The 55,118-nt window shown below is 55.0% G+C and carries 64 protein-coding genes and 1 pseudogene (2 of these 65 only partly in view); 42 read left to right on the forward strand and 23 right to left on the reverse strand.

Annotation, left to right across the window (positions count from 1 at the left end):
- The 3 genes in view from atpB to SYN9616_RS0108915 are tightly spaced (at most 46 nt apart) and all read right to left on the reverse strand, a layout consistent with a single transcriptional unit that may run on beyond the window.
- Nucleotides 1-243 carry the beginning of a F0F1 ATP synthase subunit A gene (gene atpB / locus SYN9616_RS0108905; protein ID WP_028952773.1) on the reverse strand. 483 nt of this gene lie to the left of the window's left edge, so the window shows 243 of its 726 coding nt (coding positions 1-243); its start codon is at nt 241-243; its stop codon lies beyond the left edge, outside the window.
- 24 nt (nt 244-267) lie between these two features.
- Entirely contained in the window at nt 268-603 is a 336-nt protein-coding gene (locus tag SYN9616_RS0108910) for an ATP synthase (protein WP_028952774.1), read from the reverse strand.
- A gap of 46 nt (nt 604-649) precedes the next feature.
- On the reverse strand, nt 650-1,852 hold the full coding sequence (locus tag SYN9616_RS0108915) for a trans-aconitate 2-methyltransferase (protein WP_232200230.1): 1,203 nt from the start codon (nt 1,850-1,852) through the stop codon (nt 650-652).
- A 113-nt stretch (nt 1,853-1,965) separates the two neighbouring features.
- Between SYN9616_RS0108915 and SYN9616_RS0108920 the strand changes: the two genes are divergently transcribed.
- The 4 genes from SYN9616_RS0108920 to SYN9616_RS0108935 all read left to right on the forward strand — a co-directional run bounded on the left by SYN9616_RS0108920 (nt 1,966) and on the right by SYN9616_RS0108935 (nt 6,486).
- Nucleotides 1,966-4,848, forward strand: a complete 2,883-nt coding sequence (locus tag SYN9616_RS0108920; RefSeq protein WP_037990864.1) for a phycobilisome rod-core linker polypeptide — start codon at nt 1,966-1,968, stop codon at nt 4,846-4,848.
- A gap of 421 nt (nt 4,849-5,269) precedes the next feature.
- Complete coding sequence (locus SYN9616_RS0108925; RefSeq protein ID WP_028952777.1) at nt 5,270-5,755, forward strand: allophycocyanin; 486 nt, start codon at nt 5,270-5,272, stop codon at nt 5,753-5,755.
- Between the two features lie 36 nt (nt 5,756-5,791).
- On the forward strand, nt 5,792-6,280 hold the full coding sequence (gene apcB / locus SYN9616_RS0108930) for an allophycocyanin subunit beta (RefSeq protein WP_028952778.1): 489 nt from the start codon (nt 5,792-5,794) through the stop codon (nt 6,278-6,280).
- Nucleotides 6,281-6,285: 5 nt separating this feature from the next.
- Nucleotides 6,286-6,486 (forward strand): phycobilisome linker polypeptide, encoded by a 201-nt coding sequence (locus SYN9616_RS0108935; RefSeq protein ID WP_028952779.1) that lies wholly within the window; start codon nt 6,286-6,288, stop codon nt 6,484-6,486.
- An 80-nt stretch (nt 6,487-6,566) separates the two neighbouring features.
- Here SYN9616_RS0108935 and SYN9616_RS15580 read toward each other — a convergent pair.
- Nucleotides 6,567-7,372: pseudogene (locus SYN9616_RS15580) on the reverse strand (TlyA family RNA methyltransferase).
- A 96-nt stretch (nt 7,373-7,468) separates the two neighbouring features.
- Here SYN9616_RS15580 and SYN9616_RS0108945 point away from each other — a divergent pair.
- From SYN9616_RS0108945 to SYN9616_RS0108960, 4 genes are all read left to right on the forward strand, one after another.
- Entirely contained in the window at nt 7,469-7,669 is a 201-nt protein-coding gene (locus SYN9616_RS0108945) for a hypothetical protein (protein WP_028952780.1), read from the forward strand.
- 153 nt (nt 7,670-7,822) lie between these two features.
- Nucleotides 7,823-9,001: an FtsW/RodA/SpoVE family cell cycle protein gene (locus tag SYN9616_RS0108950; protein ID WP_369791940.1), complete on the forward strand. Its 1,179-nt coding sequence runs from the start codon at nt 7,823-7,825 to the stop codon at nt 8,999-9,001.
- Between the two features lie 72 nt (nt 9,002-9,073).
- On the forward strand, nt 9,074-9,742 hold the full coding sequence (locus tag SYN9616_RS0108955; RefSeq protein WP_232200234.1) for a cytochrome c biogenesis CcdA family protein: 669 nt from the start codon (nt 9,074-9,076) through the stop codon (nt 9,740-9,742).
- Between the two features lie 20 nt (nt 9,743-9,762).
- Complete coding sequence (locus SYN9616_RS0108960) at nt 9,763-11,025, forward strand: cytochrome c biogenesis protein ResB (RefSeq protein WP_028952783.1); 1,263 nt, start codon at nt 9,763-9,765, stop codon at nt 11,023-11,025.
- A 252-nt stretch (nt 11,026-11,277) separates the two neighbouring features.
- Here SYN9616_RS0108960 and queF read toward each other — a convergent pair whose 3' ends face one another.
- Nucleotides 11,278-11,691 carry a preQ(1) synthase gene (gene queF, locus SYN9616_RS0108965; protein ID WP_028952784.1) on the reverse strand — a complete coding sequence of 138 codons (414 nt, stop codon included), beginning with the start codon at nt 11,689-11,691 and terminating at the stop codon, nt 11,278-11,280.
- Between the two features lie 120 nt (nt 11,692-11,811).
- Here queF and SYN9616_RS0108970 point away from each other — a divergent pair, with 120 nt between their 5' ends.
- The 3 genes from SYN9616_RS0108970 (at nt 11,812) to purB (ending at nt 14,128) form a co-directional block, all read left to right on the forward strand.
- Nucleotides 11,812-12,150, forward strand: a complete 339-nt coding sequence (locus tag SYN9616_RS0108970) for a P-II family nitrogen regulator (protein ID WP_028952785.1) — start codon at nt 11,812-11,814, stop codon at nt 12,148-12,150.
- 437 nt (nt 12,151-12,587) lie between these two features.
- Entirely contained in the window at nt 12,588-12,836 is a 249-nt protein-coding gene (locus SYN9616_RS0108975; protein WP_156918741.1) for a hypothetical protein, read from the forward strand.
- Entirely contained in the window at nt 12,833-14,128 is a 1,296-nt protein-coding gene (gene purB, locus SYN9616_RS0108980) for an adenylosuccinate lyase (RefSeq protein ID WP_028952787.1), read from the forward strand. Before SYN9616_RS0108975 ends, purB begins: the two co-directional genes overlap by 4 nt.
- Before the next feature lie 14 nt (nt 14,129-14,142).
- On the opposite strand, the gene SYN9616_RS0108985 is transcribed toward purB, so the two are convergent.
- Nucleotides 14,143-15,255: a polysaccharide biosynthesis/export family protein gene (locus SYN9616_RS0108985; RefSeq protein WP_084218329.1), complete on the reverse strand. Its 1,113-nt coding sequence runs from the start codon at nt 15,253-15,255 to the stop codon at nt 14,143-14,145.
- 79 nt (nt 15,256-15,334) lie between these two features.
- Between SYN9616_RS0108985 and SYN9616_RS0108990 the strand changes: the two genes are divergently transcribed.
- From SYN9616_RS0108990 to SYN9616_RS0109000, 3 genes are all read left to right on the forward strand, one after another.
- Nucleotides 15,335-16,291, forward strand: coding sequence for a GNAT family N-acyltransferase (locus SYN9616_RS0108990; RefSeq protein WP_028952789.1), 957 nt, complete (start codon nt 15,335-15,337; stop codon nt 16,289-16,291).
- A 63-nt stretch (nt 16,292-16,354) separates the two neighbouring features.
- Nucleotides 16,355-16,606 carry an acyl carrier protein gene (locus SYN9616_RS0108995; protein ID WP_232200237.1) on the forward strand — a complete coding sequence of 84 codons (252 nt, stop codon included), beginning with the start codon at nt 16,355-16,357 and terminating at the stop codon, nt 16,604-16,606.
- Nucleotides 16,590-17,864: a beta-ketoacyl-[acyl-carrier-protein] synthase family protein gene (locus tag SYN9616_RS0109000; protein WP_028952791.1), complete on the forward strand. Its 1,275-nt coding sequence runs from the start codon at nt 16,590-16,592 to the stop codon at nt 17,862-17,864. Before SYN9616_RS0108995 ends, SYN9616_RS0109000 begins: the two co-directional genes overlap by 17 nt.
- Here SYN9616_RS0109000 and SYN9616_RS0109005 read toward each other — a convergent pair.
- The gene (locus SYN9616_RS0109005; protein WP_028952792.1) at nt 17,812-19,833 is read right to left on the reverse strand and encodes a capsular biosynthesis protein; all 2,022 of its coding nucleotides are present in this window, start codon (nt 19,831-19,833) and stop codon (nt 17,812-17,814) included. The two genes, SYN9616_RS0109000 and SYN9616_RS0109005, sit on opposite strands and share 53 nt — an antisense overlap.
- 43 nt (nt 19,834-19,876) lie before the next feature.
- Complete coding sequence (locus SYN9616_RS0109010; RefSeq protein WP_028952793.1) at nt 19,877-21,886, reverse strand: capsular polysaccharide biosynthesis protein; 2,010 nt, start codon at nt 21,884-21,886, stop codon at nt 19,877-19,879.
- A 62-nt stretch (nt 21,887-21,948) separates the two neighbouring features.
- Between SYN9616_RS0109010 and SYN9616_RS0109015 the strand changes: the two genes are divergently transcribed.
- The 9 genes from SYN9616_RS0109015 (at nt 21,949) to SYN9616_RS0109055 (ending at nt 31,442) form a co-directional block, all read left to right on the forward strand.
- The gene (locus tag SYN9616_RS0109015; RefSeq protein ID WP_037990867.1) at nt 21,949-22,632 is read left to right on the forward strand and encodes a cytidylyltransferase domain-containing protein; all 684 of its coding nucleotides are present in this window, start codon (nt 21,949-21,951) and stop codon (nt 22,630-22,632) included.
- 24 nt (nt 22,633-22,656) lie between these two features.
- A complete protein-coding gene (locus SYN9616_RS0109020; RefSeq protein ID WP_028952794.1) occupies nt 22,657-23,964 on the forward strand; it encodes a DUF6716 putative glycosyltransferase in 1,308 nt (435 codons plus the stop codon).
- The gene (locus tag SYN9616_RS0109025; RefSeq protein WP_028952795.1) at nt 23,961-25,043 is read left to right on the forward strand and encodes a DUF6716 putative glycosyltransferase; all 1,083 of its coding nucleotides are present in this window, start codon (nt 23,961-23,963) and stop codon (nt 25,041-25,043) included. The genes SYN9616_RS0109020 and SYN9616_RS0109025 overlap by 4 nt, the downstream gene beginning before the upstream one ends.
- Complete coding sequence (locus SYN9616_RS0109030; protein ID WP_028952796.1) at nt 25,040-26,350, forward strand: DUF6716 putative glycosyltransferase; 1,311 nt, start codon at nt 25,040-25,042, stop codon at nt 26,348-26,350. Before SYN9616_RS0109025 ends, SYN9616_RS0109030 begins: the two co-directional genes overlap by 4 nt.
- Before the next feature lie 39 nt (nt 26,351-26,389).
- Entirely contained in the window at nt 26,390-28,678 is a 2,289-nt protein-coding gene (locus tag SYN9616_RS0109035) for an N-acetylneuraminate synthase family protein (protein ID WP_028952797.1), read from the forward strand.
- Nucleotides 28,679-28,820: 142 nt separating this feature from the next.
- Entirely contained in the window at nt 28,821-29,582 is a 762-nt protein-coding gene (locus SYN9616_RS0109040) for a sulfotransferase family protein (protein ID WP_028952798.1), read from the forward strand.
- 2 nt (nt 29,583-29,584) lie between these two features.
- A complete protein-coding gene (locus SYN9616_RS0109045) occupies nt 29,585-30,439 on the forward strand; it encodes a sulfotransferase domain-containing protein (protein ID WP_051410998.1) in 855 nt (284 codons plus the stop codon).
- Nucleotides 30,440-30,458: 19 nt separating this feature from the next.
- A complete protein-coding gene (locus SYN9616_RS15585) occupies nt 30,459-31,211 on the forward strand; it encodes a sulfotransferase family protein (protein WP_037990869.1) in 753 nt (250 codons plus the stop codon).
- A 24-nt stretch (nt 31,212-31,235) separates the two neighbouring features.
- A complete protein-coding gene (locus SYN9616_RS0109055; protein WP_028952800.1) occupies nt 31,236-31,442 on the forward strand; it encodes a hypothetical protein in 207 nt (68 codons plus the stop codon).
- Nucleotides 31,443-31,816: 374 nt separating this feature from the next.
- Here the strand turns inward: SYN9616_RS0109055 and SYN9616_RS0109065 are convergent, their stop codons facing one another.
- The 3 genes from SYN9616_RS0109065 to SYN9616_RS0109075 all read right to left on the reverse strand — a co-directional run bounded on the left by SYN9616_RS0109065 (nt 31,817) and on the right by SYN9616_RS0109075 (nt 34,165).
- A complete protein-coding gene (locus tag SYN9616_RS0109065) occupies nt 31,817-32,134 on the reverse strand; it encodes a DUF3303 domain-containing protein (protein ID WP_028952801.1) in 318 nt (105 codons plus the stop codon).
- 107 nt (nt 32,135-32,241) lie between these two features.
- Nucleotides 32,242-33,648 (reverse strand): alpha/beta fold hydrolase, encoded by a 1,407-nt coding sequence (locus SYN9616_RS15590; RefSeq protein WP_232200249.1) that lies wholly within the window; start codon nt 33,646-33,648, stop codon nt 32,242-32,244.
- A gap of 244 nt (nt 33,649-33,892) precedes the next feature.
- A complete protein-coding gene (locus tag SYN9616_RS0109075) occupies nt 33,893-34,165 on the reverse strand; it encodes a DUF3764 family protein (protein WP_028952802.1) in 273 nt (90 codons plus the stop codon).
- A 202-nt stretch (nt 34,166-34,367) separates the two neighbouring features.
- Here SYN9616_RS0109075 and SYN9616_RS0109080 point away from each other — a divergent pair, with 202 nt between their 5' ends.
- From SYN9616_RS0109080 to SYN9616_RS0109090, 3 genes are all read left to right on the forward strand, one after another.
- Complete coding sequence (locus SYN9616_RS0109080; protein ID WP_028952803.1) at nt 34,368-34,709, forward strand: hypothetical protein; 342 nt, start codon at nt 34,368-34,370, stop codon at nt 34,707-34,709.
- A gap of 645 nt (nt 34,710-35,354) precedes the next feature.
- A complete protein-coding gene (locus SYN9616_RS0109085; protein WP_028952804.1) occupies nt 35,355-35,771 on the forward strand; it encodes a cupin domain-containing protein in 417 nt (138 codons plus the stop codon).
- A gap of 216 nt (nt 35,772-35,987) precedes the next feature.
- Nucleotides 35,988-36,470, forward strand: a complete 483-nt coding sequence (locus SYN9616_RS0109090) for a hypothetical protein (protein ID WP_028952805.1) — start codon at nt 35,988-35,990, stop codon at nt 36,468-36,470.
- Nucleotides 36,471-36,553: 83 nt separating this feature from the next.
- On the opposite strand, the gene SYN9616_RS17325 is transcribed toward SYN9616_RS0109090, so the two are convergent.
- Nucleotides 36,554-36,808: a DUF2721 domain-containing protein gene (locus tag SYN9616_RS17325; RefSeq protein ID WP_156918742.1), complete on the reverse strand. Its 255-nt coding sequence runs from the start codon at nt 36,806-36,808 to the stop codon at nt 36,554-36,556.
- A 344-nt stretch (nt 36,809-37,152) separates the two neighbouring features.
- On the opposite strand from SYN9616_RS17325, the gene SYN9616_RS0109100 reads away from it, so the two are divergent.
- Together SYN9616_RS0109100 and SYN9616_RS18115 are read left to right on the forward strand one after the other, a co-directional pair.
- Nucleotides 37,153-37,377, forward strand: coding sequence for a hypothetical protein (locus tag SYN9616_RS0109100; protein ID WP_232200256.1), 225 nt, complete (start codon nt 37,153-37,155; stop codon nt 37,375-37,377).
- Nucleotides 37,378-38,128: 751 nt separating this feature from the next.
- Nucleotides 38,129-38,260 (forward strand): hypothetical protein, encoded by a 132-nt coding sequence (locus tag SYN9616_RS18115; protein ID WP_255326794.1) that lies wholly within the window; start codon nt 38,129-38,131, stop codon nt 38,258-38,260.
- A gap of 12 nt (nt 38,261-38,272) precedes the next feature.
- On the opposite strand, the gene SYN9616_RS0109115 is transcribed toward SYN9616_RS18115, so the two are convergent.
- Nucleotides 38,273-38,482: a hypothetical protein gene (locus SYN9616_RS0109115; RefSeq protein WP_028952808.1), complete on the reverse strand. Its 210-nt coding sequence runs from the start codon at nt 38,480-38,482 to the stop codon at nt 38,273-38,275.
- Between the two features lie 246 nt (nt 38,483-38,728).
- Entirely contained in the window at nt 38,729-39,067 is a 339-nt protein-coding gene (locus SYN9616_RS16520) for a DUF3104 domain-containing protein (protein WP_084218399.1), read from the reverse strand.
- A 745-nt stretch (nt 39,068-39,812) separates the two neighbouring features.
- Between SYN9616_RS16520 and SYN9616_RS0109130 the strand changes: the two genes are divergently transcribed.
- Nucleotides 39,813-40,184 carry an AbrB family transcriptional regulator gene (locus tag SYN9616_RS0109130; RefSeq protein ID WP_028952811.1) on the forward strand — a complete coding sequence of 124 codons (372 nt, stop codon included), beginning with the start codon at nt 39,813-39,815 and terminating at the stop codon, nt 40,182-40,184.
- Between the two features lie 696 nt (nt 40,185-40,880).
- Here SYN9616_RS0109130 and SYN9616_RS15595 read toward each other — a convergent pair.
- Both SYN9616_RS15595 and SYN9616_RS17965 read right to left on the reverse strand, forming a co-directional pair.
- Nucleotides 40,881-41,792 (reverse strand): tetratricopeptide repeat protein, encoded by a 912-nt coding sequence (locus SYN9616_RS15595; RefSeq protein ID WP_232200712.1) that lies wholly within the window; start codon nt 41,790-41,792, stop codon nt 40,881-40,883.
- A gap of 396 nt (nt 41,793-42,188) precedes the next feature.
- Entirely contained in the window at nt 42,189-42,473 is a 285-nt protein-coding gene (locus SYN9616_RS17965; protein WP_037990878.1) for a hypothetical protein, read from the reverse strand.
- 897 nt (nt 42,474-43,370) lie between these two features.
- Between SYN9616_RS17965 and SYN9616_RS0109155 the strand changes: the two genes are divergently transcribed.
- From SYN9616_RS0109155 to SYN9616_RS0109165, 3 genes are all read left to right on the forward strand, one after another.
- On the forward strand, nt 43,371-43,841 hold the full coding sequence (locus tag SYN9616_RS0109155) for a hypothetical protein (RefSeq protein ID WP_028952812.1): 471 nt from the start codon (nt 43,371-43,373) through the stop codon (nt 43,839-43,841).
- 37 nt (nt 43,842-43,878) lie between these two features.
- A complete protein-coding gene (locus SYN9616_RS17335) occupies nt 43,879-44,034 on the forward strand; it encodes a hypothetical protein (RefSeq protein ID WP_156918746.1) in 156 nt (51 codons plus the stop codon).
- A 384-nt stretch (nt 44,035-44,418) separates the two neighbouring features.
- Nucleotides 44,419-44,613 carry a hypothetical protein gene (locus SYN9616_RS0109165; protein ID WP_028952813.1) on the forward strand — a complete coding sequence of 65 codons (195 nt, stop codon included), beginning with the start codon at nt 44,419-44,421 and terminating at the stop codon, nt 44,611-44,613.
- A 152-nt stretch (nt 44,614-44,765) separates the two neighbouring features.
- Here the strand turns inward: SYN9616_RS0109165 and SYN9616_RS0109170 are convergent, their stop codons facing one another.
- The 3 genes from SYN9616_RS0109170 to SYN9616_RS0109180 form a co-directional block, all read right to left on the reverse strand.
- Entirely contained in the window at nt 44,766-45,479 is a 714-nt protein-coding gene (locus tag SYN9616_RS0109170) for a CAP domain-containing protein (RefSeq protein ID WP_028952814.1), read from the reverse strand.
- A 302-nt stretch (nt 45,480-45,781) separates the two neighbouring features.
- Nucleotides 45,782-46,081 carry a hypothetical protein gene (locus SYN9616_RS0109175; protein ID WP_028952815.1) on the reverse strand — a complete coding sequence of 100 codons (300 nt, stop codon included), beginning with the start codon at nt 46,079-46,081 and terminating at the stop codon, nt 45,782-45,784.
- Nucleotides 46,082-46,170: 89 nt separating this feature from the next.
- A complete protein-coding gene (locus tag SYN9616_RS0109180) occupies nt 46,171-46,560 on the reverse strand; it encodes a putative quinol monooxygenase (RefSeq protein WP_028952816.1) in 390 nt (129 codons plus the stop codon).
- Nucleotides 46,561-47,297: 737 nt separating this feature from the next.
- On the opposite strand from SYN9616_RS0109180, the gene SYN9616_RS17970 reads away from it, so the two are divergent.
- Entirely contained in the window at nt 47,298-47,612 is a 315-nt protein-coding gene (locus tag SYN9616_RS17970) for a hypothetical protein (RefSeq protein WP_232200261.1), read from the forward strand.
- A 511-nt stretch (nt 47,613-48,123) separates the two neighbouring features.
- On the forward strand, nt 48,124-48,480 hold the full coding sequence (locus SYN9616_RS17340) for a hypothetical protein (protein WP_232200264.1): 357 nt from the start codon (nt 48,124-48,126) through the stop codon (nt 48,478-48,480).
- A 167-nt stretch (nt 48,481-48,647) separates the two neighbouring features.
- Here the strand turns inward: SYN9616_RS17340 and SYN9616_RS0109195 are convergent, their stop codons facing one another.
- Nucleotides 48,648-48,926, reverse strand: coding sequence for a DUF1651 domain-containing protein (locus SYN9616_RS0109195; RefSeq protein WP_037991444.1), 279 nt, complete (start codon nt 48,924-48,926; stop codon nt 48,648-48,650).
- Between the two features lie 99 nt (nt 48,927-49,025).
- Between SYN9616_RS0109195 and SYN9616_RS0109200 the strand changes: the two genes are divergently transcribed.
- Entirely contained in the window at nt 49,026-49,214 is a 189-nt protein-coding gene (locus tag SYN9616_RS0109200) for a hypothetical protein (RefSeq protein ID WP_156918748.1), read from the forward strand.
- 28 nt (nt 49,215-49,242) lie between these two features.
- On the opposite strand, the gene SYN9616_RS16530 is transcribed toward SYN9616_RS0109200, so the two are convergent.
- Nucleotides 49,243-49,497: a hypothetical protein gene (locus SYN9616_RS16530; RefSeq protein ID WP_071991444.1), complete on the reverse strand. Its 255-nt coding sequence runs from the start codon at nt 49,495-49,497 to the stop codon at nt 49,243-49,245.
- Nucleotides 49,498-49,915: 418 nt separating this feature from the next.
- On the opposite strand from SYN9616_RS16530, the gene SYN9616_RS0109205 reads away from it, so the two are divergent.
- The 4 genes from SYN9616_RS0109205 to SYN9616_RS0109220 all read left to right on the forward strand — a co-directional run bounded on the left by SYN9616_RS0109205 (nt 49,916) and on the right by SYN9616_RS0109220 (nt 52,152).
- Complete coding sequence (locus SYN9616_RS0109205; RefSeq protein WP_028952820.1) at nt 49,916-50,200, forward strand: hypothetical protein; 285 nt, start codon at nt 49,916-49,918, stop codon at nt 50,198-50,200.
- Nucleotides 50,201-50,330: 130 nt separating this feature from the next.
- A complete protein-coding gene (locus tag SYN9616_RS18165) occupies nt 50,331-50,480 on the forward strand; it encodes a hypothetical protein (protein WP_304412475.1) in 150 nt (49 codons plus the stop codon).
- A gap of 58 nt (nt 50,481-50,538) precedes the next feature.
- Nucleotides 50,539-51,681, forward strand: coding sequence for a class I SAM-dependent RNA methyltransferase (locus tag SYN9616_RS0109210; RefSeq protein ID WP_028952821.1), 1,143 nt, complete (start codon nt 50,539-50,541; stop codon nt 51,679-51,681).
- A 177-nt stretch (nt 51,682-51,858) separates the two neighbouring features.
- The gene (locus SYN9616_RS0109220) at nt 51,859-52,152 is read left to right on the forward strand and encodes a TIGR03894 family protein (RefSeq protein ID WP_028952822.1); all 294 of its coding nucleotides are present in this window, start codon (nt 51,859-51,861) and stop codon (nt 52,150-52,152) included.
- 239 nt (nt 52,153-52,391) lie between these two features.
- Here SYN9616_RS0109220 and SYN9616_RS0109225 read toward each other — a convergent pair whose 3' ends face one another.
- Complete coding sequence (locus tag SYN9616_RS0109225; protein ID WP_028952823.1) at nt 52,392-52,775, reverse strand: phage holin family protein; 384 nt, start codon at nt 52,773-52,775, stop codon at nt 52,392-52,394.
- Entirely contained in the window at nt 52,772-53,197 is a 426-nt protein-coding gene (locus tag SYN9616_RS0109230) for a hypothetical protein (RefSeq protein ID WP_028952824.1), read from the reverse strand. The genes SYN9616_RS0109225 and SYN9616_RS0109230 overlap by 4 nt, the downstream gene beginning before the upstream one ends.
- A 369-nt stretch (nt 53,198-53,566) precedes the next feature.
- Here SYN9616_RS0109230 and SYN9616_RS0109235 point away from each other — a divergent pair, with 369 nt between their 5' ends.
- The 3 genes in view from SYN9616_RS0109235 to smc are tightly spaced (at most 50 nt apart) and all read left to right on the forward strand, a layout consistent with a single transcriptional unit that may run on beyond the window.
- A complete protein-coding gene (locus tag SYN9616_RS0109235; protein ID WP_028952825.1) occupies nt 53,567-54,565 on the forward strand; it encodes a hypothetical protein in 999 nt (332 codons plus the stop codon).
- Nucleotides 54,562-54,942, forward strand: coding sequence for a hypothetical protein (locus SYN9616_RS0109240; protein WP_232200266.1), 381 nt, complete (start codon nt 54,562-54,564; stop codon nt 54,940-54,942). Before SYN9616_RS0109235 ends, SYN9616_RS0109240 begins: the two co-directional genes overlap by 4 nt.
- A gap of 50 nt (nt 54,943-54,992) precedes the next feature.
- Nucleotides 54,993-55,118 carry the 5' portion of a chromosome segregation protein SMC gene (gene smc, locus SYN9616_RS0109245; RefSeq protein ID WP_028952827.1) on the forward strand. The gene runs 3,477 nt beyond the window's last position, so only the first 126 of its 3,603 coding nucleotides appear in the window; the start codon lies at nt 54,993-54,995; the stop codon falls past the right edge of the window.

The raw sequence follows: 55,118 nt of genomic DNA on the forward strand, positions 1-55,118 counted from the left end.
ACCGATCTGGTCCCGTGCCAGGTCGCGAATGAAGCCCCAGAGAAATTCCAGAAGGTTCTGCAGACCGATCGGATCGCGCTGCATGCCCCGGGTGCCAACAAGCACCAGAGCGAGCAAAACGCCAATCAAGATCCAGGAGCTCAAAAACACCTGGCCGTGGAGATAAAGGTCACCGATCTGCCAGTACAGATGGTGACCAACCTCCAGTTCGGCGAACGGCAATTGGAAGGGCAGCAAAGCCATGGGTGCGGAGAGAAATGCTCTGCTTCAGCTGTCGAAGACGTGCTGAAGAATCAAAGCGGGCTTGTAGAGGAGAAATCCCAGGAAGGCAGGCAGTAGATCGAGCTGGGGCAACTTGGCAGCACCGACCACAAGCAGGGTCGGCACGACAAGCTGAAAGCGTCCCAGTCCGCGAGACTGTTCACTGAGGTTGGCCACGCTGCGGGCGAGCAGGCGCACGTACAGAAGTCCGGCGCAGGCACCCACGAACACACTGCCGGCCACCGAGAGGTTGAAGGTCACTGCCACGATCGGAACCGAGATCAGTGCCACCAAACCGGTGGCCAGCAGCAGACGACGCTGAAGACGGTAGAAATCTTCCAAGCAACGCCTGAATTGGCGCGCGGAATCTATCACGTGTCTTCTGTAGTTACCTCTGCAACAGGAGGAGATGCCGGTCGACAAGATCACGCACCAAAGCGGGTTCAGCCAGCGAACCGAGCGGGACGCCTGGCTGCGTCTCTACGGCGCGCAGCAAGGCAGCCGAGGCAGCATCGAGCTGAATCGGTTGCATGTTGCGATCAAGAACCGGATCGGGTTCTCCCCAGAGACAGGGCTGTCGAATCGCCGACGCCTGCCTCAGCTCCGCATCCGTCCACGGGGACGTTGAAACCGGTTGGGCAGAGAGAAAAAACTCGAAATGACTGATATCGGGATCGAGCTGTTCCACCAACGCCCACTGCTGTTGAGGTTCCAGCGCTCTGGCGCGCTCGAGCAGTTCCCCCTCAAGCAGGCGGGCGGGATCCCAGACCTCTGGATTGGAAAAGCCAGCGAAATGGAGCCCGGCAGTCGCGATGAACCGGAACAGGCTCTCCAGGCTGTAGCTGATTTCCTGAGGATGCAGATACATATCTGCAAAGTTCGCATCGGCAGCGCAGTCGATAGCCCAGCGTTCGCGGTGATGACGGGCCAACCGGTTTGTTTCAGGCAAGGTCTGGAACAGATCCCGACCAAGCCGCAGTCCCTCGCTGCCTGTTCCCACGCCAAGCAGATTCAGGGCCTTCTGGGTGCGATGGATTTCCCAGCGCCCGGAGTCCGCATAAAGGAAGAGATGCAGCAGCCCATCCACAGCCAACAGACCCGCAAGGGCCCCTAGTCCTGCCTCCGGTTGATCGAGATGATGCAACACCCCAACGGAATTGATGTAGTCGAATGGCCCCTCACCCTCCAGATCCAGCAGGCTGCGCCGCTCCTGACGCAGCTTTGGAACCAGCTCCTGGGCACCGGACAGCCGCAGACGCTCTCGGGCCACGGCCAACGCCCCATCACTGATATCCACTGCAAGAACCTCAGCTCCTGGATTGAGGTGACAGAGATAGTCAGTGCTCACCCCGGTGCCGCAGCCGGCATCGAGGATGCGAGGAGCTGGGCCAACTGCAGGGATCGCACCATGAACGGCTGCCAGAACGCTGCGATGGCACCAACGCCAGTTGTATCCAGGCGGTGGGCCCTCTTGAACAGGGTCTCCCGGATAAGGGAAGCGGTCATAAAAAGCGCTCACCGTGGGAGTCGCGGCATCGGTTGGCAAAGGATCGACCATGCAGGCAAACCAGGGATCACGCGAGCTTTTCATGGCAACAGGTCGCTGAATCGCACGCGCTGCAAGGCCTGCAAACATTTGTTCATGCCACGCGGGAGCACCTGCCTGCCAGCCGTAACGTGTCTCGATCCGACAAGCCTCCGTCGATGACAGTGACCGCCAGCAGTGGCAGCCCGAGGGTGTCCCCCCAACTGTTTGACACACTGCCGCTGTCGAGCGTTCGTCAGGCGGAACAACAGGACCGATTCCCCGACGGAGGAGAACTCGACACCCTGATCACCTTTTTCCGTAGTGGTCAGGACCGGCTGGAAGCCGCTCGCATCATCGCGGCCAACGCAGAGTCGATCGTGGCTCGAGCTGCCAATCGCATCTTTGTCGGTGGCACCCCGCTGTCATTCCTGGAAGCTCCTCTCAGCACGGGTGAAACAAGCCGCAGCAGCGCCGAGGAAGGCACTCCGTTGGCGGCAGATCAGGTGGCCTTCGAGCAATCCGTTCGAACCTTCACGGGCAGCAGCGGAGACACCAAACGGGGCAATTTCCTGACGCGCTTGCTGGAAGGTGCAGGTGGCGACGCGGACGTCAGGGTGGTTCTGCCAACAGGGTTCAACGCCATCAGTGTGGCGAAGTACGGGCCTGCATTTATGCGCAAGTCCGTGCGGGACATGGGCTGGTTCCTGCGTTACGTGGGCTACGCCGTTGTCGCAGGCGATCCCAGCATCCTCTCGGTGAACACCCGCGGGCTTCGCGACATCCTTCTGGCCAACTGCTCCCTGGCCGCCACCAATGTGGCGCTGCAGGAAATGCGCGCCGCTTCAGCCCAGTTGCTGAGAGACCGGCCCGAATCGAGACAGCTGGCCATCGACTGCTTCAACGTGCTGCTGCAGGAACTGGCGGTCCCCACCCCCAGCACCAAACAACGGCAGGGCAGTGGTGTGCAACAGGGACTGCAACTACCAGCCATCTACGCGCTTGCCTCCGAAGGATCCCAGCGCTTTGAAATGCGCCCGGGTCTCTCCGGAGCTGAAAAGGCCGAGGTGATCCGGGCTGCCTACCGCCAGGTATTCGAACGCGATATCGCCAAGGGCTACTCCCAGTGTCCCTGCCGCTCAGAAGCCAGCCAGGTCAGCCAGGGGCAGATTTCAACCCGGGAGTTCATCCGTGCACTCGGCCGCAGCAAGGAATACCGCCAGCAATTCCACGACCGTTTCGTGAACAGCCGTGTCGTGGAATTGGCTTATCGCCATTTCCTCGGACGAGGCATCAGTTCTCTCGAGGAATTTCGCAAGTCGTTCTCGATCCTCAGCGACCAGGGACTGAACGGACTGGTGGACGTTCTTGTGAATTCGAAGGAATACGCCCGCTGCTTCGGGGAGGAAACGGTTCCATACATTCGTGATCTTGGAGAAGAAGCCCAGGAGAGTGCTGGTTGGGGATCCAATCGCAAGCTGTACAACTTCAGTGCCCCCTTCGAGGGAGCCCCCCAGTACGTCACGTTGTACGCGTCCTATCGGCAGCCGTTTGCTGACCAGCACGTTTACGGCGGGGGCAACGATCCCGTCGCCAACCAATACGGCGCCATCTTCCCCAGCGGCTCAGCTTCAGTGTCAACGCGCCCAGCTCCCTACGGGTATGACAGCCGGCGGCTGCTGGTCAGCAACGGCCTCAACAGTCCAGGCCAGATCGCCAGCGCCCAGTCCCGTTCCAGCCGTCCCCGCAAGGTGGGGCCTCGCGTAATCCGCCTGCAGCAAATCTCCACAGGCGGGGCCGCTCGTCCAAACCGCGGCGGTCAACCCAGTGTTCGCAACACGGAGTCGAGCACCCAGTCGGTGATCAATGCCGTGTACGTGCAGGTACTGGGAAACGCCGGCTACGCCGGCGAGCGGCTCGGTTCTGAAGAGGCACGACTCGAAAACGGCGATATCTGCCTCAAAGATTTTGTCCGCAGTGTTGCCCGCTCCGATGCCTTCCGACGCCGTTACTGGAGTGGCCTCTACATCGTGAAGGCCATTGAGGTGATGCACCGGCGACTGCTGGGTCGACCGACCTTCGGCCGTTGGGAGATCGATGCACTGTTCGACACTGCAGCGCGCAAGGGCTTCTATGGCGTTGTCGACGCCTTGATCGACAGCAAGGACTATCAGGATTGCTTCGGTGAGGACACCGTTCCCTTCGAGCGCTTCATCACGCCAGGCGACCTCAATGTGCGCCGCGCTCCGACCCTGAAACGGGAGGTCGCCGAGTTCGGTTACGACAGCTCCAGCCTGGTGCTGACCAACCGCCCTGAACCGTTGGCACCGATGGCTTATCGCGGCAGTGGCGAGATCACACCGAGAAACTTCCCCGGTCGCGGTGGCGGTTCGAGGGCCGATTGGAACGGCATCGCGAAGGACTTCAGCAGCGACGACCTTCAGAAGAGCCTGCGTCAGATCCGGCTTGGGGAGCCGATCAAGCGGAACCGCACGAGCACGGCAGCTCCGCTCACACCGATGACGAGAGCGCTTGAAACCAAGGGCGCCGAGGGCTACAAACTTCGCCCATCACTTCCGCAACAACTGGTTCTGAAGCGTCCCTGCGACGAGAGTGAGCTGCGCACAATCATTGATGCCACCTACAAACAATTGCTGAACCGCGTTCCACTCGAGAACGAACGGCTTCTGGAGGCTGAATCCCGTCTTCGCAACGAGGATTCCAATCTGAGCGATTTCATTACGGAGGTGGCGATGGCCGATGGCTTCCAGTCGCGTTTGTACGCGATGGCCCCCTTGCGTGCCGCCTCCGCTGCCAGTCTGGCGCTGCTCGGGCGGGTGGCTTCTCCCGCCGAAGTGAGCCGTTTCCTCCGCTTGCGGGCCGAATCCGGCCAGCCGGTTGCCGTTCGTGAGGTGCTCGATCGCATCGTTGAAGCGAATCAGGTTCCGCGCATGGACGGCATGAACACCAGGGGCGATGTCACCCAGGCGACCCAGCAGCGCACCGCAGCTCTTTATCGCGGCAATGCAGGTATGAATCCAGCCATGAATTCAGCCATCTGATTGATTAGAAGCCAACCAATCGGCTCCCAATTTTTGATATCGATCTCCTGAAGTTCACAGCGTTCAGGAGAACAATGCATTGCCCTTGCTTTCTTGCGACTCCTTAGGGAGTGCCCGCAGGATTCACTGTGGGAGAACGGATCTCATCATTACCAACAGGCAGTGAAGAACTGTTACCTCTGCCCGGGAGCATTGAGATGTTTGGCGCAGAATGCTGCGGTTGCCGGGTTCCTCGGCAGTGTCGGATCGTCATTCAGGGGACCATCAACGTTCAGTGTTGAACGTTGTAAACAACCTTCTGAATGATTGGCTCGACATAGGCTCTCAGCCCTTAGTCTGAGACTCGATCCTGAAAGGGATCACCCACATTCACCGGATACCGGTCTCCTACGGGCGGCCGCTTGTTTCGAGGCAGAACTGCATGAGCATCGTCTCCAACTCGATCATCAACGCGGACGCCGAAGCCCGCTACCTCAGCCCTGGCGAACTCGACCAGATCAAGGCCTTCGTGACCGGCGGTCAACGCCGTCTCCGCGTCGCCCAAGTTCTGTGCGAAAGCCGCGAGCGCATCGTTAAGCAGGCTGGTGGTCAGCTGTTCCAGAAGCGTCCCGACGTCATTTCCCCCGGCGGCAATGCCTACGGAGAGGAAATGACCGCAACATGTCTGCGCGACATGGACTACTACCTCCGCCTTGTGACCTACGGCATCGTCTCCGGCGATGTCACGCCCATCGAAGAGATCGGCGTCATCGGAGCAAAAGAGCTCTACCGCTCCCTGGGCACACCCCTGGAAGCCATGGCTGAAGCCGTGCGTGAGATGAAGACGGTCGCCATGGGCCTCCTCACCGGCGCCGACGCCGAGGAAGCTGGTACTTACTTCGACTACGTGGTGGGCGCACTCGCCTGAACACACCGCTGATTCCCTTCACGCATCCAAGGATCCATGCAAGACGCCATCACCAACGTCATCAACAAGTCCGACGTTCAGGGCCTGTACCTGGATACGGCCTCGATGAGCAATCTCGAGTCCTACTTCGCCAGCGGTGAACTTCGGGTTCGTGCCGCCGCCACCATCAGCGCCAACGCTTCGGCCATCATCCGGGACGCTGTCGCCAAAGCGCTTCTGTATTCGGACATCACCCGTCCGGGCGGCAACATGTACACGACCCGTCGCTACGCCGCCTGCATCCGCGATCTGGACTACTACCTGCGTTATTCCACCTACGCGATGCTGGCCGGCGACACCTCGATCCTCGATGAGCGTGTTTTGAACGGCCTCAAGGAGACCTACAACTCCCTGGGCGTGCCGATCGGTGCCACCGTCCAGGCCATTCAGGCCATGAAGGAAGTCACCGCAGGTTTGGTTGGTCCTGATGCCGGCAAAGAGATGGGTGTGTACTTCGACTACATCTGCTCCGGCCTGGGCAACTGAGGCCCATGAGGTTGTTCAAAGTCACCGCCTGCATTCCCAGTCCTGAAAAGGTTCGGTCGCAGCGCGAGCTTCAAAACACCTTCTTCACCAAGTGGGTGCCATACGAGAGCTGGTTTGCAGAGCAACAGCGAATCCAGAAGCAGGGAGGTCGCATCATCAAGGTTGAACTCTGCACAGGTGGGCAACAAGTCAACGTTGGCAACTGATCCAAAACTCCAAGACATGCTTCTCCCGGACTGACCTCCGGGATTTTTTTTTGCGCTGTCCCCAGCAATTCCTGAGAGCTTCAGCCCAGGGTCGACGCCACCAGAGCCTCTAGGTCAGGTAACGCCATCGATGGCACCTGATCGGACAGCCACAACACGTACTCATGGTTGCAGCCGGGCCTGTGATGGGCGAAGCCACCACCCCCTGCGCAATCCATCCGAGCTCTGAAGCGGCACCTATCACCTGTTGAATTGCATCGAGATGGGCTGATGGATCTCGGACCACTCCGCCTTTACCGACCCGCTGACGCCCGACCTCGAATTGCGGTTTCACCAACACCAGCACATCCGCAGCGGTGCCGATGGTCAAGCGATGCAAGGCGGGAAGAATCAGGCGAAGCGAAATGAACGACACATCCGTAACCGCAAGGCTGGGCTTGGGGTCTTCAGCGCCGTACAAATCCTCTGGCTCGAGGTAACGGAGGTTGGTGCGCTCCCGCAGAACCACCCGATCATCCGTGCGCAGGGTCCATGCCGTTTGGCCATAACCCACATCAACGCCATACACCTTGGTGGCACCGTGCTGAAGCAGGCAATCGGTGAAGCCACCGGTTGATATTCCGCCATCAAGGCAGGTTTTGCCCTTCACATCAATCGGGAAAGCTTCGAGGCCGGCCTGCAGTTTTTCACCGCCCCGGGAAACGAAACGCGGCGGTTTTTCCACCACCAGCACTCGTTCATTGGCCACCTCCAATCCCGGTTTATCAAGCAGTTGCCCAGCCTCATCACGAACCTTGCCAGCGCGAATCAATTGCTGGGCTTGTTGCCGTGATGCGGCCAGTCCCAAGGTCAGCAGCTGCAGATCAAGTCGCTGTTTTGAAGCCATTCCGTCATAAAAGCAGACGTGATCCCAAAGAAAACCGTGGATCCGTCCGGCGATTCGCCTTCTGCCAAGAAGATCATTCCAACCGCAAGTCTCAGCGTGTCAAACCACCTTCCGAAATCCGCCAAGGTGGTTCCCCTGCTCAGGCCCGGAGCCTTTGTGACGCTGGAGAATCAACCAACGGATCTTCCTCCATTTCAGCTGATTCAGTGCCGTGGTGGGCGTTGCTGGGTTCGTCAGCAAGCCTGGGGGCAGTTTGTGCACTGGGAAGTGGAACATGAGCGGCTGCGCGCCGCCTGATCCAAGGCCAGAGCTGACGAATCGGCGCTTCTTTCTCTTCGATCAATCCCTTGGCAAAGCGACTCTGACGCGGCTCAATAGGTACAGAAAGACATTCATTACGCTCCATTGACCAGCGTCTCTGTCTCCCAACGACGTCTAGCGCGGGAACGCATCAGAGAACGTCCGAATCTGGTGCAGCGTTTACTGCCGCTTCCCTGGTCGTTATGGCCGGCTGAAGCGCGCTTGCTCATCGGCTTAACCGCCCTGTGGAGCCTGGCCGGACTGATTGTGCTGGGATCAGCCAGCTGGTGGGTGGCCCTGCGCGAAATCGGAGATGGCGCTTTCTATGTAAAACGGCAGGCAATCTGGCTGATCGCAAGCTGGAGCTTGCTGGGGCTGACGCTGAGCACAAGCCTGCGCCGCTGGCTGAAATGGTCCGGACCAGCCCTTTGGATCGGCTGCTTGATGATTGCGGCCACCTTGGTGATGGGCACCACGGTCAACGGTGCCAGCCGTTGGCTGGTGGTGGGCCCCCTTCAGGTTCAGCCCTCCGAACTGGTGAAGCCCTTCGTGGTACTGCAGGCCGCCAATCTGTTTGCCCCCTGGAACCGCGTCGGCCTTGACCAAAAGCTGTTGTGGCTTGGCAGCTTTGGTGGACTCTTGATGCTGATCCTCAAGCAGCCCAATCTCTCGACAGCAGCGCTGATGGGCTTGACGCTCTGGATGGTGGCTCTTGCAGCGGGGCTGCGGTTGAGAAGCCTCCTGGGCACGGCAGTGGTTGGAGCAGGGATGGGGATCACCAGCATCCTTCTCAATGAGTACCAGCGGCTGCGCGTGGTGTCGTTCCTGGACCCCTGGCAGGATCCGATGGGTGATGGCTATCAGCTCGTTCAAAGCCTGCTGGCGATCGGATCAGGGGGCCTGGCCGGTCAGGGGTACGGGCTCTCAACCCAGAAATTGCAATACCTGCCGATACAGAACACTGATTTCATTTACGCGGTGTTCGCTGAGGAGTTCGGCTTTGTCGGCTCAATGATGCTGCTGCTGTTTCTGATGCTGATGGCTTGGGCTGGCCTCAGGGTTGCCTTGCGATGCCGCAGCAACCAGTCACGCCTTGTGGCGATCGGCTGCTGCACGATCCTGGTTGGCCAGTCAATCCTCAACATCGCCGTCGCCTCCGGCGCCATGCCCACTACTGGGCTGCCCTTGCCCCTGATCAGCTATGGAGGCAACTCCCTGATGTCCAGCCTCGTGATCCTGGGTTTGTTGATCCGCTGTTCCCTGGAATCCACCGGTCTGATCGGCGGACGCACCTCCATGCGGGAGAGGGTCTCCCGCAAGTCTCGATAGGCTGAACCACGAATTCAAAGCCTGGCTCTGGATCTGCTTCTGCTCTCGGATCTGGCGCAACGCAGCGAGGAGTTGCTGACCCAGGCCCTCGCCAACCCGGGCCCGCTCACTCTTGGCCTGGTTTTTGCGGGCGGGGCCCTGACCAGCCTCGGGCCTTGCTCCCTCTCGCTTCTTCCTGTCACCCTCGCCTACCTCGCGGGTTTTGAGGATGGACGATCCCCCTGGCAGCGCAGCCTCACGTTCTGCAGTGGCATCGTCGGGGCGCTGGTTCTGCTGGGAAGCCTGAGTGGACTGTTGGGTCGTATCTACGGACAGGTTCCAGCGCTGGTGCCAACTCTGGTGGCCATCCTGGCCGTTGTGATGGGCCTCAACCTGCTGGGACTGCTGCGCATTCCTCTGCCGTCGGGCCCCGATCCAGAGCTCTGGCGCAAACGCGTCCCTGCAGCGCTTGCCCCTGTGGCGGCAGGTCTTGCCTTCGGGCTGGCGGCTTCGCCATGCACCACACCGGTGTTGGCCGTTCTACTGGGCTGGATCGCCCAGAGCGGACGGCCGCTGGTGGGCATGCTGCTGCTCACCAGCTTCGGCATCGGCCAGGTGCTGCCGCTGCTGCTAGCAGGCACGTTCGCAGCGTCGGTTCCACGGCTGCTGTCCTTGCGTTCGATCGGGCGTTGGGTCCCTCCGATCAGCGGAGTCGTGCTGCTGGCCAGCGGCATGCTCACGCTGCTGGCGCGCTGGAGTTAAGCCAAGCCATGGGTCTCCTGATGCGTCGACTGGCAGCCCTGCTTTCTGATCTGCGGCTCGCCATTGTGTTGCTGCTGTTGATCGCCGTTGCCAGCGCCGTCGGTACGGCGATTCCCCAGGGCGATCCTCCCGCCAGCTACATCGACGCCTACGCGGAGACTCCCTGGCTGGGACTGCTGAATGGCGATGAGGTGCTGCAATTGCAGCTGGATCACGTCTATTCCAGCGGCTGGTTTCTGGCCCTGCTCGCATGGTTGGGGCTTGCCCTGATTCTTTGCAGCTGGCGCCGCCAGTGGCCTGCACTCCAGGCCGCACGGCAGTGGATCGATTACAAGACACCACGACAGCTCAGCAAACTCTCCATCGCTGAAACCCTGCCCTGCGACAACGCCGATGACAGCCTTCAACGCTTATACGGCCTGTTGCGATCAAAGGGCTGGCAATTGAATTGCCGCGAAGGCAGGTTGGCGGCCCGCAAGGGGATTGCCGGGCGCGTCGGCCCCCTCCTGGTGCACACCGGGCTGGTGTTGCTGATGCTGGGGGCTGTCTGGGGCGCCCTGGCGGGGAATCGCCTGGAGCGGTTCCTGGCCCCGGGCCGCAGTTTAGACCTGCTCAACCGCCTGGGCGACAACCAACTCACGATCACGCTCAAGGATTTCCAGATCGAGAGGGATGCCGCTGGCAGGCCTGAACAGTTCCGCTCCTCGCTGGAATTAAAGGGCAACCAGCAAGCAATGGATTCGGAGATCAGCGTCAACCACCCCCTCCGCCATCGAGGCATCACGATTTACCAGGCGGACTGGTCGCTCGCGACGATCACCCTGCAGATCGGCAGGAGCCCAGAGCTGGAGCTGCCCCTACGCACCTTCCCGGAGCTGGGGGAGCAGGTCTGGGGATTGGTTCTGCCGACTCGCCCGGATGGAACGGAACCCGTGTTGCTGAGCCTGAAAACAGAGCAAGGCCCTGTGCAGGTTTTCGACGGCAATGGTGAGCGCCTGGCCCTGCTTCGCCCCGGCGGAGAACCGTCCGAAGTGAAAGGGTTGCCGCTCAGGGTGGCCTCGGTTCTTCCGGCAAGCGGCCTGTTGCTCAAACGTGATCCGGGCGTTCCGCTCGTTTACCTGGGCTTTGCCATAACGCTCCTGGGAGGAGGGCTCAGCCTGATTGCCACCCGCCAGGTTTGGGCGATCGCGGAGGGAAAGCAGCTGCACGTGGGGGGGCTTTGCAACCGCAACCTGGCCGCATTCGCGGTCGAGCTGCCCCAGTTGCTGCAGGCTGCTCAATGATTGATTGACGTCAAGAACCTCTCAAAGACCTAAGCAGCAAAACAGATCCGGATAGGACAACTCATTGCTACTTCCTGGATCATTCGCTGAAGGGGCGGTCGTCATAGGTGCAAAGCAAGCGTCTTGTTCTTGATCTCCTTCAGCGCTGCTACACATCACTCTTCAATCATTGAGGCCCCGTTCGCAAGCCATAGCTCGACTGACAAGTCAAGTTGTCTGTCCTGATATCCGCCAGGATCCAAGGTCTGGCGGTCAGCAGGGCTGACGATTGCCGTGACTAACCCGCACCACAGTGTGCACATTGCCTCGTGGGTTGAAATCTGCCTCTAGCTGCATCCAAACCGGATCAGTCGCTGCCACGAGGTCATCGAGGATGCGGTTGGTCACTTCTTCATGGGAAATCGCACGATCGCGATAGTTATTCACGTAAAGCTTGATCGCCTTGAGCTCCACCACCCGAGGACCGGGCTGATAAATCAGTCGCAGCACCGCAAAATCGGGATACCCGGAGAAGGGACACTTGCAAGTGAACTCCGGAAGTTCGATCGACACCTCATAAGGCCGGCCTGGCCGTGGATTCTCAAAGCAGATCAGCTCGGCTTCATCAATCGCACGCTCGCCGTAATGGGGGGTCTGAGTCTGCTGAGCCCCACTGGAATCGGTCAAAAGTTGAATCGAGATCAGGGACCGCTCAAAACTAGAAGGTGAAGACGCTCATTCGGTTACAGGTACTACCCGGCGAGCCAATTTCCAAGGCATGCTGGACCAATGCGGGGGTCTCTACCCATGAAAAAAGTCGAAGCCATCATCCGTCCCTTCAAGCTGGAAGACGTCAAAGTTGCCCTTGTTGAATCTGGGATCATCGGCATGACGGTGACCGAAGTGAGGGGCTTTGGCCGTCAGAAAGGCCAGGTGGAGCGTTACCGCGGCTCAGAATTCACGGTTGAATTTCTGCAGAAGCTCAAAATTGAAGTCGTTGTTGAAAGCGATAACGTCGAAGAGGTTGTGAAAGCTATTGCTGATGCAGCACGAACTGGCGAGATCGGTGACGGCAAAATCTTCATCAGTCCCATTGATTCAGTCGTCAGGATCCGCACAGGCGATCGAGACAGCACGGCACTTTAAGCGCTGCAATCGGAAACAAATTAAAGAATTCAATAACAAAACAGTACGGATTCAAACCGATAGCATATAACTTGCACCTGTGGAAGGAAGGATTTAGCAGCAACTTTATGCGGCCAGAAAATTAATAAATCTCATCTACTTAGTGTATCAACGCGAGGATTACCTTTTCGAAAAAGGCACTGATTTTACGGCAAAGTCTTATCAGAAGCAGGCCAGATCAACAAATCAGCATTATCAGCCCATCCAACCTCTCAAGCTTTTCACTTTTGAGCAAATTCTAACATCCAGCGACTAAGCCAATAGGCTGAAGTTGCCTTGGCAAAGAAACGCACAAAAGAAGACACCCTTTAAGTGCTTATGACTAATAATAATTCCATAACGACTGTACAAGTTCAGTTCGAGTCACGACCAACCCATCCATCCAGATCGGGGCAATGATGGCATTGCAGGCCCACAACAACAGCATTAAAAAATCACGGGCGCAGATCAATCGTCAGTCGGCGACAAGAGTCCAAAGGACCAACTTGATTCTTCAACTGATTCAGTCAGCCATCAAGAAAAACGCATGGACGATGCATCACAGAGTGATGATCCGGGTGGATGCGCATCCATTGCTTTGCTGCGATCTGAAACAAAACGGTCGGCGCCATAGATTCAAGACGTTGAGCTACCGCGCAGGCCGTTGATCGAGCGCTACACCCTGCCCGAGATGGGTGCCGTCTGGAATGAGCAGGCCAAATTCCAGAGCTGGCTGGATGTGGAGGTCGCCGCTACCGAAGCCAATTGCCGCCTCGGCCGCGTGCCGCAGGAAGCCCTGGACACGATCAAAGCCAAGGCCAGCTTCGAGATTGAGCGCATCCTCGAAATCGAAGCCGAAGTTCGGCACGACGTGATCGCCTTCCTCACCAACGTCAACGAACACGTCGGTGATGCAGGGCGTTACATCCATGTCGGCATGACCAGCTCCGACGTGCTGGATACCGGACTGGCACTGCAGATGAAAAAGTCCGTTGCGCTGCTGCGCAAAGAACTGGATGCCTTGGCGGAGGCATTGCGCACGTTGGCTCGATCCCATAAAGGCACCGAAATGATCGGCCGGTCCCATGCCATTCACGGTGAGCCGATCACCTTCGGGTTCAAAGTGGCCGGTTGGTTGGCGGAAACAGAGCGCAATCGCCAACGCCTCCAACGACTGGAACAGGATGTAGCCGTTGGCCAGATCAGTGGTGCCATGGGGACCTATGCCAACACGGACCCTCAGGTCGAAGCCATCAGCTGCAACATCCTTGGTCTCGTACCGGACACAGCCAGCACCCAGGTGATCTCCCGTGATCGACACGCCGATTACGTGCAAACGCTGGCTCTTGTTGGCGCCTCTCTGGAACGCTTCTCCACAGAAATCCGCAACCTGCAACGCACCGATGTGCTGGAGGTGGAGGAGAACTTCGCCAAAGGCCAGAAAGGCAGTTCAGCAATGCCGCACAAACGCAATCCGATTCGCAGCGAACGCATCAGTGGTCTGGCACGGGTGCTTCGGAGTTACGTCATCGCCGCGCTGGAAAACGTCGCGCTCTGGCACGAACGGGATATCAGCCACAGCTCCACCGAGCGCATGATGCTGCCCGACTGCTCCGTCACCCTCCACTTCATGCTGCGGGAGATGACCGCCGTGGTGAAAGGTCTCGGGGTCTACCCAGAAAACATGCGCCGCAACATGAACGTCTATGGCGGCGTTGTCTTCAGCCAACGGGTTTTGCTGGCTCTTGTGAGCAGCGGCATGAGTCGGGAAGAGGCCTACAAAGTGGTGCAACGCAATGCTCACACCGCCTGGAACACAGACGGTGGCAACTTCAGAGCCAATCTGGAAGCAGACGCAGAGGTAAGTAGCAACCTCTCAACCGAGCAGCTCGCCGACTGTTTCTCGACAGACGTGCACCAAGCCAATCTCAATGTGATTTGGGATCGCTTGGCAATTTAAGTTCAAAAACCTATTCAAAGACCAAGTAATCCACCAACGGGGAGACCAAGCAGCCTAAAGATGGATGTCACCCGGATGATCGGATCGAACGGCTCGAGGGCATCGGCCATGGTGTCGGTCACCTTGGCAAGTTGATTGCGGTTCACGACCAACACATCCCCCTGCCGCAGAGGGGGGTTGGTGGGGCTGCTGAGGGTGGCTTTTGGATTGAAACCGAGCCGTTTTACCGTTGGTTTCCCTTCACCATCAACGCGGATCAGTTCAACGGTGTTATCGCTGCCACGACGCGTGATACCACCTGTGGCCAGGATCGCTCTTGAAACAGGAGAGTTGGATGGCACCTGAACGACACCGGGATTCGTGACTTCACCAATCACATTCACCTTGATGGTGTCTGGCGCGAAATTGGATGCCGCAGCCGTGATCATGTCGGAGTTGTTGAGCGTTTCGGATTTGTAAACCCGAATGCTGTCTCCGTCGTAAATCAAGGGAGTCGGAGCATGCCCGCCATCCCTGAGTACAGAGAGGTAGTCAAAGCTGTATCGGGTTGGTTCACCACCGGGCGTCTGAGACGGACGGATCAGTTCCAGCCGTGAAAGATCTCCCGTAGCTCCAATACCACCAGCTATTTGCACCACATCAACAAGGGTGGGCCAACCCCCATCTCCCTTAGCTGGAAGCGAAAACACCCCTGGAGTTTCAACATCTCCCGTGACGGTCACCTTGATCGGCCGTGGGGAAACCAGATCAAGATGAACCAGGGGCCTGCGCAGAATCTTTGCGTAGCTGTCGGTGATTGACTGCTTCGCTTCCTCAAGCGTCAGCCCCCACACATCAATCGTGCCGATACGCGGCAGGTTGATGGTCCCATCGCTGAGGACTTCCACCTTGGCTTCGTAGCCCTCCATCTTGAACACCGTCATCGAAAGCTGATCACCAGGACCCAGCCGGTAGCGGTAGGGCCGTGCTGCCGGAAGCGTGCCTGTGGCGTTGTTCATGGCCACCGCAGTCCGTCCAAGCGGGGCTGCCTCCGCAACTGCTGCGCAGGGAAGCCACACCAGGCTGCCGGCCAGAATTGCGGAGAACCACTGCTTCTGAGAGGACCGTGAACGGCGGAGAAAGGACATACGGCGTCTGCTTTGGTGGTCTGGAGCTGACGGAAGAGGGCTCTAATCTTCCCTCAGATTGAGACGGAATGGGACTTCAATGACACTGTCTGGTTCGTCCATTCCGTCGGAGCAGACCCTGTCGATCGAGTTGATCGAATCCTTCCGTCGTAGTGGGCGACTTTTTGATGTGGAGGGGCTGGATCTGTACCTGATCCGCGGGGATCAGTTCCCCGCCGTCGCCGAGCCAGTGGGGCGACTGCGGGAATCCACCTATCGCGAACAGCTGTCCGGATCAGGAGAGTCACTGGATCTCGATGGTCGCGACCAGGCCTATGACCATCTCCTGCTGGTGGAGTCCAGCAGTGGAGTTCTTGCCGGCTCAGCCCGACTGCAGTTCCTTCCGGCAGGCAGCCGGGGAGATGACCTCCCGGATGGCAATAGCTCCTATCTGGAGCACGTCTATCCGGGGATCAAAGGGACCCTCACAGATCTGGGCAACCATCTGGAGATCGGCAGGGTGGCACTCGCAAGTCGCTTCCAGCGACAGCCCCATTCACTGATGGCCCTGTTCAGAGGTGGATTGCTGATCGCTGTCCGCTCCGGTTTCAGCACCCTGCATGGGCTGGTCTCGTACAACCATTTCGCCTACGACGACGCGGTGAATCAGGTCTTTCTCAGCAACCTGATGCAGCCGCCCTACCGGCAAAGCGAGCCGGTATTACCGGCACCACGCCATCCAGTCGAGACGATCCAGGCCAGCGAGAGCCTCAGCAGCATTCCAAATGTTCAGGCACTTGAAGTCGGAATCCGCAACGAACTCTGCGATGAATTCCGGTTGCCCGTGCTCCTGCGTCAGTACTTCAATCTGATGGAAGCCCGCGTCTGCGGTCTTTCCCTCGCGAAGGACTTCAACCAGATCACGGAAATCTTGATGTCCGCAGATCTCAGCAGGCTGCCGGACGAACGCCTGCGGTTCTTCATCGACGTGGACCACAACCCCATCTACCAGCAATTCAGCTGGTACCGGGGCGGAAGCTCAAACGAGCAGCGCTGATACTTTGAACTATCAAATCTGAGGAGTTGCGGGTTGGGAGAGTCACTCCCTGACAAGCATGAGTTGCAAGATCGCTTAATCGAGATCCTGCATCGCATCTCTGGAGCCGATCCGGCAACGATTCAGCCGGAGTCCCGCCTGATGGAGGACATCGGCATCGATTCTCTGGGGTTCTACGAAATCCTGATTGAAGCTGATACCAGTTTCGGAATCCGCATCAGGGAAGAAGACCTCTTGAAGTTCCGAACCGTCGCTGATATCCAACGCCATCTGGAGTCCCTGGACATCCAGCCAACCCATGCCGAAACCACCTGAACGCATCGCGGTTGTCGGTTGGGGGTCCCTGTCACCACTCGGCACCAACCCGGACGCCACATGGACGGCAGTCGTTGAAGGCAAGTCCGGTATTCAGTCATTAAGTCAGGACTGGGCTGCTGACCTTCCAAGCAGGGTTGCAGGATGCGTTGACGAACAAGGCTTGTCAGAGCTGGAACCATTGCTGCGCCGGCGTTCCGACCGCTGTGCCCAGCTGGCGGTGATGGCCGCGCGTCAGGCCTGGTCCATGGCAGCAGAGCTCCATGCCGGGATTGACAGGCAACGGGTGGCTGTCGTGGTGGGCACCGGCATTGGCGGACTTGGCACCATGCACGAGCAACATCAACAGCTCACCACAGGGGGACCGTCGCGGGTCAATCCCCTAACCGTGCCCATGTTGATTCCGGATGGGCCGGCTGGTCAGGTCGCCATTGATCTGGGCCTGCTCGGCGGGGCCCACACGCCCGTCTCAGCCTGTGCTTCCGGAGCAGAAGCCCTGATGCTGGCCAAGATGCTGCTGCAGGACGACCGCGCCGATCTCGTTCTTGCTGGTGGATCGGAAGCACCGGTGAACCGTCTCGGCCTCGTTGGTTTTTCGGCAATGCGAGCCCTTTCGTGCCGAAACAACGAACCGGATCAGGCATCTCGCCCCTATGGACAGTCCCGAGATGGTTTCGTCCTTTCAGAGGGAGCGGGGATGCTGGCGTTGATGAGGGATCGCGACGTCGGTTCAAAACCTCGACTGGGTTGGATCCTGGCCTGCGGCAGCAGCAGCGACGCGCACCACATCGTTGCCCCGGAGCCGCAGGGGCTTCAGGCGAGTCGGGCGATTGATGACGCTCTCCGCAGAGCTGACATCAGCCCCAGTGATCTCTCCGCTGTTCAGGCCCATGCCACGGGAACCAGCCTGGGAGATCTGGCCGAAGCAAGGGCCTTACGTCGCAGCCTTGGATCAGCGGCGGATCACATTCCCGTCTGCGCACCGAAAGGCCAGCTCGGTCACCTGCTCGGCGGAGCCGGTGCCGTTGAGGCGATCATTGCCTTGCAGTCCCTGAGGTCTGGCCTGATCCCAAGAAGTGTCAATGCGGACCCTCTCGACCCTGAGGTAGACCTCGCCGTCACCACAGCTGGGAATCAGACGATCTCATCACGCGGGCACGACCCATTGCTGCTGAAGAACGCCTTTGGTTTCGGCGGCCACAACATCAGCGTCCTGTTGTCAGCTCCTGCCGGTAATACTCCTGAACCGCGCGGGTGAAACCTTCACGGTCGAGATGGTCCTTGGGAAGTTTCAGGTCGAGCGAACGACCACGCCGGCAGTGAATGGTTCCCAATGGAGCCGCCAAGCGACTCAAGAGCATCACCAAAGGTTTGTAGCGGGCTCCGAGGGCCTCATCCATGCCGTCGTACCGGAACACCCATGGAACAAGCCGACCACCGTGATGGCGTGCCAGAAGCCAGGCACTGGAGGAAACCCTCTGTTCGATGGGCGTGACCAGCGAGCCATTGGGGGCAATCATGATCTCTCCGTATTCGCGCAGCAGTGCCGAAGCCCCCATCATTCCTTCAAGACGGGATTGGGGAACACGGTGATCGAGAACAGCTGCCCCTGCATTACGAGCCGCGGCTGCATAGCCGGGCAACACCCATTTCAGATGCAGTTGAGCCGTTGTCAGGCCGGGCAACTTGAGGATGCCCTGAATCACTAGTCCGTCACAGGGACTGCGGTGATTGAAGATGTGCACGAGCGGCACGTCGGCGTCCTCACTGCGCTGGCTGTCGTCGACCACCACCTGAACCCCCAGCGCACGCAGGGCGACAGCGCAAGAAAGTGTCATCAGCTGGGCTGCCCAGTCCGGTCGCCTCACAAGCATCGCTGGAAGCTGAAGGCCATACAGAAGGAAACCAATCACCGCCCAGCCCAGCCGCGCAAGAACACGCGCGATCGTCAGGATTGGATTGCCACCTCGTCCAGCGCTGAAGCGGGGAGGCTGCGACGCGGGAGCCAGCTGACGAGCCTCCTGACCGATCGGAAAGGTGATGCGAAAGGGAAAATCACCATCGAAATTGCCGTTCACCTGGGTCGTCTTCACCAGGTGGTTGTAGAAGCGGTAAAAAAGCGGCCTCTCACTGGGTTGAGGATCTCTCCAGAACTCATCCAAGGGCTTCTGATCGGTCAGCCCAGGCAGGTTGTAGAAGGTGTTGCCCATCGTTTTAGTAGGCACCGCATGAAACAGCGCCTGAAGCCCCACGGTGCTGTTGACGGTGATGACACCGCGACATGTCCGCAGAAAGCGGCTGAGCGCACCGTCATGGAAGTAGTGCACACGACCACTGACCCCATAGCGATGAGCCAGCAGAGCGATCAGGCTTTCGTAATTGTTGTAGCCGCGGTCTCGGGGATGGTGCTTGAAGGCCAGACGGTCCGACGCATGCGCATGAGCGGCGAAGGAACGAATCACGTCCTCGATGAAGTCATGCATGCCGCGATAGGGCGATCCCATCTGGATCTGGCTGTCACTGGAGACCTGCAGGACAGCGAGGAAATAGGACGCATGCTCGAGAAGACGACGTTTGAGCGGTCTTTCCCGCCAGCGATAGAGCCAGAAGCGCCAGCTTCCCCGCAGCTGGCACCACAGAAACCATGGTGAGGGCTGCAGTTTGTGCTCTCCTTCAATGATGGGGTAGCGCGTGAACGCGTGTTGAACGAAGGTGGGCGCCTTCCACGCCTTACGCCAGCGCCAGCCTGGATCGAGCACGATGTCGCTCGGCAGGGCATCGACTGGAGGTAAGCCCCTGTACGTCTCAACCGGTTGATTGAGGTTGGAGCGGGCATTGACGCGATCCCGCTCCAACGTCACATAGTTCGGACGCAGATATCCAAGTTCAAAGACCCACGCCTCGATTCCAAGTTCCCTGGCTTCTTCAATCGCAATGCGGTGCGGAATGATGAAATCGCCATACATGAAGATGTGCCGGATCCGCTTCTCAACGAGCAACTGGCGCAGAAACGGCCGCCAGTCCTGCATTGAACCGCTGTAAGGAATCCTCACATTGGCTGGGAAGCCGAATTCATGGAGCGGAAAGCTGATCTTGCTCACAGGGATGCCGCATCCCTGCAGATAGCGGCAGAAGCGCGCAAAAAACAGGCCGATCGGCCCAATCAGCAGCAGCACAGGTCCATCGATGCGCACCTGCACCAATGCCGGTGCCCGCCCTCTAACCAAAGCGCTGTCAATCCAGACCAATGTATGCCAAGTTTGGCACGGCTTAACGGCGCCGCAGACGCCCCCAGTTGCGGAACAACACCTGAATGAGGGTCCGCCGTGCTGGTGGTGCCTGGCGCCAGAGCACGAGCTCCTCGATCGCCTGCTCAGGCTCGAGGTACCAACCACTGCGACGACTCACGTAGCGGGGATAGTCGATCAGAGCGGCATGGACGAGAGCATCAAGGCTGAGATTGCGGCCTCGGCGTGCCGATTGTTGCCGGTCGTTGGTGAGACCCCAGCCGGCATAAAAGGGAAGACCCCAGCAGTGCACCTCCAGCCCCCGCAGCAGTGCCTCAAATCCAGCCAGGGAGGTGAGCACATGCAGCGCATCCACCTGTTCGAACAGCTGCTGGATCGAACCGACCGTGAGCAGCTCATCGCAAAACTGAGCAGCGGTGGCTTCGCCGCTGCCGGGCCGGCAGAGACCCGCCACGACATCCGGGTGGGGTTTGTAAAGCAGATAGGCCTCCGGCTCAACAGCTCTTACAGCCCTGAGCAACTCAAAATTGGACCTGATGCCTGGTGCCCCGAAGCGAATTGAGGCGTCACTCTCGACCTGTCCCACCACCAGCACAACCCGCGTCGCATCGGCAGGGCGCTGCCAATCGGGCGCACTGAGGTTGTATTTCGTGATGGCCTCCTGCACCAGTCGTTCCCGCAAGCGACCGCCCCTCCGCAATTGCTCCTCCGTCCAGCTGCCATAAGCCAGGCGCTGCTCCAGGTCACTGGGCTGGGTGGCGTCGTAGTACATCCCCGATCGATCCACCACCCAGGAGATCGGATCGATCAGATCAGCGCCTAGACCAACGGAGCGCAGAAAGCCGTCCTCCACCCTGAGGAGGGAAAGCTGACGCTGCCGTGCCACCTGAAGCAAGCGGGGCGTTTCACGACGCCCCCAAACCACCAGGGCATCGGTTCGATGTCCGCTCTGTTGCCAGGGCCAGGGGAACTGCACCCGTGTGCCCGCCAGGAAACGCCTGAGGTTGCGCTGTTTCCAGGGGGTGAAGCCAAACGCCTGAGCACGGGGCGGACCTGCCGCCTGAACCCGCCGCTGCAGACCGATAGCCCGCATCAGATCTTCCACTGGACAAGGTTTCCAGCTGTGGGGATCAATGCAATGGGGATGGTCGATCAAACAGCCATGGACCAGTTGCTCCAAAGAAGCTCCTGCGTTTCGCCTGACTGGAGGAGGAAGCCGATCCCGCGTCAGCCCCCAGCCTGCGTAGAAGGGCATGCCAAAGCAGTGCACCGTCCGCCCCCAGAGCAGCGCCTCAAACCCCATCTGCGAGGTGACGACATACACAGCGCTGGCTTGCTCCAGCAATGCCGCTGGATGACCTCCATCCGCGCAAAGCTGCACGCGGGGATGGTCCAGGTCGCGTCGTCTGAAATGTCCTTTCGCTTTGCCATGGATCACATCGGGATGCACTTTCACAACAACGGAGCAATCCGGGTTTTCCTCGAGAGCCGCCGCGAGCATCAACGTGAAGGAGTTGGCTGAAGCCAGGCCGAGATCGATGGATCGATCGCCTGCTGACTGGTCCACCACCAACACGAACGGACCCGGAGGAGGCGGGGAGTCGCGGGGAGGATTCAGCTTGCTGAGGCGTTGCTCACACCAGAGCCTGCGGACCGCCGCTGCCCGCTGAGCCTGGGCCTGGTTAAGCAGGCCACCAATCCTGATCTCAAGGCGACTGGGTGCAGCGGCATCGAGATGCACACCGATGTCATCCACCAGCAGACAAAGAGGTGGCTGGTCAGGGCCCTTGCCGATGGAACGAAGGAATCCGTCCTCGAGATGCCACACCGGCAATCCCCACTGCTGCCCAAGCCGTTCCACCCGCGCAGCACGAGGCCGTCGTCCCCAGGCAAGAAGCGCATCGGGACGCTCTCGACGACAAGCCCTTTGACCAACCACCAGAGATGCTGGCGCCAGCAATGCCGGCAGAGAGCGATGGGTCAGCATCCCCGTCATCGGCACACCCAGCCGTTGGGCGTCAGGGACGGTCATCGATTGCTGCGGGAGTAGGACGGAGCCCATCGAATCCTCTCCGATCACAGCTATCGGCTCTGATGCACCAGTCTGACGACTCGGCCATGGCCCTGATTCCAGCCCGAGGAGGGTCGAAGGGAATCCCTGGCAAAAATCTCAAAGACGTCGGCGGCGTCCCCCTTGTGGCCCGCAGCATCAGGGCCGCCCAGGCCAGCGCCAAGGTGACGCGCGTGGTGGTCAGCACAGATGACGACGCCATTGCGGCGGTTTCTCTGGAATACGGAGCTGAAGTGGTGAGGCGCCCCGCTGTTCTTGCCAACGACACGGCCAGTTCGGAATCAGCCTTGCTGCATGCGTTGGATCTCTTTGCTGCCGATGGCTCCTTGCCCTCATCGATCGTGTTTCTGCAATGCACCTCTCCATTCACAACAGGACAACAGATTGATAAGGTGTTGACGGCGTTGCAGCCGAAGAACGTCAACAGCGCCTTTGCCGTGGCGCCCTGGCATGGATTCCTCTGGCGCGATGACGGACGGGGGATCAACCATGACCCGCAGCAGGCCAGACAACGCCGCCAGGACCTTGAGCCATCCTTTTTGGAAACCGGCGCGATCTACGCGATGAAAACGGCTGCATTTCTCAACTGCGGCAGTCGCTTCTGTGCCCCATGGCGCCCTGTAGTACTAGAGGACAGTGGTCCGGAGATCGACACGACTAGCGACCTGGAGCTCTGCCGAAATCTCGCTGTGATCGAACCCAGCTAGTTTTGCTTGATCTTGACCAGGCTGATGGCGCCAGCAGACAAGAAGCGGCTGGCCGGTCGACGCATCTCAGCTGTCGCCTGTTTTGACTCCTTCGCCAAAACGGCGATGACGCTCCTATCGGCATGCCGCAAAGAAGGTGCTGAAACCACACTGCATCTGCTGGAAACTCCGAATCGATCCCTGTCTCGACGGCAACGGCTGGAGATCCGGCGCATCGATCCGCGGATCACGATTCAGCAGGGGCGCTGGGATGGCTTCCGAAAGCTGGCTGATGGCATGGCCGGATCGATCGACGTCTTGTATCTGGGACTGGATGGCCAGCGAAGTCGTGATGGCTTACTGCAGCTCAAGGCCGTTTGGGGAGCGACATCGCAACGTCCCGTCCTGGTCAGTGCCTACCCGGGCATCCTGTTCCGCTTCGCTCTGGAGGGAATGCTGGACCGCTCCGGCGTCGACCTGCTCTGTCTCAACAGCCAGCAGGATCTCGACACCTACAGGCGAGGCTGCGCTGCCCTCGGTATGGACAGCAGCAATGCGGTGCTGACGGGACTACCGATTCTCTGGAGGGTGGAGAAACGCAAGAAGGAGCCCGAGATCTCATCCATCGTGTTTTTCGAGCAACCCTCGATCCCCGTGCATCCCTTGCAACGCCGTTACCTCTGCAGACAACTCAAGGAACTGGCACTGGCAAAACCTGAGACCCCGATCATTTTCAAACCCCGCACCTCAAGCCTGGAACGAACCCTGCATCGCAGCCACGGCGAAATGGCCAGCGTGATCGATCGGATGTCAGAGACCATTCCCAATCTTCAGCTCAGTTTCAAACCGTCGCTACGCCTGCTGCGCCATTGCGGTTGTGCCATCACCGTCTCCTCCACAGCTGCGCTTGAATCGATGGCAATGGGGGTGAGCACAAAAATCGTCTCGGATCTTGGTGTCACCGAAACCCTCGGCAATCACTTTTTCGCCGAATCCGGCTGCATCGCCAGTTTTGAGGAGATTGGCGAGGACCCTTTCACCCCGACACATGACAAGGGGTGGCTGAACGCCAACGGCTTGCAGCCCCAAGGTCTGGAAACCTTTTTGTCGGCCGTGTTGGATTGCCTGGCGCAAGGCGTGGGGCCACTTCAAAACAACAGCATCGGACCTGCAGCCTGGGGCAGCACGTGCTGGCAGAGCTTCGCGATCAAGCACGGAGGCCGTCGCATGTTGAGCAGCGGCGGAGCACGATCCAGCCAGCTCAAACGGCACCAGACCCGTAGCCTGATCCGTCGAATCCGTGATGCTCTGGTGGGCTTCGGCTGGTTGTCCAACCTTTTGCGTGGGCGATGACCTTTGTCCTGATCAGTGATGGCATTGACCAGCAGTTCGCCTGCGTTCAACTGGCCAACCAGCTCAGAGGGCTGGGCCAGACATGCCTCACGGTCGGTCGAACCAAACAGACGAAATCGGAGGTTTCGAATCACCTTCCAGTTTTGGGCATCGACATCGAGCTCAGTGCCAAGGAGCTGCTCGGGACTCCCTTGCTTGACAAGGCGAATGCGATTGGGCTGTTTCTCAAAGACACTCTGGAGGAACAGAGTTTTGCAAAAAGTTATCGCGCCCTCTGTCAGAGCATTGATGCCAAGCCAGCACTGCTGTTCGGTGGAGCGGTCAGTGTTGATGTTGGTGATCTTCTGATCTCAGCGCTGTCTGAACGCGAGCACCTGGATCTCGTCTTGGTCCCGGGTGAACGACACGTAAATGAGGCACAGGCGATGACTCGCCACTGGCCTGACCATCTCCACCGGCCGGCCGTCGTCAGTGCAGGGCTCTGGTTTCTGCCCGAGCGTCCACCGATCGGAAGTCTCAGTGGCGGCGAGAGTGGGACTGGCAGAACCATGCCGAAAACCCTGGTGGCACTGGTCCAGAGATCGATCCCCACCCAGGTTGGCGGCAAAACCCAGCTGCTTCGGCAACTGCTGAGCTGGGCCGAGAACTCACCGGAATGGAACGTGATCGTGACACGCGATCACGGCTCCACACGGCAGCAGCCATGGATCCGAAAATTCAATCCTGAGGACTGGACCTTTCCAGCCAACGCAGCGTTCGCAGCACCTGAACAGATGCTGCCTCTCCTGGCGAACTGCGCCGCCTGCATCACAGTGAGCTCTCCATGGGCTCTGGCACCGATCTGTTGGGGGCGCCAAAGTCTCGTGATCGGAGACTTCGGCGTCCACACCGATCAAGGCACCACCGCCTTCTTCGGCAGTGGCCTGATGCATCGGCTCTCGGCCGTGCGCCACCTCGACGACCTGATGGAGCTGCCAAAAGTCAATCAACAGTGGCTGGACGCGATCGGGTGGGCTCGACACGATGGACCTGATCGGCTGATCCGTTCTTTGGCGGAGATCGGGGAGCGGCGTCGATGAGCGACTTCAGGATCCTGCTGATCGGTGACAGCGATAGCCAGTTGCTGGCCTGCGAAGCGTTGTGCCAGTCGCCGTCGTTTCAAGGCGTTGACGTCACCATCAACGTGATCCCGAGAGAAGGAACGCCTGATGTGATCCTGTCCCGCATCGGCAGGCTTAGCAGGCTCTGGCGTCATGACATGGGAAAACTGCTCACCCATCCGGAACTCCAGGGCTTTGATGCCATTGGCGTTTACCTGACAGGCAGCAAAATCAGCGATTTCCGAATTGCCCTCGACCTGCTGCCTGAGAGCAAGAGGCCGTTGCTGTTCTGCGGATTCAATGGGGTCGTGCTCGAGAAATTTCTCGAAGGCATGAGCTGGCGGCTCGGCTACGACCTGATCAGTCTCAGCGGTCCCAGAGACCGTGAGGCGATGGAACGCATGATTCAGCACACGCCGTACGAGCAGCAACGCAGCGTGCTGGTAGGCCTGCGCCGCAACGGGCCCCTTGAGCGTGAATGGTCAGCCCAGGCAGAGCGACCCAGGCAGTTTCTGTTCGCCGAGCAGGTGGTGATGCCCTCGAGTCAGGAGGACCGTGCAGAAATGGTCAGGATCCTTGCAGATTTGGCCCGCCGCTCCCCGGACTGGCAGGTGTTGATCAAGCCGCGCATCGCTCCAGGGGAATCTACATTCCACGCGTTGGACGCTCACATCAGCGAAACCCTGAGGCAGAGCATTGGACAGCCTCCGGAAAATCTGAAAATCGATTACCGGCCGATGCCGGAGCTTTTAAGGAGCTCAAGATTGATGGCAACGGTGTCTTCAACAGCGTTCTTCGATGCCCTCGACTTCGGCTGCAGACCGTTGGTGATGGCTGATTTCGGCATCAACCCTCGCTATGGCAGCCATGTCTTCGCTGGAAGCGGCGTTTGGTACTCCCTCAAGGATGTGGTGGATCTCGATGCCCTCGACCAAGAGCATCCCGATCCGGATCAGCAATGGCTGAGCTGGATGGGATACGGAGATGGCTTCCATCCCGAAGACCTGGTTGAAGCCTTAAGCGACCTGAAGAACAAGCCAAGGCAGCGCTTAAAGAACAAATCCGGCTACCTCACCAATGCCAATCTCAGCTTCACCCAACTCAGGAGAAACGCAGAAACAGCCATCCAAGCCCGCAACTGGGAGGAAGCCGCGAGCCTGCTGATGCTGGGAACCTTGCTTCGCCCCACCCATCGGAACGTCGCCAGACGACTCGCCGCTGTTCGACAGCTCAACCCAGTTTCAAGAGCTCTACTCCTGCTTCTGACTTACAGGGATGTGGGGTAATGTCTGCAGGTTCATGGCGGAGCTGCTGCAGCACGAACTGTGAAGGGTATTCAGATCGAGAGGAACTTCACGCAGTTCGTTGTTTTCGCGGAAGACAGCATCCTGTCTGCCCTGAGCAAGATCACGGCCAATCAGTCCCGACTGATCTTCGTGGTCTCAGAAGCTGGGATCCTTCAGGGCGTTCTGACGGACGGTGATTTCAGACGCTGGATCGCCACATGCGGTGAGATTGATCTGAACCAACCCGTCACCGCTGCGATGAATCCGGACTGCAAAAGTGCAGCGGAGGGAACATCAGCAGCCGAGCTGGCAACCGTTCTGACCTCCAGGATCATTGCCCTGCCTCTGCTCGATAACCATGGGCGGATCGTGGCCGTTGCCATACAAGCCACCGATGGACTCCAGATCGGCAATCGGAAAATCGGTTTGGGAGAGCCGAGTTTTGTGATTGCGGAAATCGGCAATAACCATAACGGCAAGCTTGAGATCGCACTGCAACTGATCGATGCTGCTCACGCAGCCGGCGTTGATTGCGCCAAGTTCCAGATGCGGGACATGAGCCGTCTGTATGGCAATGCCGGCAAGAGCGACGATCTCGCATCCGACCTCGGAACGCAATACACCCTTGATTTGCTGGAGCGGTTTCAACTCACGGACGACGAGTTGTTCCAGTGCTTTGACTACGCAGCTGAACGGGGCCTCATTCCCCTCTGTACCCCCTGGGATGAGACCAGCCTCGACAAGCTCAATCGCTGGGGGATGGAAGCCTTCAAAGTTGCGTCCGCTGATTTCACCAACCACGCCCTGATCAGCCAACTTGCGGCGACGGGCAAGCCATTGATCTGCTCGACCGGGATGGCCAACGAGCTTGAGATCCGTTCGGGAATCAAGCATCTCCAACAAGAGGGAGCCACCTACGTGCTGCTCCACTGCAACTCCACGTACCCAACGCCTTTCAAGGACGTCAACCTTCGCTACCTCGATCGGTTACGCGAATTAGCAGAAGCCCCTGTGGGCTACTCCGGTCACGAGAGGGGTATTGAAGTTCCAATCGCAGCCGTTGCCTTGGGCGCATCGGTGGTTGAAAAACACATCACTCTCGACCGGAGCATGGAGGGGAACGATCACAAAGTGAGCCTGCTACCCGACGAGTTCGCTCAGATGATGCAGGGAATTCGCCGCGTGGAGGAATCCATGGGCAAGGGTGGAGAGCGAAGCATCAGCCAGGGCGAAATGATGAATCGCGAGGTTCTGGCCAAGAGCCTTGTCGCCGCCTGCGACATCCCCGCCGGCACGGAGATCACAGAATCCATGATCCGGATTCAAAGTCCTGGCCAAGGCTTGCAGCCAAACCGTCTTCCGGAACTGATTGGTCGCCGCTTACCTGTGAGCAAAGCTCAAGGTGACGTCTTCTTCCCATCCGATCTCGACACACCAGCCGCTGAACCAAAGCGTTACCAATTTGCTCAGCCATTTGGTTTACCAGTTCGTTATCACGACATCAAAACCTTTTCCCAGTCCAGTAATCTTGACTTGGTTGAGATTCATCTCAGCTACAAAGATCTGGAGGTAGATCTCGAACAAGTATTGCCGGAACGTCAGAACATTGGCCTGGTGATTCACGCGCCCGAACTGTTCGCTGGCGACCATACTCTCGATCTCTGTACGGCCGATCAGGACTACAGAGATCACTCCGTAATGGAGCTGCAGCGCGTCATCAACATCTCCAGAGATCTTCGTAGACGTTTCAACTGCCCTGAACCCGTTTTACTTGTCACCAATGTGGGTGGTTTTTCTGAACATCGTCATCTCGACCGATCCGAAAAGCTGCCACTGCATGAACGTTTGATTCAAAGCCTGATCGAACTCAAGACGGAAGGTGAAGTTGAGATTATCCCTCAAACAATGCCACCATTCCCCTGGCATTTCGGTGGGCAGCGATTCCACAATCTTTTTGTAGACAGCGAATTTATCGCCAATTTTTGCAAGGAGCAATCGATGAGGGTTTGCCTGGATGTATCCCATTCCAAACTCGCCTGCAATTATCTCCACGCACCATTCCGAGAATTTCTAAATTCGATCCTTCCATTCACAGCCCATCTCCATCTTGCTGATGCGAAGGATGTGGATGGTGAAGGATTACAGATTCAGGATGGCGAGATCGACTGGGTTCAGTTATTTGAACTGATTCACCTTCACTGCCCCTCCGCATCATTCATTCCAGAAATCTGGCAAGGCCACAAGAATGCTGGAGAAGGAGCCTGGCTGGCCCTCGAACGCCTTGAGCTGAGTGCCCGCAGGTCGCAATCTGTGTCTTTGGCGCGTTGAACTCAGCAAGAGCATTCACTCAATACATAGATCTCTTCGCATATTTCCGATGAAACATCAATGAATCATTTAAGCCATAATCAATGAATCCACTCTTAATCTCTTCCACACCCCTTAAAACCATTAGCAGCAATTAGCGAGCATGTCGGGATCACGTCACTTTATTCACATCAAAGAACACGATTTACTCTACGGAAGGGTGCCCAAGGTCGCCAACTCTTCAATCAAGGCTGTCTTATGCAGGCTGCTAAAACAAAAACCAATTAAATCGATCAAAACAACATCCGATCGATTCTGGCGCGATTGCACATATGATCAAACCGAGCTGCTCACACCCAATCAAGCCAGAAAACTAAGAAGCAGTCATTTCAGCTTCAGCTTTGTTCGCAACCCCTTCGATCGCCTCGTTGCTGCCTACAACAACAAAGTGATCGAAATCGATGAGCCTCCCTTACCAATGCGACGCATGGGCATTTCACACAACATATCGTTTGAAGACTTTCTTGGAATCCTAACGGAAACACCAATCGACAACTACGATGTTCACTTGATGCCTCAACACCACATCCTGCGGTCGGGCGAACGCCTGGTTCCAAAATTCATTGGAAGGATGGAACAAATGAATGATCACTGGACCATCCTTCGCAAACGCTTGCTGAAACGCGGTATTCGCCTTGCCAAAGCCTTGCCAGAGAAGAACGTGAGGCGAAGTGGTGACCGTCATCTGGATCCCTATTTCAACAGCTCGAGATTGATCGATAAATTTCTTGAGATTTATGGTCAGGATGTCGACCTTTTCTATTCCGATGTCTCAATTGAAACCCTCATCGCCAACACCTCCCTGCCACCAATTCGACCTTTGAAGCCAAAAGAGGCCCGCACAAAGGAGCCTTTAAACTCCTAAGCATGGAGCTGCTAAAACCAATCAGCTCTCGTGCTCGATCACTGCGCTTGCAATACAGGCTCAGAGACAGTCTTGCCGGAAAGCACGACCACCTCGCAAAACGCTACGACGACTGCCTACCCAACTTTATTATTATTGGCGCTGCAAAATCAGCAACAACAAGCCTGGCAAAGGTACTTACAAAACATCCAGATATTCACTTCAGTAGCGCGAAAGAACCAAAATTTTTCGGGCGAAATTATCTCAGAGGCTGGGATTGGTATGCACACTTTTTCGAAGCAGGTCATGACCAACTGCTTCGTGGAGAGGCCAGTACAATGTATTCATCAAGTGGACAAGAGTTTCAGCTCACTCCCCAACTCATCCATCACCACCTTGGTGTTATTAAATTAATTTACCTTGTTCGCCATCCATTAAAAAGAATTGTCTCTCAATGGCGCCACTATCGAGGCAAACATCCTGAGTGCCCTGAATTCCACGACATTCTGCGCAATCGATCCATGCGAAAACGAATTGTCGACACCTCCCTATACCACCAACAGCTTAGGCGCTACCTGGATGTTTTCCCTGCAGACATGATTCACTGCATGATGTATGAAGACTTCATCAGCAGACCCAAGAAGACACTCTCAAGCATGTTTTCATTCTTAGGGATTAAACCAAGGCTCGGGAAAATCCTTAAAAAGGGCAAGATTCCAACGCGGAATGTGGCAGGAAGCAAAGGTCGCAATTTGATTGAAGTTCCAGAGTACTCATCTCGCCTCAAAAGTGATCTGATCGACGTTGTTCGGCCTGATGCAGAGTTGATGCTGCAACATATGGGTCGACCGTTGGACTCCTGGGATTGGTCGCTCTAATGAAACGCATGTCAACACCATGAGCAGCCAGCTCCACTTCATTCTGTTCAATCAGCTGCCTCTGATCTATGGCCGGGTGCCCAAAGTCGCCAACACGTCCATCAAAGCAGCTCTTCATCGCTTGCTTCAGCAAGCCCCAGAACAGGGAGCACGCTCCACCACTGACGCCTTCTGGAGCAAAAGCACCCATGGTGAAACACGTTTAATTTCCCCCGGAGAAGCACGATCGCTGCGCGGATCCCACTTCAGCTTCAGTTTTGTGCGCAATCCATTCGACAGATTGGTGTCCGCCTACAACAACAAAGTGTTGGAGCTTGAGGATGTCACTGGCCCCATGCATGCCATGGGCTTGCGTCATGACATGCCCTTCGCAGAGTTTTTGCATCGGGTCGTGAAGACCCCGGATGATCAGATGGATGTGCACCTTCTTCCTCAGGCCAGCATTCTTTGCATCGATGGCAAGCTGATTCCCTCATTTGTGGGCCAGATGGAGCAGATGCAAAGCCACTGGGAGTCTTTGCAACGTCGGCTCAACCGCGAAAGGCTGCCAATGTTGGGCACGATTCCAAGCAAAAATGTCAGACGAGGTGATCAACGTGATGACCTTCGCGAGCTGTTCTCAGACCCTGGACTTGTTCGCCTGGTGGAAGACCGCTATAGCAATGATATTTCCACCTTTTATGCAGGAAGCAGTGTGAAGCAATTGATCTCTGGCGAGCCGTTGGCGCCCGATGCGCCGATCGAAGACATGGCTGCCTGCCAAGTATTTTAAATTCAGAGCAAAAGTCTTTTTTCTATGGACTTCATCCTGAAGCATCATTTTCTAGACAGCCACACCGACACAATTGCAACATTTCATGATGTTATTCATGCCGTAAAACTCCTTGAAAAGTGCGTCAAGGATGGAAAAAGTGCCAACGACGAAGATGCGATCGAGCTGATCGCAACAGATTATGAAGACCTCACCATTCGCATCCATTACCACGAGTTTGATGCGACGTAACCCAAAATAGTATTCAAACGTTTAAATTCAAGAAAACAAAGCTTCTAACAGCAACCCTAAAAAGCCATTTGGCCACGAAATATAGTCGTACAATTATAGAACTTGGCAGGAAATTTTCAGTTCTTGATATTCCTTACTGCCTTAATCTGGACACTTCCAAGGACCAAGTTTCCAACCCGGGAGTTGCTTGCGAAACATCCCGATCCTGCAATCGAATTGAATCCGTCCAAGCTGCATCACAGGGCAGGGACTCTGCCAAGCCGCCTCTCTGAGCTCGCCATCCATTGAGATCAACCTGTGCTCTGACCAAACCACGTCTCCCTGACAATCCGCTGCTGGCAGTGCAGAACTCAGCGAAATAACAACACAGGCAATCAGTCAACGGCAGCAGCAGCTTGAACACCTGGCCACAGTGCAGCGAATTCAGAATCGGAGACAACCGCGTTCACCTCAAACTGGATACCAAAACCCTGAATCCAGGGGCCAAGATGTGTCCAAACCTTGCCAATATCACTGGCCTTGGCAATTGCCACTCCACTGCCACTAATTGGCTCACAAACGCGATAAACCAACTCAAACCCTTCGAACCGGTCACCTGGGCAGCCGGCATTGATGTAATCGGCGAATCCAGGGCAGGACGACCAAGAACTTTCAACCGTAGGGAACGTCCAAACAATCAAGTAGTGCTGCATGACCAAACCTTTTTTTATTTATAGCTGCATCGAACCCTGATCAAGACACAATTGAGCAATTCAAGGTACTCCGCCCACCGCAAGGGTTGGATACAGGCCTTCCAGGATCACGGAAACTCCTGCTCAACTTTTGGGGGTTCATAGGGACAGGTCACATCGAGGCGGGGAACCTCTGCGCTGAGCAAGTACTTACTCACCACTGAACGAACACAACTTGACTGCACTCCGATCACCGTTCCATGTTGTGACCCAACGGTTTGGACCGTCCGCATGGCGGGGAATGCTCTGGCCATGGCCGTCGACCAGACCCATGGAGTCGATCCATCCCAACTGGAACCAACAATCAAACCTGGAACATCCGCTTCTGGGAAGGGAGCTCTTGGGATGGGATTCAGGGTCGGCAGATTCTCGTAGCCACTGCAAAGCGCCAGAAAATTAGCGCCTAAAGAACCTCCATGAACCGGTGCCTGCACAAGGATCCGTTTGAGCTGCTGCTGTTGACGCTTGACGGGAACACGCTGCGGAAAGTCCTGACAAGTCACAGCCGCAAATCCTGCGCCAGCATTCCTATCGATCTCTGGAGAACGCAATAACGGGTGCTCCAGCCTCTTGATTGCAGCTATTTGTTCTGTTGATGTACCGAACAGCGCCCGATCAACTGTCTCAATCAGAGTGCGTGCGAAGGGCCCTGAAATCATGTCTGGCAGGGTGACGAAGTTCTGCAGAGGATCCAGAACATCCCAACGTGTGTATGAACCACCGTTCTGCAGGGTGATTGGGCTCAATTCCAGACGATCGAGCACACGGGCAAGTTTGGGAGCCAGATCTGGATAGAGAGCAAGAAAAAATCTGGTGGCGTCATCCGGTGCCACTGATGACTCACTCAAGCCGAAGAGATCGATCCAGGGATCGACACTTCCATCCAGCACCAGAGCGCGAATCTTGTCTGAGTAAAGAGCTGCGTAGGTTGAGCCGATCACCGTTCCGTAGGAGACCCCCCAGTACGTGAGCTTCGTGTCACCAAGCGCTACACGTAAAGCGTCTAAATCATGAACGTTCTCAACCGTTCCCATCGCTGTCACGAGCTCGCGATGGGTCTTAATGCAGGCCCGATTGGCATCTCCTAATTCCTGCCGCCTCTGGTTCAGCACCTGCTGCCAGTCCACTGGCCCAGTCGCCGGCCGCCTGACAGGACCAACGTTGCAACCGGTGAGACTCGGCGTCGACGCACCAAGTCCACGAGGATCCCAGGTCACAAAATCAAATGCCTGACGTAACTCTTGTGGAATCAAAAAAGCATTATTTGCACTAGAGCCCCCTGGCTGGCCAGGTCCACCGGGGTTGAAGAACAGGGCTCCCAACCTTTGATCAGCCGTTCCGCTCGCCGGAAGTCGATACACCGCAATTTCAATCTGCGGACCATCGAGCTTGTTGTGACGCAAAGGACGCAACAAACGGGCGCACTCGAAACCAAGCTTTGCGGGAGCTCCCGATTGACAGGGCTGCCAATCCAAGGCGTTGGGCTGCTGATGGTTTCTGGCACTTAAAGGTGTAACCAGGCTGCATGTGCTCAGAAGCGCAGCGAGAACTGCGCCTCGATAACAGTTCTTCAATGCACGAACCAGCAGATAATGCTCACGCTTGCAGGAAATTGAGGTGATCGAACACGAACGTCAGCAGTCTTAAATGTGAACGACGACGTCGGCACATCATCGGCATTTGCTGCCCATCGCAGAAATGGGATAAAAGGGCAATCAATCAGGCATCGGCATAGGCATGGATCACCGTGCTCTCGATGACATGGCCAGCACCAGCGATCATCTCCTTGTTGTCTTCAAAAAGCTTTTGAGCAACACCAACAGGAGCTTTCTGGACAGCGCAGACCTTAGAGGGATCCTCTTTGCTCACGCCTCGAAACAATGATTGGATACCTGCATCGGCATGCATCTTGGCCACATCCTCACTGTCGTAAATCGCGGCCCATTCGGCGAAGGGAACGCTCAGACTGAAGGTCCAGACCGTGGTTTCCATAGGTTCAAAAACTTTCGCGCAAGTCAAACATTGGAAATCGACGTTGTCGGGAGCAACTGTGACAGTGGAAAGAGACGGTGGGCTCTTGGCGAGGAACAGCCCAAACGATCCAGGCGATAGCAGGCCAATTAGGACTTTGCAACTTTGAATACCGGATCATGAGAGCAATCCGCCACAATCGACAAGCTCACAGCACAACCTGATGGCTTCGAAATTTTTCCACGTTCAACACGAGTTCCGCGCTGGGAAATCGCAGACATGGTGGGAAACAGCCCAAGCCGCCATGGCTCCCGGTGGCGGCTGGGACGAGGCGGTCGCCAGAAATCTTGAAGCGGGTTTTTATAACCATGCGTTCTGCCCGATTGCACCAGAGGGACCTGCCTTCTGCATCTGGGAGGTTCGCGAGGGCATCAGCCTTGCAGAATTTCAGAATTTTATCGATGGTCCAATGGGCGTAAATTTCGGACTCGATGCATGGATGAATATTTGCCGAGAAATCAACGTCGAACTGGCCGGCGGCACTCCATATCTAAGAAAATTTTAATTAAAACAAACAAGTCAATATCGCTTAAAGCCCGCAACCCAAAATAACTCTCAAATTAATCTCGTTTCATTAAGCCAAAAAAATTGATTATCCAAGATCGTGGAATTTTAAGCGAGCAAAATCAAATCCAAAGTGGGTAATTGTTAAACCGAATCATAGGTTAAACGCAAATAGACAAAGGGTGGGGAGGCAGTGCTAAAAATCAAGATTTAACCTAAATCGGCGCAATCAGTTATCCGACTGAGCCTTCTTCAGAACAGGAAGATCCGTTGGCTGAGCAAGGATGTAGACAACTGCCGCAGACAGAGCAACAGTAACGACGATCAAAGCTGCGATTGCGGTCGTGTAGTCAGACATACTGCAGAAAAGCAAGATAACGGCAGCTTAGCGCAAATGTAAAGGAATGTAAACAAGCTCGCTGGTCTAAGCGCACTCATCAGCCTTGTGAGACGCAAAAGTTGAATCGAAGGGCCATGGCCGAGGCATCGAACCGGCAACAAACACAGTGGCTGTCTCAACAGCCTCTATCCACACGGCCGCAGGAACGCGGTGCATTGCCAAGTTTCAAGACATGGTCTGGACCGACACCGCGTGCGTTCTGGCAACGATGGATAGTGTCACCGCATCCCATCAACTTGTCGCTCCATGTCCGCCCATCAACCTGAGGTCTGCAATGTTCTCGGGGACTCGATCACACTTCAACTCACCGCAGAGCAGACCGGAGGTCAGTACAGCGTTGTTGAATTCGCAACTCCCGGTGGTGTCGGCCAACCACCACACACCCATGCCTGGGATGAAACCTACCTGGTGCTCGAAGGAGCCCTTGACCTCAATCTGAACGGAGACTCCACCGTGATCAACTCTGGTAGCTGTCACCAGGTCAAAGCAGGAACGGTTCACGCGCCAACACCAAGTGGCGATTTTTGTCGTTACGTGATGGTCGGCCAACCCGGCGGGGTCGAAGAAGTCTTCAAAGCCCTGAAAACCAACCAGGAACAACTGAGCGACATGGCCAAGGTTGTTGAGATCGTGACCAAGGCCGGCGTCACAATCGCAGCCTGATCTGTTTCTGTTGTTCATCCCTCAGTAGACCTTACCAGCTCGATCTGCTGAGGGGTTTTAAGCCATCAAACATTATTGATTCAAGACATTGAAAATAACCAAACTTAGCGGTCTAACCACAGAATTTCTGGCACCACCAAGCCACTCAATGAGTACGACCGCTACCAAGCTGGCAAGGCTGGGGCAACATGATGCAATCAACATTTTCAAGATTCAATGTTTAAATTCGACTCAAAAAGCATTAACAAATCACTGATCGTCATTTTAATTGGATTGAGATGGCTGCTCTGGATAGCCATTGGCATCAATATTGCCATCGAAGGAGTCGAACTCTTGATCGCAAAAGATATCAGCCACTTGGCGATGTCTGCCATCTTTTTCCTGCTTGCCAACGTCCAGATTGGGCTGAGTCGACTGCTAGTAAGCATGAACGAACCTGAAATAGCCGAACAATTCTTATTCATCTCATTCTTCATGATGTCAGCAGCGATCATTGAAATTGTTGATCTAGGTCTTGACCGAGCTGTCGGGCAGCTAAGCGATAGCCCATACTATGCAGCTTTTCTTTTTGCCTCAATTATTGAATTCTTTACTGGAGTGATAGCAACATTACTAGCTGGATATTCCCTGGACCGCATGTTCGTCCTGATAACAAAAAAAGCATGGCAAATGGCACAAAATCCCATCTCGTACAAATAAAAAGACATTATAAGTTCTTTCTTCCCGCAACCAATCCCAGGATTTTTTAGCCGAGCAAATATTTCACTCGGCAGGCATCTAATTCAATCAAAATCAACATGAAATTCCCTCGATGCAATTGAGAGCTCTTTGAGAAAGAGTAGAGATGAGCAGATCGAACAAACCATTGCAACAGCAACCATCGGCAGAACAAAGCCCGATAAGTTCGAAGGCGTCACGGTACCAATAAAAAGAACGATCACATCAATTGCCGTCAAAAAAATCACCACCGTGACCAATTGGATAGACCTCATTAGCGAGTTCAAAGATCTGCGCCTTCTTCCATAAATACACATCATGAGAGAGATTTAGAAATCCAGGCAATGGCCACATGGAAATGGCTTGCACAGATTGTTCACAACAAAACCAAGGCCATCACTTGGACAGCGCATGCGCCGCTCATGAGCATCCCTCTATGGAGGGTCGCTTCATGGTTATCGAGCCACTTTGAGCCCATCACAAGGCCTCTGAAGCCCTGCACTCAGACGTACCACCGAGCGCTTTGCGGCACCCCAACCACCGAGGGGGTGGGGTGGGGCAGGCCAAGGCAGGGTGGTCCCAAAGAGGCCCTCGCCCCTACCGGAGGCTGCATACCCAGCCTCGATTTGGAACCTCCAAAACTGCCGCCATGCAAAGTGGGTGGATGAAACAGCCATCTGCCCAAAGACTCCGCTCACTCCGACTCGACGCACTTGCCCGTGATGACAGGGCTGTCGCTGAACTGAATGCAAGAATCTCCAACTCCCCCGACTACCTGGTGGAGGAGCTGATGAACAACCATGGCTGGCCTGCACACGAGGCCCTCTGCGCCGTTCAGCAACTCCAAGAAAAAGCCCTGAGGAACATCACTGAGCAGGCTGCTGCCTGAGCGTTGAGGTACAACAAGAAAACCAATAATATTTGGCGGAGAAGATACTTTTCACTGGAAACAAACAACATACGGTCAAGGATCGAATAGGCGACTGGGGTCTCCTGGATATTCCACTCATGGGTAATGTCATGGAAATACAGAACTGAGACGATGTGTTGACGTAATAGAGACCCACGCATTGCATCATGCATCAGTAGAACAACCCTGGAAATGCCAGATATAAATAGGGCTTTGTTACCGCCTCAGGGGATGAACCGAGATCCATTAAACCTTTAAAATATAACGGGCGATATAGAGCGCCCCCATTCGACACTTCAAGGATTAACAATGCACTTAAATCCGTGGCAGACTGCAAAAACTGGAGAAACAGGCAATCTGGAACTTTCAAGTGGAGGGACGTCATCCCAGGCTCCACAGGAGATACTGCACTCAGGATTAACTGCCACTAATCCCTTGTCGGGAAGCCTGATTGATAAATTAACTACTTGCAGCAGACACAAACCGATCTTAAGCCTCAACAATAAAGCCTATAATCTGCTTGCATGCAAAACCTTTTCGAAACAGTATCAGCTTGAGCGACCATAATTTTGCACAAGAAATCTCAACGCACACTAATGACCATCAACAACCCAATAATATAATTTTTAGTTAAAATCGTCCTCTATTGAGCTCATGACGATGGAGTTCGGATGGTTCGGACTAAGATTTGCCTGAGTGACTGTTTTAGATGTCAGTTCATTTCGGGTTCATGCTTGGTCAACTGGAAATCAGCAACATCACAGCAGCATTTCTGATCATCGTTGCTCTGGTGTTCGTCGGTAGTTTCGCCGTTGTTTCGTTACAAACAGGTGAGTTGATTAAGCCACCAAAAGACGACTGAAGTGCTGCGGTTTCACGGGATCCAACGCTCTTTCTGGCCGACGTCCTTGCAATAGGACCAAAAGGCCTTGATCCAACGTGGTTTGGGCCGAAGGCTGGCAACACTAAAAACACCAACCGAAATGATCCCCGCCACCACCGCCAAGGCTGGATCCCCCAAAACCCACAACAACGCAACGAGAACAGTAACGACAGCAACCCGGACAACCTGCACAATTTTCATGACGTGGACGCTTAAGTGTTTGAGTAGGCTTTAAATCAACGAAAAACGAACAGATGAAAGTAGTAACACATCACTATCTTCGGCTCTATCTCCAGTGATCAAATGAAACTCAACTGCCCTCGTCACTTACTGGAATGGCTACAGAATTGTAGTACCGATCCTGGGAAGCAAGAACGATCTCATTTCCGGTTAGTCCAATCAGGACTGAGGCGAACAGGATCAAGAGCTTCGTCATACACATGTGAATTAATTTGTAATGGGCATCAACACTTCCTGAACACAATTCACATTAACCCAGCGGATTACGCCTGTATCGACATCAGCCAGCTGAGCCAAGATTGGGAGCTTGGGATCGCTGGCTGAGCATTCAAGGGAAATCACTTGCCCCATCCACCACCAGTCCCATGCCCTCATGCGTGGAACGATTGCACCACGCCTGGAATGGTCCCAGACGATGACCGTATCACCGAGCTTCAAATCAAAAAAGGCTGGCTTCTGCTCAAGTTGAGCTTGAGCTGCATGATCGAAGCCTATGAAATCAACACTAGTGCAAACGTTCTTGCTCTGCTTGGTTGAGGTTTTCATCGGCATGGCTCCCTAAATCCACAGATCGCTACCCGTAGTGCAACGAGACCGTTGACATCCCAATAATGCCGGAGGGGTAGCGCTACATATGGTGTGACGCACCGACCGTAGCTTGGGAAAAGAGGTGGTCAAGCTCGGGCGAAGACGTTCAAGCAACGCGAGAAGCGCTTTGTCCAGGTATTGATCGAGATGCTGCACAAGCACAAGAATTCAAGCTGCGTTTCATGGCCCTCCGGCAGAAGAACCTGATGCGCTGGAGCAGATGCTTAAAGGCTTCTGATTGCTGATTGACTAGTCTGCACAGAGCGAATAAGAGAACGTGAGAAGAACCATTAATGTCTTTTTTCTACTGGGCGTCCTCCTGTTGACGAGCTGTAAAGCACTCAATCCCAACGCCTATGAGGATGAATCCGCAGCCATGAATGCATGTCAGGAGAAGGGGCAGGAAATGGGGGTCAAGAGAGTCTCGTGTCATTACGACAGCACGAAAGGGAGTTATGTCGAACTACTGGTCCCAAAAAGCTCTGGCTTGGGATTGGAACCACAACAACGCTTTTGGTTCTAATCACGCCCTGACAAGGACGACTTGCAGGCGTCATGCCTGGAAGCAAGACAACAGAAGAGGCCAGATAGAGCTGGGGATCGGCATTCCATCTACGTCAACATGGTATTCAAGAAATCAAACTGGTTTCTTGGCAAAAAACAAAGTCATGTGGCACGATAAAAAGAGAGTCAAACAATTTTCATGCTGACTGGATCCGAACTCCTTGCGAAGGTCAAAGATCTAGGCGACGTTTCCAAGTCTGATCTTGTAAGGGCTTGCGGCTATGTCTCCACCAAAAAGGACGGTGGAGAGCGTCTTAATTTCACGGCTTTTTACGAATCTCTCCTTGAAGCCAAAGGCGTCACCTTGGCATCTGATGGCAAAGCTGGTGTCGGCAAGGGTGGCCGCAAGTTGAGCTTTGTTGCGACCGTTCAGGGGAATGGAAACCTGCTGATCGGCAAGGCCTACACAGCAATGCTGGACCTGAGCCCTGGCGATAATTTCGAGATCAAGCTTGGTAAAAAAGCCATTCGCCTTATTCCTGAGGGTGGCGCTGAAGAAACCGAAGAGTGACTTGACAGCGGCGGTTTTGGGAGGAACCTCTATTTTTTTGGAGGAACCTCCCAGAATGGATGCCTTCCTTAAAGGCCTCGATTGACTGGCAAAAGTGAAGTGTTGGGTCTGGTTTCGAAGGGATCTGAGAGACGACAGCCGCTGGGTGAGTGGTTGGTCTGGCACGCCTTTTCCGATTAGCAGAGTGCGTATTGAAAACGTCGACCGTGCACCCTGCCGCGTTGCTTGGTGGCGAGTGGCATGGAAGGAGCCAGTGGACTGAAAGAAAGTTCCAGTAATTCCAGAGAATGCTCAGTGGAAGCGGCGTCTCGTCGATTGAAATGCGACACTAACGATCATTGAACACGAGAGTGGGAACAGAAAAGACAAATCCATAAGGGGTTTGGCTTCCGATCATTGGAAGGCAATGAACAGTGTCCGCCGATGTCTCGCTTGGTCGTACGCCTACGCACTCACTTGTGATCGACATCAGCCACTTGAACCAGGCTCGGAGCCTTGGGGTCTCGTGCTGAGACGTCCAGAAAATCACCTCCCCCATCCACGAAGCCTCCTCTTCTGCACCAACAATTTCTGGGTAAACCTCACCTGGAATGGCGAGGAAAAACAACAATGCTGATTTTGCTGAAGAACTGCATGACCGCAATCGTCGAGAAGAAGAACGTAATGTTAATAGCTTGCAAAGCATTTAAGTCGTCATTAACAAAACTCCCCAACCCATTCAGCAGCTTGGGCCCTTCCACGCTCAGCTGCTTTTTTCCAGTCGGAGCAGGCATTTTCACGATCATCCAGTTGTGTATACGCGATGCCTCTATTGTTGTGCGCCCACTCATGCTGCGGATCAATCTCTATCGCCTTGGTGAAATCAGCGATTGCCGCTTTATATTCTCCTAGATGGAACTTAGCAACTCCCAAATTATTATAGGCTTGGGAGTCTTCCTGATTAATTTGCAGCGCTTTTTTGCAGTCAGAAAGCGCTGCTTCATAATTTTTCTGTTGATTTTTAGCTCTGCAGCGATTGGTATAAGCGAATGTATCCTCTGAACCAAACTCAATCGATTTATCATAATCTCTTATGGCCGCTTCATAATCTCCTAGATTATTCTTTGCATTTCCGCGATTGTTATAAGCGTCGGCATATTCCGAATCAAGCTCTATTGCCTTGGTATAGTCCGAAATGGCTCCGTCGTAATCCTTCAAGCCATTTTTAGCAATGCCACGAGCTAAATAATCAAATGGTTCAAGCTTATTCGGCGGAGTAATCGCAAATCCTTTTTGCAAATCATCCAGTGCCCCTTGATAATCTTTCAAAGCATTTTTAGCACTGCCACGATTGATAAAGGCTCCGGCAATTTTCGGGTCAAGCTCCAACGCCTTGTCGTACTCGATGATTGCTGCTTGATAATTCTCTAGCTTTTGATCAATCTCACCACGCCTTAAATAGACAAGAGCATCTTTTGGGTTAATTTCTATTGATTTTGCGTAATCAGCCAGCGCACCCTGGTAATCTTCTCGATCATATTTCGCTTCTCCACTATTAAAATAGATGGTTGCAACAGGGTTAGTGCATCCTGTGATCAATGGAGATCCAAGAGCGATTATAGAAAGCACTGCAGCCAAAGGGATAGTCCGTAGAAACATCTTTTGTCTTGATTACTTTTGATGAATTAAATACTACCTAGTTGTTGATTTACAGCCATCTTTTGTGAGGCAATCAGCAGCACTCTGAAAACCACAATCGACCACAGCCAATGCCCTCTGTAACTACGGTCGGAAGGACTTTATTAACGGTGGCAGTTCCGCGTCCTGTGAGGTGAAGGCTTGGATCTGTCACACCACGAGCTGTGCTGCGAAGATGTAGCGATCAGCTATTTCAATATTCGATACAGACAATCCACGAGAAGTCAGTTCAAAAGAGGCTTTTGCAAGAGCTGCATCATCGATTCGATGTCACCGCGCTTGCCGGCTAAGCGTTCTTGAGCAGCACAGAGGACGATGAAGTCAACCTCAGCCGGCCGCAAAAAAGGGTGACTGAGATCGCCGCAGGTAAGCCAAAGAGATCTCGCTGACCGTACCCATGACTTGGCTCTCAATGGCAACTGTCGTGGTTGTGCTGGCGATTGGAGTGAAAGGCAGCGAGACTGATGGTTTAGATGATCCGGTGGAATTTCGTTTGCAGGATGTGATGATGCTGGTGCGTAAGCCAATGAGTCGATGGCGATGACGGTTCTCAGTTTTCTGAAAACCTTCAAACAAACGTTCAAGCTGCAGCGTTGAAGCAGAGCTGAGCAAGGTTTGAAAGATCCCTCAGTTGGGGGATGTCAATTCTTCTGCATCAGTTGAGACTTGATCTGTCGGTGAGGTTCATAGGCCGTAGCTGATTGCCCGGACTTGTGGTGAGGCCGGGTATGCGTAGGGCAGGAGGATCGGTTTACACACACCGGTCCTCTTTTTATGGCCTATTCAGAGGAACTGGCTTGCGATCAAATTGATTGGCCAGTTCGCGTCATTGGTCTCCTGCCTTGTCTTGCCCCAGAGCCAAACGAGACATCATCGGTCAGCGAAGGGGGAACCAATAAGATCCGTCCAAGTGATGCACTGATTGCACGAAAGGGTGCGGTGGCCTGCATGAATTCGTCATCAGTACAACATCCATCTGCCGTTGCTGTAAGCCATGAAGCTGCCTGAAAGGAATTAAGACAGGAGAAAGAAAGATCGTTGTTTCATTCCTTTTCAATCACTCCGTAGGAAAGAGCCTCCACTGAGCATTCTCTGGAATCACTGGAGCCTCGTTCAAATCTTTTGGTTCCTCCCAAGCGACTCTCCACTCAGGGACGCGACAGGCTACGTAGTCAAAATTTTCGACACGCACCCCACCAAGTGGTGAAGGCGTTCCAAACCAGCCTCCCTTCCAGCTACTACCGTCGTTCAAGCCACCACGAAACCAAAGCCAACACTTCGCTTTTGCAGCCAACTGAAGATCCCTGAGAATTCAATCCATTCTGGAGTGTCCCTGCGAAAAAGCAGAGATTCATCCCAAACCAGATGCCTTCGGACGAAGCGGAGTCCCATTCCAGAATTTGTTAGCGACTGCACGAGATTGAATATTTTTATTCCAAATAACATCCCAGTCAGCAAACGACAAGTGATTAGAATGAATTAAAAATAGAGCCAGTGTTGCCTGAGCGCATGAAATGGATCATTTACACAGTCATAGCCACTGCGATGAGCCTTACTCTTCCCATCATGGTCACGGCATCTTCCAAGAATGCGAACGAGACTTCCGCTCAATCCACACTGGAGCTCCACTGCACCAACCCAGGGGGAGGCAGTATCGATATCAGGGTGGATGAGCCTGGTCAGACAATCACTGCTGATTACGGCGGCTTTAGCAATCGGAACTGGTGGAACGCAGGGGAAGTAGAAATTTCCGAAGAAAAAATTACCTTTATCAAAGGCGAGGATGACGAATATCAAACAATTACCAGCTATACGATTAATCTTACTTCAAACAAGATGGTTGTTGAACTTGGAACCAACGACGAATGGCCAAGTGTGCTCATCGATTATTCATGTCGCGAGGGTAATAGTGACGATCTTCTGTTTGGAGCCGACTCAGAGCAGCAGCTGATTGGCTTGATTCAGCAGGAAATTCCTTAATGGTGATTAGCAAGGCGCACTTTCTGATTTTGACACAGTGGCAACCATTGACTCTTTAAATGAATTGAATTACAGCGCTCATGCCCTGCTTAAAGAAAGCATGGCTGATTTCAAAGGCGCTTGCAGTGATTGGCGAAAAGCAGCAGATCTTGGAGATAAAGTTTCTGCTAAATGGGTGAAGGATCAGTGCTAATGTCTGACGTCTGTGATTTCAAATCTGGAGACAATAAGCTTTTCAGTAATAACGGTATTTCTTGTTTGCCGTCGTCCAACAGCGCAACAGTTGGTGAACACTTTGGGACGCATGCATCTGTTCAACGACCATCGACACATGCATGACTCTTGACTTCCTAAGGGTGCTGGCTGTCTATTGAACTGAGATGCATTGGCCAGCCTGAGGTGGAGCGTGATCGTTTGCTAGGCTGGCATCTAGTTGTGAACCTGTCGTTCTTTTGAGGGACAAAACAGCTGAATACAGCTGATTCTCAGCAAACTCTATGAGGATATGAGTTGTCTTTTGAAGATCAAAAGATGATAGTCGAGGCATGGGCCAATAGCCTCACATTCTTTTTTAACAATGCTTACCTTTCCTTCTCAGTGGCATTTCTCCGAGATCAAGAAATTTCTCATCGATATCGGCAATGCTCAATGGGTTGATAGTTCTGGGATCGACGAGCATCAAGAAGCCTTTGAATTGTACGAACACCTCATCAGTCCAACCAAATCAGATGATGCAAAACCAGATTCAAACGTCGGGAAGCCTGATGCCTAAGGCACGCGGCTGAAAGCAATACAAAACCTCACACACACCATTCCGTCAGCAATGGTGGGGTTTCTTTTACCTGTACATATTTATCGAATAACGACAAAACAGAGATGCCGTCTTTACGAGTAAGGCAATGTGTCACACGTACGAAACCAGGGTTACAGAGGAGCTGCAAACTTCTGAACCCAGTAAGAGCTTCCACTTTGGTCGTCAATCGCAAAACCGATACCGATTTCTGAAACGTTGTCGCTCAGAATGTTGGCGCGATGGCCGGGGCTCTGCATCCAGGCCTTCACCACCTGCTTCGCTGTAGGTTGACCACTGGCCACATTTTCCCTGTAAGCACGCCAGAGATAATCGGCTTCGTCAATCCGATCACCGGGGTCTCGACCATCAACGCTGTCATGCCCAAGATAACGGCCAACAGCATCCATCTCATCAGCGTGGCCCTGGGCCGCCTGATGCAAGAGGATGTCACCAGACAGCCGGTCCAAACCATGCTTACGTCGCCGCTTGTTGGTGTACCGAATCACCTCATCCCGGATGTCATCAAGGTTGCCTAGATCCACCAATTTCAACTTGAACCGACCCGTTCGACCTCCCTGCATCGAAACATTGGCCACCAGAGGCTGATCGCCAATGCGGTTGGGATCGATCAGCCCTGTGCGCGCCTGATCACTGCCGTAGGACGAAGGATCCTGAACCAAGCCACCTGAACTGGATGCAATCGACACAAGGGGCCAATTGCCACGAGATTTGATTTGAAGGCTGAAGTGATGGTCACTATCGATCTCAATGGGAACCTGAAGCTCTTCCCCACCAGTGGAGAGCGAATCCTTGAAGGAACCCTTGCTTAAGAGAGTGAACGTCATCTTTATGTCTTAATCGACGGAAAGGACAAAAAACGTTGTTTTCAGGGTTTCCTCAGCCGTTCTCAGGGAATATTCAGAATGGCTTTGATGATGCAATTACCCTAAAGAATGGTATGAACGACATCTGAGATTCCGTAAAACACCGATCTAGGAATGCACACCCATGAAACTGGGCTGAACATTCAATCGAAAGAGAGAAGCAGGAGGCGTTGATTTATCGCTATTGATTCAATTAAACTCTCAAGTATGACGACGTTTGCTGCTGGAGCTGTTGGACGGCGTCGTTACAGGCCAGCCTGTGATCAGGCTTTATGAGTCACCACTGATCCCGACACTGGATCTGTGACACCAAGATCTGGAGAAAGCTCCTCAAAGAAGTCGCGAACCTTGTTCAGATGTTCGATCATGAGCGGGCGGGCAGCGATCAGTTTTTCTTCGCTTTCCCATAGACCTACAAAGCAGTAGCTGCGCTCTCCTGTTTTTGCCCAGTAGGCATCCAACATCCCCTCAGGATTAACCCATTGTTTTGTCTCTGCGATGAACTTGTCCTCGCAACCCTCTTTGCAGCGCACTCGGACGTTGTTGAGGTAGGTGGCAGCCACTAGAGAAAGTCATCTCCAGTCATCATCTCAGGGACAATTGCGTTGTGATGTGTCTCACCACACTGATCGTGCGCAGGCCGCCAGCCTGTTTAGACCCTGCTGTATCCGAGCCTGGTTTCGAAAATTTTGAGTGGTAGGCCAAATGACTCCATCAGCTTTCGGCACTCATCGCCGACGGTGCCGTAAACCTCAACGCTGAAGCCATCTCCAAACTCGGCATGCCTCTTCAGATACTCCTGAACAGGAGGATTAGAGACATGGGCGCTGAAAGCCTCATCATTGGCGTAGACCTCTGACCACACGAACGCTTGGGGATCGTCTGGATCCTGATCAAATGTGTGGTGAATCATGCCTGGCTCAGAAGCCTGAACTGCTGCATCGGTCATGCGGGCAAGCTCCAGATACGCATCCACACAACCTGGCTTGACTTGGATTCGCGCTAGCAACATGAAGGGAGTGGTCTTGTCAAAACTTGCCATTTGCTCACAAGCAATGCCCGAGTGTTCCATAAATTCAGGCACACGTCCGCTCATTTGACAGGAGAGAAAAGGGCCGCAAGCCAGTTTTCAGCACGTTCTGCCAGGTCTTGATTGCGTTGTGCAGAAGCCTTCGCTGCCTGGATTGCGGAATTAGATTTCCGGCCGTCGCCAGTGAATGTCTGCAGGCTCACCCGCTTGGCTTAAGTCGTCGATTAACGCTTTGAAAGGGCTAAGCAAGCCACCATTCTCATTGGCCAAGACGCTGTTCGTGGTTTGACTGGCTAGCCAAACTTCCCCATCAGGCTTTTCCGATGGTGGATGTGTGAGCGATCCTTCATAAGCATGATTTGTGTCTGGTCGCCACCCGGCTCAATCGGGGTCAGAACAACGGGCTGGTGTGGGCGTTGCCGCTGGGGCGATGTTCACGGAAATCATCTGGCAGACAGTTTTTGAGGATCGTCTGCTCCTCGGTGACGATCCATTGGTGCTAGCTCCATGGACTAGCGGGTTTAATCAGATGATCTCCTTGCGCCCTGCCTGGATTTTTTCCTTAGCCGAAACGAGTCCATAGGCAAGCAGCCCAAGAAGGGCAATGTTCATGCCAATGAAGAACATCATGTCCATGATCTTGTGGCGACTTGACCCTTGATAGGAAGAGGATTCAACCCGGACTATCCGTCAAAAGACTCATCTGGCTTTGTCGATCAAGGCTTTAGTGGTCCATACACCTGCAGGGCATGCCCTTTTTTTATGAAGTGGACCCAGAAACGGTTCAATCCTCAAAATTGTGGGCCTTGTTACGACTTGGCTACGACGACCAGAGCCATGACAGGGGAGATTTCTCATCAAGCTCAATGGTTTCAGATGGACTGATTGCTCAGACACCGCGAGGCTCAACCATCCAAAGAATCGAAGACGGCAAATTCGTGGTGTGCGATGAGAACGTATGCTTCTGCGCCCGTAGCCTTTACCTGGCTGAAGAACAATTGGAAGAGATGGAGGTTGGATATCGCTTTCCTTACTCAACCAGCTTTCGCAAAGTCCAAGCCTGACTGGCAGAACGAAGTGGGCTGTCGTCTAACTTCTGGATCCCAGCCCATGTCCATTACGTGATGCTTCGCCGATTGCGCCAACAACGCCTGTAAAGACGCAGGCAGTGACTGTGAGCATCCAGCTTCGGGAGCCCAGCTCATCCAAGAGGCTTCCAGTTAGAAGCTGTCCACGACTGCCATCTAGCTTTTTCAGCAGGTCATGCAACAAAGCAGCTTCTTCCTATTCAGGTGCATTCCCACAACAGATCCTGAAAAGTGCTGCTCTCAGCTTTGAGTAGTCAGAGAGGGCAATGGTGACCTGAATCTGGTCTTTAGCCATGCCAACAGTCTGGCTTCAACCCGCTTCCAGCGCCCACCCTCTCGCCCTCTGCCAGGTGAGAGCCCAGAACTTACATTATCAAACAATAGGAATTCAATATGATTCGGGATATATTATAAGACTTTAATAAGTGCATTTGCTTTCCTCCTAGCCTTAAAAACGTGCCATGTTTATTTAAAATCAAGGTTCTTGTTGTTCGCCTATTTTTTCATGAAACCTTTGAAGCGTTGCTTGGGTTTTGCCTTCGTCTCGATCGTGAGTGGAACGACGGCTTATGCGCAATATGCCATTCCAGGTTGCGAGAATGCCTGGAATTCAATTAATGCAGTGGGCCGGATTAATGCTCTTGCAGTCTTAATTCGAAATGATTGTGCTGTTTTACATCGTAAGGGTTGGCGGCTAGGGGGAGGGAATGCCAGACAAGATGTCTGTACTCCTGCCTGGAATGCCCTAGTCAAAGCAGGGCAAGTAACCAATGTGAAATTTATGGTGACTCATAATTGTCCGGTTTTTTATCGCAAAGGCTGGGTTCAATCGTCGAGCTTTTAGAGATCGCTCTGGACTGAATTGGTTTCACCTTCTCTAGGTCTTTGTCATTGGCTGGTAAGTCCCATTCCTCCATGTCCAACTGGCAATTGCAGATGAACTAGTCCAGGTGGGTCGTTTGGCACAACAAAGCCGAGATTCCGTTAAGCGTGTCCCCCGCCGTGGAGAGCTCAGTAAACGCTGGTCGTGGATGAACTCCGCTCCCAGCCCATCTTGAACATCGTCTCCCAGGCCTCAATGGCGCTGTTTCTCAGCATCCGCCGCCTCGTCTGCGGGATCGGATAGTCGGGCGGTCGCCAGTGAAATGTCCGCAGGGTTACCCACTGGGCTTGATTCGTTGACGTGTCGGGCTTGAACTGAACAACCTTGTCCTCGTCGGCATTCACAATCCAGACTTCACCAGATGCCATCACAGGGTGGTCGTTGGGATCGGGGCGGCAACAAGGCATCGGTGAAGTCTGGCCAGCACCCAGCATCTGGAGTGATTCGGTTCACTGTTGAAACCTCGCTGCGACTTGAGCCACAACTGGTTCATCGCAACAACTCAGATGGTTTCCAGCGCTGAGCAAAGCAAAGGAGCACTCACCAGCTCCACTCACATCGCAGTAGGAATCATCCTCGGGTTGGGCTGTTTCGCTGCGGTGCTGACCGGTGGATTCTTTGTCGGACAGACCATCAGCAAGGCGCTGAACACAGTTCAGATGAGCGCTCCGTTCGAAATCGATCCTCTTCGCTGACTTGAGCCGGTGAAGGGCTGGTGAGTGATCAGAGAATTCCGAGGGGACCTTTTTTCTTCTTGCAATACCCAGCGCCGATGTTCATATAACCAGAGGGACAGGCCTCTCCATGGGTTGGAGTGACCTCGTAGTAGACGGGAGAAACACAGGTAGTCCCAAAGGTGTTGACGTAGCCGAGTGGGCATTGATCGTGGCCTGGCGCTTTTGGGATCTCTTTCTGGGCAAAAGCTGGCGCAGCGATGGCTGACGAAGCAAGGACTAATGCGGCCGCAAAAGCTTTCATTAGATTTGGAGTTTGTTATGAGAAGGTTTTAGGAATATCAGCATCAGATTTCAACCCAATCAGCAAAATCCAAAGGCCTGGAGGGTCGGCCCTCACCGCACCGGTAGCGATCACCGACACCTTGACTCAGTCTTTCTTGCTTTTCCCAAAGGATGCTGGTCGTTGCAATGGACAAGCCAAAGCGTGAAACGGCTTGTGCTTACCGTCAAAGATGAGACATCCGATTGATTGAGCGTTTGCGGTGTGGATCTGCATGAAATGACGACTAATTGTTCAGGTCTAACCAGCCTTGTTTGGTCATTGGTGTGTCAATTGCCGCCGTCGAGCCAACTGGTCGACGTGATCCGTGGTCTGTCGACACAGGAACCGTCGCTGAGGTTTTGGTCAAACTGAAGCCTTGCGACTGTGTGCCCATGCGATGAACCGCCACTCCAACGTCGAGATGATGTGTCTTCAGGGTCCGGCGAACTTGGAACGAATCGAGGAGCCATGGCTTGACGGACTAGCCAGCGGTGACCCTGAGAGTGTGGCCACCATAGTTCGCCTGCTGTCTGGCCACCAGACCTGGAACAGCAAGCGAATGCTGGGGGCGATGGTGCTGGATCGCTTGGACGCCGAAGCGTTGTCAACGCGGGCCGAGCTCCCAGATCGCTGTCACCGTCTTGTCAATGGGCTGGATTCTGTCAACGGACTGAATCCCTGAGTCACTGTCCTGGAATGTTTGAAGGCCCCTTCCAGGGCCCATGAGTCATTTGGGTGATAAGGCTGACTTCACCCCATCTCCCTTAAAGGGTCAGGCAGCAACAGGGGCTGCTTGACGGGAGAAACGAACGATGTTGTTCGCAGTTACGGGTTTGCTCTCACCGAGCAGGCTTCAGTCACCCTCCTCATGCCCCGTCGAAACCATTGCAGCCCCGCGATTCGGGGGAATGGAGCTGAGCGGAATCGAACCGCTGTCCGAAACACTGGTGTGGATCACCTAGTCCGGAGAACCGGACGTTGCCATTCTGGCAGCAGTCGTGATCTGGAGCATGACCGGCCTTGGGTCGTGAAAACCGATTTCCTGCCATTGCCGTGCTCCCCCAAGGGCTGGAGGAGGAGGGATGCCAGGAGCTGAAAGCCCTGGGAGCTCACGATGTTCAACCTCGCAAACGAGCAGCAGCATTTCGAGCGGATCGATCCTGCTTTTACAGACTGCACCTGCAAGCGCGGCTGCCATTTCGATTGCTGCGGGAGATGGCTCGCTTCGATTGCCGCAGCCGCGATGAGCTGTACGACGGCATTCAGCGAGCGTTGAACTGGGAGCAATGGCTGCATCCCTCCCAAAGCTTCCGTGTGGATGTAACCGGCTCAGCTCCAGGGCTGAACCACAGCCATTTCTGTGCCCTACAGGTGAAGAATGCCCTGGTGGACCAACAGCGTGATCTTTGGGGGGAGCGATCCTCCATCGATCTGGAGGATCCCGATCTGGCTCTGCACCTCCATCTGAACCGAGGGGAAGCGCTGCTCAGCCTTGATGGCAGCGGCAGCAGCCTGCATCGGCGTGGTTACCGCGCCGCGATGGGGACCGCACCGTTGAAGGAAAACCTGGCGGCAGGCTTGATTCGGCTCACGGGCTGGGATGCATCGGGGCCTCTGGTTGATCCTTGCTGCGGATCCGCCACCCTTTTGATTGAGGCAGCCACGATCGCCCTCCAACAGGCACCTGGCCTCAACCGCAGCTTTGCTTTGGAGGGCTGGGCCGATTTCGAGCCTGAGCTGTGGCGTCAGGAACAAACCCGTGCAAGGCAACGACGCCGTCGCGACGTCGACCTCCCTCCCCTGATCGGTTTTGAACAGGACCCAGCCATTGCCGATCAGGCCCGCGCCAACGTGGCTGCCGCAGGCCTCCAGGGGGTGATCAGCATCGTCACGGGCCATTTCAACCAACAACACCTTCCATCAGGCCAAGGCGTTCTGGTCTGCAACCCTCCCTACGGAGAACGGATCGGCTCCAAGGAGGATCTCGAAGACCTCTACAGCTGCCTGGGTGACTTCGCCAAACAACAGGCTTCGGGTTGGCAACTCTGGCTGCTCAGCGGCAATGCCGAGCTCACAAGAGCTTTGCGCCTGAAAGCCGAGCGGCGGATTCCCATCAACAACGGCGGTATCGACTGCCGTTGGCTGCACTACTCGATTCGCTGATCAAGAGGGCAACATGGCTCATCCGGACCAGCTGATGCCCTTCAGGGGCTGCGGCAGATCAGAATCGGTTGCGCAGTACAACAGCATTGTGCTCAGCTAGAGGATGGTCGCAAGCCATGCTTTCGGGCAGGTCAATCACCCTGTCCTCGCTTCGACCACGTCAACAAAAGAGGCTCCATGTCCACAGAGAAGGAAGTATTAAAAGAAGCTGCCCTTGAGCTTTGGAACACGACCAAAAAGCTGCGCCCCGGTCTGCCCAAAAACGCACGCGCTCAGCTCGTGCTCAAGGCACTGATCACGATTGGGGACCTTCACGACCAGGTTGAAGCCGCCATGGTCCTGGGCTTGATCGATGCCAACGAGCCCGACGATGAGCCCGTGGAAGACGAGCCGACTCCAGATGCCAAGGAGACCGAACAGGACGAAGACCGCAAGACGCCTCGGGCGGTCAGGCGTCGTTCGGGAAGTTAGTAAAAACTCCATCGGTTCGATCTTTTAAATCTATTTCGCCAGGCAATAACCATAAAAAAATGATGTCTTGCTGAAACATATGATCCGACTTGTTATCTGATTAATCCTTTTAGAGAGCCATCCATCTCCCAAAGCAGATCCTCCAGGTCGATTCACATCGTCGACTCACAAATTAATGGTGTTAAATAACTGCTCTGATCAGCTGCTGCCGTTGCCCGTCGATCTGCAGAACTGGACGATCAGCGACCCAACACGGCCCGAAACGTTCTGCTGATGCCCTCAAGAGTTTGAGGCAGGAATGGACCCTTCAGCACTTGACCACCAAGTCGCAGGCTGATTCCAGCCAACACAAGATTGATTGCAGCGAGCACGAGCAGAGCGAACTGAAGCGTCAGACCCCAGGTCGCCTGAATCCAAAGCACCAACGCCACTTCCGCCATCAACAGGGCCAACAGCATCGACGTGCCGCCGATGGCAAGAAACAAGCCGCCGCTGATCAGGCGTCGCTTTTCACGATCAACCTCCTGAAGAGCAATCCGAACGTGGAGGTCCATCACGGAAGCAGCCAGAGCCGAAATCCGTGCCGCCGCCCCCAGGCCGCGTGGTTGTTGCGAGCTGCTCATCGGGACCGTCGTCCACCACTCAGGACCATGCCAAGCAGAACGCCAAAGCCAAGCGCCACGCCGACCGACAAGAGCGGCCTCTGCCGCACAGGCTTCTCGATCCTTGGCCGCAGAGTGCTGTTGAGCTCATCAAGCAGCTGCTCCAGCTGCTCTTCCAATGGCTCCAGGCTGTCGGCCAGATGCCTCCCGCGAGTTCCAGCCGTTTGCATCAACTCCTCAAGCTGTTCGCGCACCCCCTGACTGGTCAGGCCGGTTTTGTCTTCGATGAGACGCACCACCTCATCCATGCTTCCCCGCGTTGCTTCGAGGGTGTGGCGGGCCAACTCCGGCCAGCGCTTCTGGATGGTGGGCAGCAGCGCTTCAAAACGCTCACGAAAGACGTGATCAGAACTGCCGTTGGACTGAGGCGAAGACGAGGCCATGAACAGCCTGATAAATCAAGTCACTTTCAAATCGTAATCAGACTGTCGATACATGCCATCTGGCCTAACGTTTAAAAAAGAAATTCTTCTTGCGATGGCCATCAAAATCAAAGGCATCTTCAGGGGATTATCCAACCCGTAGGGACTGACGGCACAGATTCAATACAGCAATCAAAAAAATATCTTTGACGGCATGATCAAAACATTCAAGAACGATAAATTTCAATTCCCCCCTGGACAGAGATAACTTCTGTAATGGCAAAAATCACCATCACCCTTGTCGACAAAAACGGTGAATCATCACCCTGTGCCTGTTCTGCGGCAAAGACTTGCAAGAATCAGCCAAGCCAGACGAGGGGTTAGGGGGCGATGACCCAGGTTGTGTTGCACATCGGCATGCACAAAACCGCCTCCACTTACATCCAGAAACGGCTGGAGGCGAATCAACCCCTGCTCAAACAGCACGGCATCCGGTTTGACGACGACAGCAAAAACCTGCTGAAACATGCAGCCCGAAGAAATGATTTCGGGCCCTGGAACACCAGGTTGCAGCAGGCCAGAAAGCGCAACGCCGACCTCCTCATCTCAAGTGAGGTGCTCAGCCACCTGCTGGCCGAACCCTGCAACAAGCGAGTTGGGGACTGCATCGGGGACTGGCTGATCCGTCAGTTTCAGCGCCGTGATTGCCGCATCATCTTGGTCGCTTTTCTGCGTGATCAGCCGGGCTTCCTCAATTCCCACTATGCCCAACTCATACGTAATTTCTCGCTGCGCTGCAGCTTTGAGACCTACGCCGAGTCGGTGATGCAGCACCGGCATGCCCGTGGCGAATGCAACCCTGACTACCTGTTCGGCTGGATCCAGCGTTACAGCTCGATCCAGGCCCACTTCGTGCCCTATGGCGGTCGCTCTGGAGATGACCCCTTCCAACAACTCCTCAAGACGTTCGGCGTTCCAACCGCCGCCAACTGGCGTTCGATCCCGCCGGAGAACTCCCAGGCTGGTCGACTGGCTGTGGCCACATCGATCCGCGTGCAGGAGCGCCTCGAGGCTCTAGGCATCCAGTTATCCAGCAAAGCGGCACGACGGCAGGCGACCCATGCACTCCTGCGTCGATCGCGGCGTTATCGCTGGTTCCGAGACCGCTTCAATGGGCTGACACCGGAGCTCTATCAGCGCATTCGCGAGCATTACGGCGCCGTTAACGAGCGCTTCGCCAAAAGGGTGTGGGGTGGATCCAGCTGGACCGCTTTGTTTCCGGACGATCCACCGAAGTCCCAAAAGCCGGTTGGGACATTAAAGCGTTGGTGGGTGGAGTGGGAAAGCCAGGATCTGGCACGCCAGCTGGCGACCGGAAATCAACGATGAGCTGCGTCGACAGCGTCTTGCCCCGCTACAGCCTGCTACGGCATACAGGTGCGCCCAACGATCCCAGCGGCTGTCATTACGACCTGCTGCTCGAAGACGGAGATAGCTGCCGTACCTGGCGCCTTGGAGAGATCCCAACGGCGGATGGCAGCAGCCAGAACGCCACTGCCCTTCACGCCCATCGACTGGCTTGGCTGGAGCCCCGCAGCGCTGCGGTGTCCAACAATCGCGGCTGGGCCGAACGGGTGATGGCAGGCTGTTACGAAGGGAAACTTCCCCAAGATCCCTCGAATCCTGTGGAGATTCAGCTGGTTGAGGGAGATCTGCGGGGACGGCTCCGGATCAGCAACGGGCACTGCTGTCTGTTGCGGACTTGAGCTTTTAAACAGCTCCGCTACTTTCGGGTCGCTTTCAGCTTCCGTTCCTGTTGGTTCACATCAATCAGGTGGGGCTGACGCATTTCAAGTCCTTCGGGGGGGCGATGACGATCCCTCTCGAAGAGGGATTCACGGTGGTGACTGGCCCGAACGGCTCCGGCAAGAGCAACATTCTC

Source organism: Synechococcus sp. CC9616 (assembly GCF_000515235.1).
Classification (GTDB): Bacteria; Cyanobacteriota; Cyanobacteriia; order PCC-6307; family Cyanobiaceae; genus Parasynechococcus.

Bases quoted from the DNA above. Each gene is read 5' to 3' on its own strand.
- SYN9616_RS0108935 (WP_028952779.1), top strand. From the start codon at position 6,286: ATGAGGTTGTTCAAAGTCACCGCCTGCATTCCCAGTCCTGAAAAGGTT.
- SYN9616_RS0109010 (WP_028952793.1), bottom strand. From the start codon at position 21,886: ATGACCGTCCCTGACGCCCAACGGCTGGGTGTGCCGATGACGGGGATG.
- SYN9616_RS0109230 (WP_028952824.1), bottom strand. From the start codon at position 53,197: ATGGCCTCGTCTTCGCCTCAGTCCAACGGCAGTTCTGATCACGTCTTT.
- SYN9616_RS0109045 (WP_051410998.1), top strand. From the start codon at position 29,585: ATGGAGCTGCTAAAACCAATCAGCTCTCGTGCTCGATCACTGCGCTTG.
- SYN9616_RS0109180 (WP_028952816.1), bottom strand. From the start codon at position 46,560: ATGGCAAGTTTTGACAAGACCACTCCCTTCATGTTGCTAGCGCGAATC.
- SYN9616_RS17970 (WP_232200261.1), top strand. From the start codon at position 47,298: ATGCCCTTTTTTTATGAAGTGGACCCAGAAACGGTTCAATCCTCAAAA.
- SYN9616_RS0109240 (WP_232200266.1), top strand. From the start codon at position 54,562: ATGAGCTGCGTCGACAGCGTCTTGCCCCGCTACAGCCTGCTACGGCAT.
- SYN9616_RS0108925 (WP_028952777.1), top strand. From the start codon at position 5,270: ATGAGCATCGTCTCCAACTCGATCATCAACGCGGACGCCGAAGCCCGC.
- SYN9616_RS0109220 (WP_028952822.1), top strand. From the start codon at position 51,859: ATGTCCACAGAGAAGGAAGTATTAAAAGAAGCTGCCCTTGAGCTTTGG.
- SYN9616_RS0109165 (WP_028952813.1), top strand. From the start codon at position 44,419: ATGCTTACCTTTCCTTCTCAGTGGCATTTCTCCGAGATCAAGAAATTT.
- SYN9616_RS0109080 (WP_028952803.1), top strand. From the start codon at position 34,368: ATGGCTTCGAAATTTTTCCACGTTCAACACGAGTTCCGCGCTGGGAAA.
- SYN9616_RS0109020 (WP_028952794.1), top strand. From the start codon at position 22,657: ATGGCGCCAGCAGACAAGAAGCGGCTGGCCGGTCGACGCATCTCAGCT.
- SYN9616_RS0109090 (WP_028952805.1), top strand. From the start codon at position 35,988: ATGTTTAAATTCGACTCAAAAAGCATTAACAAATCACTGATCGTCATT.
- SYN9616_RS0109040 (WP_028952798.1), top strand. From the start codon at position 28,821: ATGTCGGGATCACGTCACTTTATTCACATCAAAGAACACGATTTACTC.
- SYN9616_RS16520 (WP_084218399.1), bottom strand. From the start codon at position 39,067: ATGAAAACCTCAACCAAGCAGAGCAAGAACGTTTGCACTAGTGTTGAT.
- SYN9616_RS0109115 (WP_028952808.1), bottom strand. From the start codon at position 38,482: ATGAAAATTGTGCAGGTTGTCCGGGTTGCTGTCGTTACTGTTCTCGTT.
- SYN9616_RS16530 (WP_071991444.1), bottom strand. From the start codon at position 49,497: ATGAAAGCTTTTGCGGCCGCATTAGTCCTTGCTTCGTCAGCCATCGCT.
- SYN9616_RS0108960 (WP_028952783.1), top strand. From the start codon at position 9,763: ATGCGTCGACTGGCAGCCCTGCTTTCTGATCTGCGGCTCGCCATTGTG.
- SYN9616_RS0108975 (WP_156918741.1), top strand. From the start codon at position 12,588: ATGGCATTGCAGGCCCACAACAACAGCATTAAAAAATCACGGGCGCAG.
- SYN9616_RS0109130 (WP_028952811.1), top strand. From the start codon at position 39,813: ATGCTGACTGGATCCGAACTCCTTGCGAAGGTCAAAGATCTAGGCGAC.
- SYN9616_RS0109065 (WP_028952801.1), bottom strand. From the start codon at position 32,134: ATGCAGCACTACTTGATTGTTTGGACGTTCCCTACGGTTGAAAGTTCT.
- SYN9616_RS0109225 (WP_028952823.1), bottom strand. From the start codon at position 52,775: ATGAGCAGCTCGCAACAACCACGCGGCCTGGGGGCGGCGGCACGGATT.
- SYN9616_RS0108970 (WP_028952785.1), top strand. From the start codon at position 11,812: ATGAAAAAAGTCGAAGCCATCATCCGTCCCTTCAAGCTGGAAGACGTC.
- apcB (WP_028952778.1), top strand. From the start codon at position 5,792: ATGCAAGACGCCATCACCAACGTCATCAACAAGTCCGACGTTCAGGGC.
- SYN9616_RS0109055 (WP_028952800.1), top strand. From the start codon at position 31,236: ATGGACTTCATCCTGAAGCATCATTTTCTAGACAGCCACACCGACACA.
- SYN9616_RS0109030 (WP_028952796.1), top strand. From the start codon at position 25,040: ATGAGCGACTTCAGGATCCTGCTGATCGGTGACAGCGATAGCCAGTTG.
- SYN9616_RS0109000 (WP_028952791.1), top strand. From the start codon at position 16,590: ATGCCGAAACCACCTGAACGCATCGCGGTTGTCGGTTGGGGGTCCCTG.
- SYN9616_RS0109205 (WP_028952820.1), top strand. From the start codon at position 49,916: ATGAACCGCCACTCCAACGTCGAGATGATGTGTCTTCAGGGTCCGGCG.
- SYN9616_RS0109015 (WP_037990867.1), top strand. From the start codon at position 21,949: ATGCACCAGTCTGACGACTCGGCCATGGCCCTGATTCCAGCCCGAGGA.
- SYN9616_RS0109200 (WP_156918748.1), top strand. From the start codon at position 49,026: ATGGTTTCCAGCGCTGAGCAAAGCAAAGGAGCACTCACCAGCTCCACT.
- SYN9616_RS17325 (WP_156918742.1), bottom strand. From the start codon at position 36,808: ATGATGTGTATTTATGGAAGAAGGCGCAGATCTTTGAACTCGCTAATG.
- SYN9616_RS0109170 (WP_028952814.1), bottom strand. From the start codon at position 45,479: ATGACGTTCACTCTCTTAAGCAAGGGTTCCTTCAAGGATTCGCTCTCC.
- SYN9616_RS15585 (WP_037990869.1), top strand. From the start codon at position 30,459: ATGAGCAGCCAGCTCCACTTCATTCTGTTCAATCAGCTGCCTCTGATC.
- SYN9616_RS0108920 (WP_037990864.1), top strand. From the start codon at position 1,966: ATGACAGTGACCGCCAGCAGTGGCAGCCCGAGGGTGTCCCCCCAACTG.
- SYN9616_RS0109155 (WP_028952812.1), top strand. From the start codon at position 43,371: ATGAAATGGATCATTTACACAGTCATAGCCACTGCGATGAGCCTTACT.
- SYN9616_RS0109025 (WP_028952795.1), top strand. From the start codon at position 23,961: ATGACCTTTGTCCTGATCAGTGATGGCATTGACCAGCAGTTCGCCTGC.
- SYN9616_RS0109195 (WP_037991444.1), bottom strand. From the start codon at position 48,926: ATGCCTTGTTGCCGCCCCGATCCCAACGACCACCCTGTGATGGCATCT.
- SYN9616_RS0108915 (WP_232200230.1), bottom strand. From the start codon at position 1,852: ATGAAAAGCTCGCGTGATCCCTGGTTTGCCTGCATGGTCGATCCTTTG.
- SYN9616_RS0109100 (WP_232200256.1), top strand. From the start codon at position 37,153: ATGAAACAGCCATCTGCCCAAAGACTCCGCTCACTCCGACTCGACGCA.
- SYN9616_RS0108990 (WP_028952789.1), top strand. From the start codon at position 15,335: ATGACACTGTCTGGTTCGTCCATTCCGTCGGAGCAGACCCTGTCGATC.
- SYN9616_RS0109085 (WP_028952804.1), top strand. From the start codon at position 35,355: ATGTCCGCCCATCAACCTGAGGTCTGCAATGTTCTCGGGGACTCGATC.
- SYN9616_RS0109075 (WP_028952802.1), bottom strand. From the start codon at position 34,165: ATGGAAACCACGGTCTGGACCTTCAGTCTGAGCGTTCCCTTCGCCGAA.
- SYN9616_RS18115 (WP_255326794.1), top strand. From the start codon at position 38,129: ATGCTTGGTCAACTGGAAATCAGCAACATCACAGCAGCATTTCTGATC.
- SYN9616_RS0109235 (WP_028952825.1), top strand. From the start codon at position 53,567: ATGACCCAGGTTGTGTTGCACATCGGCATGCACAAAACCGCCTCCACT.
- SYN9616_RS0108985 (WP_084218329.1), bottom strand. From the start codon at position 15,255: ATGTCCTTTCTCCGCCGTTCACGGTCCTCTCAGAAGCAGTGGTTCTCC.
- SYN9616_RS18165 (WP_304412475.1), top strand. From the start codon at position 50,331: ATGTTGTTCGCAGTTACGGGTTTGCTCTCACCGAGCAGGCTTCAGTCA.